A 55,269-nucleotide genomic window follows, 5' to 3' on the forward strand; every position below is an offset into this window, starting at 1 on the left:
CGACGGATACGGCTTGATGATATTGCGCAGGCTCATGCCAGATCCTCCACGGCGCGGACGAACTGGTGACCACGGTCTTCGTAATTCTTGAACATGTCGAAACTGGCGCAGGCCGGCGACAACAGCACCACATCACCCGGCTGGGCGGCGGCGCGGCATTGCGCAACGGCGTCGACCAGCGAGGTCGCACGAATCAATGGCACGGCATCACCGATGGCTTCGCCGATCTTGTCGGAGTCGCGGCCCATCAGGATCACGGCGCGGCAGTTGGCCGCCACCGGAGCACGCAGATCATTGAATTCGGCACCCTTGCCATCGCCGCCGGCGATCAGGATGACCTTGCCGTCGATGTCCGCGCCCAGGCCTTCGATGGCCGCCAGTGCAGCGCCAACGTTGGTGGCTTTGGAATCGTTGTAGTAAGCGACGCCGTCGAGATCACGCACCCACTGGCAGCGATGTTCGAGACCGGCAAAGGTACGCAAGGCCGAGAGCATGGCGTCGAACGGCAGGCCAACCGCATGACCGAGCGCCAGCGCCGCGAGGGCGTTGGACTGGTTATGCGCGCCGCGAATCTTCAGCTCACGCACCGGCATCAGGTTCTGGAATTCGAAGGCCAGATATTTCTCGCCATCTTCTTCGCGGATACCGAATGCCTTGAAATCCGGTTTGGTCAGGCCGAAGGTCCAGCATGGCTGGCCCTCGCCGATCAGCGGACGGGTCAGCGCATCCTGACGGTTGACCACGAACTGCCTGGCGCCACGGAAAATCCGGTGCTTGGCGAGGTGGTAGGCCGGCAGACCGCTGTAGCGATCCATGTGGTCTTCGCTGATGTTCAGCACGGTCGCCACTTCAGCGTTGAGCTGGTCGGTGGTTTCCAGCTGGAAGCTCGACAGCTCCATCACGTACAGCTCGACGTCGTCGCTGAGCAGGTCCAGCGCCGGGGTGCCGAGGTTACCGCCAACAGCGACGCGTTTGCCGGCCGCAGCCGCCATCTCGCCGACCAGGGTGGTGACGGTGCTTTTCGCGTTGGAACCGCTGATGGCCACGATCGGCGCCTGCGCGTTACGCGCGAACAGCTCGATGTCGCCGGACAGTTTCACGCCACGGGCCGCGGCGGCTTGCAGGGCCGGGGTCGCCAGCGCCAGACCGGGGCTCACGTAGAGCTCGTCGGCACGGCACAGGAATTCGACGTCCAGCTCGCCACAACGCACTTCCACGTGCGGATAGTCACGCTTGAGCGTGGCCAGTTCCGGTGGATTTTCCCGCGTGTCGGCCACGGCAAACGACGTGCCCCGGTTCGCCAGGAAGCGAACCAGGGACATGCCGCTCTTGCCGAGGCCGACAACGATGCGGAAGTGGTCAGAAGCGATCAGAGACACTCGTTCTACCTCAGCTTCAGGGTGGCAAGGCCGATCAGCACGAGAATCACGGTGATGATCCAGAAACGGACGATCACGCGCGGCTCGGGCCAGCCCTTGAGTTCAAAGTGGTGGTGTATCGGAGCCATGCGGAACACACGGCGACCGGTCAGCTTGAAGGACGCAACCTGAATGACGACTGACAGGGTTTCCATCACGAACACGCCGCCCATGATGAACAGGACGATTTCCTGACGGACGATCACCGCGATGGTGCCCAACGCTGCGCCGAGTGCCAGTGCACCGACGTCGCCCATGAACACTTGTGCCGGGTAGGTGTTGAACCACAGGAAGCCCAGACCGGCACCGATCAGCGCACCGCAGAACACGATCAGCTCACCCGCACCCGGCACATAAGGGATCAGCAGGTATTCAGCGAATTTCACGTTACCCGACAGGTAGCAGAAGATGCCCAGACCACCGCCGACCATCACGGTTGGCATGATTGCCAGACCGTCGAGGCCGTCGGTGAGGTTGACCGCGTTGCTCGAACCGACGATCACAAAGTAGGTCAGCACGATGAAGCCGGCGCCCAGCGGAATGCTGTAGTCCTTGAGCATCGGCAGGATCAGTGTGGTTTCCACCGGGGTGGAAGCGGTCATATAAAGGAAGATCGCCGCGCCGAGGCCGAACACCGATTGCCAGAAATACTTCCAGCGGCTCGGCAGGCCACGCGAATTCTTCTCGATGACTTTGCGGTAATCGTCGACCCAGCCGATGGCACCGAACAGCAGGGTCACCAGCAAAACAGTCCAGACGTAACGGTTGCTCAGGTCAGCCCAGAGCAGAGTGCTGACGCCGATCGAAGAGAGAATCAGCGCGCCACCCATGGTCGGCGTACCGGATTTCGACAAGTGCGATTGCGGACCATCGTTACGAACGGATTGACCGATCTGACGGTTCTGCAAAGTGCGGATCATCCACGGGCCATAGCACAGCGACAAAACCAGCGCGGTCAGCACACCGAGGATCCCGCGCAGGGTCAGGTACTGGAAGACCGCGAAGCCTTTGTAGAACTGTTGCAGATACTCCGCTAGCAGCAGCAGCATTAATGTTTCTCCAGACTGGACCCGCACAGAGCCGCAACGATGTTTTCCATCGCTGCACTGCGCGAACCCTTGATCAAAATAGTGGTGTTTGTGTCCTGCTCGGCGTCGAGGGCCTGGATCAGTTCGGCTTGCGTGCCGAAGTGATGCGCCTGCTCACCGAAAGCGTTTACGGCGTGAACCATGTTTGGCCCGACTGCATAAAGCGCGGAAACCTTGCCACGGGCGTATTCGCCCACGTCGCGGTGCCCCTGCTCCGCCCAATCGCCCAACTCGCCGATATCTCCGAGCACCAGGACGGTGCGGCCGGAAAAGCCGGCGAGTATATCAACGGCCGCGCACATCGAGGTGGGGTTTGCGTTGTAAGTGTCATCGATCACGCGCATGCCGTTTTTCGCCAGTTGCGCAACGGTACGACCCTTGACCGGTTGCACGGCGCCCAGCCCGGTGGCGATGCCGAACAGCGACACGCCCAGGGCGTGCGCAGCGGCGGCGGCAGCCATGGCATTGGCAACGTTGTGGGTGCCGAGCAGGTTCAGTTGAACGCGCTCGACACCTTCAGGTGTGTGCAGATTGAAGGCCGGGCAACCACGGGCATCGGTGCTCAAGTCGCTGGCGTAGAAGTCAGCTTGCGAATTGCTCAAAGCGAAGGTCAGCACTTTGCGAGCGCCCGCACGGATCTTCCAGATACCGAAGGCCTTGTCATCGAGGTTAAGCACGGCGACGCCATCGGCCGCCAGCCCGTCGATGATTTCGCCCTTGGCTTCGACGATTTTTTCCGGGCCGCCGAACTCACCGACGTGCGCGGTGCCGGCATTGTTCAGGATCGCCACATGCGGCTTGGTCAGGCCAACGGTGTAGGCGATTTCGCCCAGACGCGAGGCGCCCAGTTCGATCACTGCCGCCGTGTGTTCCGGAGCCAGTTCGAGCAGGGTCAGCGGCGCGCCGAGGTCGTTGTTCAGATTGCCACGGGTCGCCAGTACCGGACCGCGCGTGCGCAGGATGCTCGCGAGCATTTCCTTGACCGTGGTCTTGCCGCTGGAGCCGGTGATGGCCGCGACTGGCTGAGTGAATGCGGCACGGTTCAAGGCGCCCAATTGGCCGAGGGCCTGACGGGTGTCCTTGACCAGCAACTGCGGCAACGTGCTGTCGGCGACTTCACGCTCGACTAGCGCAGCCACCGCGCCTTTGGCGGCGACGTCGTTCAAATAGTCATGACCGTCAAAACGCGGGCCGGTCAGGGCAATAAACAGTTGGCCGGATTTGATCGCACGGCTGTCAATGCTGACGCCGTCGAAACTGGCATCGGCGCTGATCAGGCGTGCGTCGAGCGCGTTGGTCAACGCGCTGAGTTTCAGGGCCTTAAGCATGGGCCACCTCCCAAGCGGTCAGGGCGTGATCGGCCTCGACCAGATCAGAGAAGGCATGGCGCTCGCCGTTGATTTCCTGATAGTCCTCGTGACCTTTACCGGCCAGGACAATCACGTCATCCGCCGAAGCGCCGGCAATCAGTTGCGCAATCGCCTGGCCACGGCCGGCGACGAAGGTGACTTTATCCACAGCCGTGAAACCGGCGCGGATGTCATCGAAAATTACTGCCGGGTCTTCAGTGCGCGGGTTGTCGTCGGTGACCAGCACTTGATCGGCCAGACGCTCGACCACTTCGGCCATCAACGGACGCTTGCCGCGATCGCGATCACCGCCACAGCCGAACAGGCACAGCAGTTGACCTTTGACGTGCGGGCGCAAAGCGGTCAGAACTTTTTCCAATGCATCCGGAGTGTGGGCGTAATCGACCACCACCAACGGCTGAGTGCCGCCGCCAAGACGCTGCATGCGTCCGGCCGGGCCTTCGAGTTTCGGCAGGACCTTGAGAATTTCGTCGAGCGCGTAGTCCAGACCGAGCAACGCGCCGACCGCAGCCAGTACGTTGCTCAGGTTGAAACGACCGAGCAGGGTGCTGCGCAGATGATGTTCGCCCTGCGGCGTCACCAGCGTGGCGCGCACGCCGTGATCGTCGAACTGCGCCTCGCGGCAGAACAGGTAAGCACTGCTGTCGAGCAGGCTGTAGGTGATCAAGCGCGATTCACGCTTTTCAGCGGCCAGTTGCCGGCCGAAATCGTCGTCGAGGTTGACCACGCGGCACTTCAGATCATTCCAGGCGAACAGCTTGGCCTTGGCCTCGGCGTACGCCTCCATGGTGCCGTGATAATCCAGATGATCGCGGGACAGGTTGGTCATCACCGCCACGTCGAACGCCAGCGCAGTGACCCGGCCCTGATCCAGACCGTGGGACGAGACCTCCATGGCCACGGCTTTGGCGCCGGCCTTTTTCAGGTCGCCCAGGGTCGCTTGTACGGCGATCGGATTCGGCGTGGTGTGCAGACCGCTTTCCAGTGCGCCATAGAAGCCGGAACCGAGGGTTCCGACGATGCCGCAATGCTGGCCAAGCAGATCCAGTGCCTGCGCGACCAATTGGGTCACGCTGGTCTTGCCGTTGGTGCCGGTCACGCCGATCAGGTTCAGGTGATGGCTTGGCTCGCCGTAAAAACGCCCGGCGATATCCGACAGCTGCGCCGCCAGACCTTTGACCGGAATCAGCGGCACATCGGTGATCGGCAGCACAGTGGCGCCTTCCACTTCATAGGCCACGGCCGCCGCGCCGCGCGCCAGAGCATCGGCAATGTGCGCACGGCCATCGAATTTGCCGCCAGGCACCGCGAGGAACAGGTCGCCCGCGCGTACGTTGCGACTGTCCAGCGCCAATTCACGGATCAACAGATCGTGGCCGGCGTGGGGGAATATCTTGTTCAGACTTAATGACATCAGCCGCGCCCTCCATTGGCTTTCAGCGGAACGACCGGGGTGGCGTTGGCCTGTTGTGTGGTCGGCAGGTTGTCCGGGGTCACGTTCATCAGGCGCAGGGTGCCGGACATCACACGGCTGAACACCGGTGCGGAAACCAGACCACCGAAGTAACCGGCCTTGGACGGTTCATCGATCACCACAACGATGGCGTAACGCGGATCGCTCATCGGCCCGAAACCGGCGAACAGCGAACGGTAAGAGTTTTCGGCGTAGCCCTTGGTACCCACCGAAGTCTTGCGCGCAGTACCCGATTTGCCGGCCACGTGGTACGCCGGCACCTGTGCACGAAACACGCCGCGCGGGGCTTCGATCACTTGCGTCAGCATGCCTTGCATGGTTTTCGCGACCGCCTCCGGCAGCACTTGCGTGGTTTGCGGCGGCTTGTCGGTTTTGATCAGAGTCAATGGCGCCAGACGACCATTGTTGGCCAGCGCCGAGAACGCGTGAACGAGCTGAATCGCGGTCACGGAAATACCGTAGCCGTAAGACAGCGTGGCAGTTTCAGCCTTGCGCCATTCGCGGTAGTTCGGCAGGTTGCCGACACGTTCGCCCGGGAAGCCGAGGCCGGTGTCCTGGCCAAGGCCGACTTTCTGCGCGAGACGGAAAATGGTTTCGCCGCCGATATCGAAGGCAACCTTACTCATGCCGACGTTACTGGAATTGATCAGGATGCCGGTCAGGTCGAGTACCGGACCTTCGGTCTTGGAAACGTCCTTGATCGTGTACTTGCCGATCTGCAGGGAGCCCGGGTACACCTCGACGGTGTCGCTCGGTTTCCAGCGGCCGGTTTCGATCGCGGCGCTCATGGAGATGGCTTTCATGGTCGAACCCGGTTCAAACACGTCGATCATTGCGCGGTTACGCATCATCGCCGGTTGCAGGTTGCGACGGTTGTTCGGGTTGTAGGTCGGCTGGTTGACCATGGCGAGAATTTCGCCGGTCTTCACGTCCATGATCACCAGACTGCCGGCCTTGGCGCCGTTCTCGATGATCGCGTTACGCAGCTCGCGGTTGGCCAGATATTGCAGACGCAGGTCAATGGACAACGCCAAGGGCTTGCCGGCCTTGGCGTTTTTGGTGACCTGGACATCCTTGATCAGCCGACCGCGCCGATCCTTGATGACCTGTCGTTTGCCCGGCACTCCGGCGAGCCATTCGTCATAAGCGAGTTCGACACCTTCGCGACCGTGGTCATCGATGTCGGTAAAACCGACCATGTGCGCGGTGACTTCACCGGCCGGGTAGAACCGGCGGAATTCTTCGATGCCGTAGACGCCCGGCACTTTCAGATCGAGCACAGCCTGGCCCTGCTCGGGGGTCAGCCCGCGCACCAGATAAATGAATTCTTTGTTGGCTTGCGCTTCGAGGCGTTCGGTCAGGGCTTTCGGGTCCTGACCCAGGGCGGCGGCGAGTGCCGGCCACTTCTCTTTGGCGGTCTGCATTTCCTTGGCGTTGGCCCACAGCGTGGTCACCGGGGTACTCACGGCCAAAGGCTCGCCGTTACGGTCGGTGATCAGACCACGGTGAGCCGGAATTGGAATGTGACGCAGGCTGCGCGCGTCGCCCTGACCTTTGAGGAAGTCACGGTCAACCACCTGCAGGTCGATGATGCGCCAGCAGATCGCCGCAACCATCACGCCGAGCAGCGCCACCATCAGGCGGAAGCGCCATGGGAACAGTGCGCCTTCGAGTTTCATCATGGCGCCACCATCTTCACGTCAGCCGCGCCGGGAATGTGCATCTTCAGTTGTTCGGTGGCCAGCACTTCGATCCGGCTGTGCGCGGTCCAGGTGCTTTGTTCGAGAATCAAACGGCCCCACTCGGCCTGCGCCTTGTCGCGCACGCTGAGTTCGTTGTACAGGGTGTTGAGCAACTGCCGGTTCCAGTGCGCGCTGTAGGACACGGCGATGGCCGACACGAGCACGCCGATGAACAGCAGCAGCATCAGAAAGCTGCCGCCGGGCAGTGGCTTGGCGAAAAGCTTGCTCACCGCAGCTTCTCCGCGACGCGCATGACGGCGCTACGGGAACGTGGGTTGGCTTTGAGTTCGGCGTCGGAGGCCGTCTGCGCTTTGCCATGGACTTTGATTTTCGGTTCGAACGCTACGTGACGAACCGGCAGGTTGCGCGGCAGGTTGTCGGCTTCGCCTTTCACCAGCTTGCGCATGAACAGTTTGACGATGCGGTCTTCCAGCGAGTGAAAGCTGATGACGACCAGACGGCCGCCAACTTCCAGAGCTTCGAGTGCGGCTTCGAGGCCGGCTTCCAGATCGCCCAGTTCGTTGTTGACGTGAATGCGCAAACCCTGGAATGCACGGGTGGCCGGATTCTTGCCCTTTTCCCACGCCGGGTTGGCGACTTTCAGCACTTCAGCCAGATCGGCGGTGCGCTCGAACGGTTTGATATCGCGACGCTCGACGACGGCGCGAGCCATACGACCAGAGAAACGTTCTTCGCCGTATTCCTTGAACACCCGGGCGATTTCCTCAGCCGGCGCGGTGTTGACGAATTCGGCAGCACTGATGCCACGGGACGGATCCATGCGCATGTCCAGCGGGCCATCGTTGAGGAAACTGAAGCCACGCTCAGCGTCGTCGAGCTGCGGTGAAGACACGCCGAGGTCGAGCAGAATGCCGCTGACCTTGCCACTCAGCCCCTGCTCGGCAACTACCGAACCCAGCTCGGCAAAGCTGCGCTGCACAACGACAAAGCGGCCGTCTTCGGCCGCTAGCGTTTGCCCGGTGGCAATCGCTTGTGGATCTTTGTCGAACCCGATGAGCCGACCGTCCGTGCCGAGCTGGCTGAGGATCAGCCGGCTGTGTCCGCCGCGCCCGAACGTTCCGTCCAGATAGCAGCCATCAGGACGTACGGCGAGAGCCTCGACGGCTTCGTCAAGCAGTACGGTGATGTGGTTAAAGCCGCTATCAATAGTCACAGGATCAAATCACGCAGTTCATCAGGCATCGCGCCCGGTTGTTGAATAGCAGCCAGGTCAGCGGCAGAAACCGCATTCCAGGCATCCTCGTCCCACAATTGGAACTTGTTCAGTTGGCCCACCAGCATCGCTTTCTTATCAAGCCTGGCGTACTCGCGCAGACGCGGTGGAACCAGGAAACGACCACTGCCATCGAGTTCGAGGTCGACGGCATTACCAATCAGCAAACGTTGCAGGCGACGGCTCTCTTCGCGAAGCGAAGGAAGCGCGCGCAACTTGGTTTCAATAATTTCCCACTCGTCGAGCGGATAGACACACAGACACGGATCAACGGCATCAATGGTCACGATCAACTGGCCGGAACTGCGCGAATCGAGCTCGTCACGGTACCGGCTCGGCATGGCGAGACGGCCCTTTGCATCGAGACTGATAGCGTTAGCTCCGCGAAACACGTCTGCGTTTCTCCAATTTTTATCGTTTTGAGCTCAAAAAACCCACTTCATGCCACTTTCCGCCACTTGCGCACACTATAGGAATGCGCCCACCACACCGTCAAGGCGCGGATTAAAGGAAAACCCTTACAGAACGGAGATTTAGGAGCATAAAAGGAGGAGCAACGAGAATCTGGCGGATACTTTTGACCTATAACTTGATGCAGCACTGAAAGCTGCGCTCGAAAGTTAAAGTAATTTGTTAAGAGTAAGATTTTTTCGGTATTACAAAAGCGCTTCTGCTGTTGATTGAAGCAAGGTGGGAAATGGCTATTACTGCATTTGCCGCTGCCGAACTTTCAGCGCAGGCCTGCTGATAATACACAGCCCTGATGCCATTGATTCAAGCAGGGAAAGAAAAAGGTGGAGAGTCGATCTGTAAGCCGGGTTCTGTCTTGAACAGTCATTCGTCTACGATGGCCATCACTGGACATCTTTAGCAACCTACCCGGTCCCAGCGCGGGCCACGCCTTGGGACCCTATTTGGTCTTGCTCCAAGTGGGGTTTACCTAGCCACGAACTGTTGCCAGACGTGCGGTGCGCTCTTACCGCACCTTTTCACCCTTACCGGCGCTTGCGCGCTTAGGCGGTTATTTTCTGTGGCACTTTCCGTAGGCTCACGCCTCCCAGGCATTACCTGGCACTTCGCCCTATGGAGCCCGGACTTTCCTCCCCCCCCTAATTTTCATAGAGGGCAGCGACTGTCCGATCGACTCTCCGCCGCGAAGGTTAACGGCAGAGCGGCCGAAGAACAAGCGCTAAAAGCCCCAAGAGCGTTATGGGCGACGGCTTACACGTCTTTTTGTTTGTCGAGCGCGACCTGATACAGCACGTTTTTACGCTCGCCGGTAATCTGCGCTGCCAGCGCGGCGGCACGCTTGAGCGGCATCTCCTCAAGCAACAGATTGAGGATGCGCATCGCCTCGCTGCTGACGGCATCTTCGGACTCTGGCGCGCTCCAGCCGGCCACCAGCACGACGCATTCGCCGCGCTGCTGATTGCTGTCGGATTCAACGAACGCGCGCAGCTCAGCCAGCGGCAAACCTTTAAGCGTTTCGAAGGTTTTGGTTATTTCACGGGCGAGCAAGGCCTGACGCTCACCACCGAACACCGCCTCCATATCCTGCAGACATTCAAGAATACGGTGCGGAGCTTCGTAGAAGATCAACGTGCGCGGTTCTTCCTTGACAGCTTCCAGGCGCGCCTTGCGGCCGACCGACTTGGCTGGGAGAAAACCTTCGAAGATGAAACGGTCGGATGGCAGACCTGCGGCCGACAGCGCGGCGATCAACGCACACGCGCCAGGAACCGGCACTACATTGATCCCGGCAGCACGGGCCTGACGCACCAGGTGGTAACCCGGATCAGAAATCAGCGGCGTACCGGCATCCGAAATCAGCGCGACGTTGTCACCTGCCAGCAAGCGGGTAATAAAGCGACTACCTTCATCTCGTTCGTTATGTTCGTGACAGGCAGCCAACGGCGTGGAAATCCCGAAGTGCTGCATCAGTCGCTGCGAATGACGCGTGTCTTCGGCAGCGATCAACGACACTTCGCGGAGAATTTTCAGGGCCCGGGCGCTGATGTCGTCCAGGTTGCCGATGGGCGTCGCCACCACATAAAGCGAGCCAGCAGCGGAATTCAAAGGACCTGGAGCAGTCAAAGCGCACACCTCGTGATCGATAAAAGGCGGCATTGTAACGCGTCACGAGGCTTGCGACGTGCACCGCCCATGCTCGGTTTTGCGTGTCGTTGTGCACTGACGCAACATTTACTCCAGCTAAATTGCCTGATTCACACCAGTAACATCGCGCCCCGGCCAGTGCTTGGGTACAATTCGACGCTAATTTGATCGAGTATCAGGAACACTTACATGATCGCTTGCCTGCGGCTGTTCACTGCCCTCTGCCTCGCTGCCTTGTTGGCGGCTTGCGCCAGCTCCCCTTCCTCCAGCCTTGGCGAACTTCCACGGACCCCGGATGCCAGCATCGAGCAACTGCTCGAACAGGCTAGTCAGGCGAAAACCCCGGAAAAAGCCGCCCTGTTGCGCCTGAGCGCTGCGGACCTGGCTTATCGCCAGGGCAATGCCGGACAGTCCGCGCAAATCCTGCAACAAGTGCCGATGGAGCAACTGAAGCCAGGCCAGCAGATTTTCGCCAGCACCTTGAATGCTGAGCTGGCCATGACCCGCAATCAGCCGAAAGCCGCGCTGACTGCACTGAGCCATCCAAGCCTGCAACACCTGGGCGAGATGCCAGAAGAGCAACAAGTACGCACCGGCACCGTACATGCCCGCGCCCTTGAAGCCGATGGCCAGACACTGGCTGCCGCTCGTGAACGTGTGTTCATCGCACCGATGCTGCAAGGCGAAGCCGCCAGCAAAAACCACGAAGCGATCTGGACCCTGATTGGCTCGCTGCCAACCGACCAACTGCAACCGAACACCACCGACGATCTCGGCGGCTGGATGGGCCTGGCCATGGCAGTGAAATCCGCCGGCACCCTGGAACAGCAGCAAGCAGCGATCGACGCCTGGCGTGCGCAGAATCCAAAGCACCCGGCCGCCATCAACCTGCCGCTGCCATTGACCAAGCTCAAGGAACTGGCCAGCCAGCCACTGAGCAAGATCGCCCTGCTGTTGCCGCAGGACGGCCAACTGGCCGCAGTCGGCAAGGCTCTGCGTGAAGGCTTCATGGCTGCGCACTACCAGGCTCAACAGGCCGGGCAAAAGCCGCCAGCGATTGAGTTCTACGACAGCTCCAAGCTGACTTCGATGGACGAGTTCTACCGCAAGGCTCAGGCTGACGGCGTGCAACTGGTCGTCGGCCCGCTGGAAAAACCACTGGTCAAACAACTGAGCACCCGTCCGCAACTGCCGATCACCACCCTCGCGCTGAACTACAGCGAAGGCGATCAAGGTCCGGCGCAGCTGTTCCAGTTTGGTCTGGCGGCTGAAGACGAAGCCCGTGAAGTGTCCCGTCGCGCTCGCGCCGATGGCCTGCACCGCGCCGCAATCATGGTGCCGAAAGGCGAATGGGGCGACCGCGTATTGCGTGCGTTCAGCCAGGACTGGCAGGCGAATGGTGGCAGCATCGTTGCCACCGAACGTGTTGATCAGCCAGTGCAACTGGCCCAGCAGATCGCCGACATGTTCCAGCTGCGCCAGAGTGAAGCCCGCGCCAAGAGCCTGCAAAATGCTGCCGGCACCAACGTCGCCGCACAGCCTTCGCGCCGTCAGGACATCGAATTCATCTTCCTCGCTGCAACCCCGCAGCAAGCGCAGCAGATCAAGCCGACCCTGAACTTCCAGTACGCCGGTGACGTTCCTGTGTATGCAACCTCGCACGTGTACAGCGCCAGCGGTGACGTCAACCAATACAACGACATGAACGGCATTCGCTTCTGCGAAACCCCATGGCTGTTGGAAACCAGCGATCCACTGCGCCAGCAAGTGGTTGCACAGTGGCCGCAAGCGGCAGGCAGCCTCGGTCGTCTGTACGCGATGGGCGTGGACGCCTACCGCCTGGCGCCACGCCTGGGCCAACTCAAAGCCTTGCCGGACAGCCGCATCGATGGTGAGTCGGGCAGCCTCGGCATGACCCAGACCCAGCGCGTTGTGCGTCAGTTGCCTTGGGCGCAGTTCGTCAGCGGTCAGGTACAACGCCTGCCGGATACGCCACGCTGATGCCTGACAGGTCACGCTCGCAAAGCGGTAAAGATGCCGAGCGCCAGGCGCTCGAGCATCTGCAGGATCAAGGTCTGCGCCTATTGGCGCAGAACTGGTTATGCAAACGCGGCGAGCTTGATCTGGTCATGCTTGATGGCGATACAGTAGTATTCGTTGAAGTTCGCTACAGAAAAAACACTCAATGGGGTGGCGCGCTCGCTAGCATCGATGCGCGCAAGCAGCAGAAACTGATTTTCGCTGCGCAATATTTTCTTCAGCGCGAGTCGCGCTGGGCCAATTCCCCCTGCCGCTTCGACGTGGTGGCCATCGACAGCCATCCGAGTCAGCTGAACTGGTTGCAGAATGCTTTCGACAGTTGACCTGCAGCCAACCCGGACTTTTTCATCCGACAAATTTTGCTCTTTGCTTTGCGGGCTGCACATTCATGTGCCGGACAGCCGCGCTACTTAAGGTCACACAGATGGACATGCAATCCCGAATTCGCCAGCTTTTCCAGGCCAGTATCGACACCAAGCAACAGGCGATGGACGTACTTGCACCGCACATCGAGCAAGCCAGCCAGATCATGGTCAACGCCCTGCTCAACGAAGGCAAAATGCTCTCCTGCGGCAACGGCGGCTCTGCCGGCGACGCCCAGCATTTCTCTTCGGAGCTGCTCAACCGCTTCGAGCGTGAGCGTCCAAGCCTGCCGGCCATCGCCCTGACCACCGATACCTCGACGATTACCTCGATCGCCAACGACTACAGCTACAACGAAGTGTTCTCCAAGCAGATCCGCGCACTCGGTCAACCAGGCGACGTATTACTGGCGATTTCGACCAGCGGTAACTCGGCGAACATTATTCAAGCGATCCAGGCCGCACATGATCGCGAAATGATTGTCGTAGCTTTGACCGGACGCGATGGCGGCGGCATGGCGTCGCTGCTGTTGCCCGAGGACGTCGAGATTCGCGTACCGGCCAACGTCACTGCACGTATTCAAGAAGTCCACTTGCTGGCGATCCATTGCCTCTGCGATCTGATCGACAGCCAACTGTTCGGGAGTGAAGAATGACCCCTAATCGCCTTGGCCTTCTGGCCTTGACCCTGTGCCTCGGCATCAGTGGCTGCACCTCGGTGGTGAATGCCAGCCGCGAAGCGCCGATTGAAGACGACCGTGGCACCCGCACCTTCGGCAGCAAGATCGACGATTCGCTGATCGAAACCAAAGTGGGCGTGAACGTGGCCAAGGCCGACCCGGCCCTGGACAACGACTCACACATCGTCGTCACCAGCTTCAACGGCGTCGTGCTGCTGGCCGGTCAGACGCCCCGCGAAGACCTCAAAGCCAAGGCTGAACAGGCTGCCGCCAACGTACAGCGCGTGAAAAAGGTCCACAACGAACTGCAAGTACTGCAGCCCTCCTCCCTGTTGGCTCGTCAGAACGACGCGTGGCTGACCACCAAGATCAAGACCCAGATGCTCACCGACGCCAGCATTCCCGGCTCGCGCATCAAGGTCGTGACCGAGAACGGTATCGTTTATCTGCTGGGCCTGCTGACCAAACAGGAAGCGGCGCAGGCGACCAACCTGGTACAGGGTGTTTCCGGCGTACAGAAGATTGTAAAACTGTTTGAGTACATCGACTGATACGCACTCTGCAGATCATAAAAAAGGCGATCCATCCGGATCGCCTTTTTTTATTTCACCACTTTCAAACTTGGCCGACCGCTTGGGCGCGGCGGTTCGCTGTCCGGTGGCGGCAGGTCATCGTCCTGCTCGATATCATCTTCGTCATCCATCGGCGACTCGATATCGAACACCATGCCCTGACCGTTTTCCCGGGCATAGATACCCAGGATGGCGCTGATCGGCACGTACAGACTGTGCGGGACGCCGCCGAAGCGACCTTCGAAGGTCACCACGTCGTTGTCCATGTGCAGATGACGCACGGCACTGGGTGAGATGTTCAGGACAATCTGCCCGTCACTGGCGAAACCCTGCGGCACCTGCACGGCCGGGTACTCGGAATTGACCAGCATGTGCGGGGTGCAATCGTTATCCACAATCCACTCGTAGAGCGCGCGGACCAGATAAGGTCGACTGGAGTTCATAGCGGCTCCTTAAGCCTTAGCGCATATCGCGTTCGACACCAGACAGACTCGCCTGGAAAGCCTCACGCGCAAACGAGCGCTCCATATAATCAAGCAACGGCTTGGCTGGCCGCGGCAGTTCAATACCCAGAATCGGCAAACGCCAGAGTATTGGCAATAGGCAGCAATCCACCAGACTTTGTTCCTCACTGAGGAAAAACGGCTTGTCGGCAAACAGCGGCGACACGCCCGTCAGGCTTTCACGCAACTCCTTGCGCGCCACGACACGCGCGGCCTCCTTGGACTTGGGATCCAGAATCAGATCCACCAGACCACACCAGTCACGCTGAATGCGGTGAATCAGCAGACGACTGTTGGCACGCGCCACCGGATAAACCGGCATCAACGGCGGGTGCGGGTAACGCTCATCCAGATATTCCATCACCACGGTCGACTCCCACAACGCCAAGTCACGATCGACCAGCGTAGGGAGACTGCCGTAAGGGTTCACCTCAATCAGTTTAGGCGGCTGACGACCAGCTTCCACATAAATGATCTCGGCGCTGACACCCTTCTCTGCGAGCACAATGCGCACTCGGTGGGAATAGTGGTCGGCGGGGTCGGAGTAACAGGCCAACCGATTGGTCACGCCCATGGCGATCCTCCTCGCTTGTTGAAATTATCGGAACCGGAAAAACGCGCGCGCCCAGAGGGCGCCTCCCGCAACACCTGGCTGGCCAGACGTTGCGCTATCGGAGACGCCCTTGGGCGCGCGCGATTAACAGCAATGCTTTTGAAGCGTATCAGTGCACGTCTTTCCAGTATTCACGCTTGAGCAGATAGGCGAACACAAAGAAGAACGCCAGGTACAGCAAGACGTAAGTACCGATGCGCTGATGTTGCAGCTTAACCGGGTTAGCCGAGTAAGCCAGGAAGGTTACCAGATTCTTGACCTTCTCATCGAACTGCTCTTCGTTCAGAGCACCGGACTTCGGCACGATGGTCAACTGATCGCACGCCTCATGAGTCAGCGGCGTACCGGTCAGCGGATCATATTGCTTCTTGCCGTCTTCGACGATCTGCACCTGTTTGCAGCCCACAACCTGACGACCTTGCAGGCCGACCAGTACGTTGGGCATGCCGACGTTCGGGAAAACCTTGTTGTTCACGCCCCATGGACGTGCCGGATCTTCGTAGAACGACTTCAGGTAACCGTAGAGCCAGTCAGTGCCACGCACACGAGCGACCAGCGTCAGATCCGGTGGCGCAGCGCCGAACCAGGTCTTGGCGTCGGCCGGCTGCATGCCGATGCTCATGTGATCACCGATCTTGGCACCGGTGAACACCAGCTTCTCCAGCATCAGCTCATGAGGTACGCCGAGATCATCGGCAACTCGCTCGTAACGCTGGAACTTGGCACTGTGGCAACCCATGCAATAGTTGGCAAAGGTACGCGCGCCATCCTGCAACGCAGCCTTGTCGGAAACGTCGATGTCGACTTTTTCCAGCTCCGGACCACCATGTTCAGCGGCGAAGGACAGCACTGGCAGAGCAGCAAAAATCAGAGCAAAAAATAACTTTTTCATCAGCCAGTCACCCTTTCCGGAACCTTTTTGGTCTTCTCGAGCCTGGTGTAGAACGGCATCAGAATGAAGTAGGCGAAGTACAGGAACGTGCAGATCTGCGATACCAGCGTGCGCTCAGGTGTCGGAGCGAGAACGCCCAGAATGCCGAGAATCACGAACGAAATGCAGAACACTACCAGCCAGATTTTGCTCATCCAGCCTTTGTAGCGCATCGACTTGACCGGACTGCGGTCGAGCCAAGGCAAGACAAATAGCACTGCGATTGCCGCACCCATGGCGATAACACCCATGAGCTTGTCCGGGATTGCCCGCAGGATCGCGTAGAACGGCGTGAAGTACCAAACCGGCGCAATGTGCTCTGGCGTCTTGAATGGGTTAGCCTGCTCGAAGTTTGGTTTTTCGAGGAAGTAGCCGCCCATTTCCGGGAAGAAGAACACGATAAAGCAGAAGATGAACAGGAACACTACGACACCGACAATGTCTTTCACGGTGTAGTACGGGTGGAACGCAATGCCGTCCAGCGGGATGCCGTTTTCGTCTTTGTGTTTCTTGATATCGACGCCATCCGGGTTGTTCGAGCCGACTTCGTGCAGCGCCAGGATGTGCAGCACCACCAGACCGAGAATCACGATCGGCAGAGCGACAACGTGCAAGGCGAAGAAGCGGTTCAGGGTGATCCCGGAGATCAGGTAGTCACCGCGAATCCACTGAGTCAGGTCGTTACCGATGACCGGAATCGCACCGAACAGCGAGATGATCACCTGGGCACCCCAGTAGGACATCTGCCCCCAAGGCAACAGATAACCCATGAAGGCTTCAGCCATCAGCGCCAGGTAGATCAGCATGCCGAACACCCAGACCAGTTCACGCGGCTTCTGGTACGAACCGTAGAGCAAGCCACGGAACATGTGCAGATAGACCACGATGAAGAACGCCGAGGCGCCGGTCGAGTGCAATAGACGCAGGATCGAGCCGTACTCGACATCGCGCATGATGTATTCGACGGAAGCGAACGCTTCTTCTGCCGATGGCGTGTAGCTCATCGTCAGCCAGACACCGGTGACAATCTGGTTGACCAGCACCAGCAGCGCCAGCGAGCCGAAGAAATAGAAGAAGTTGAAGTTTTTTGGAGCGTAATACTTGCTGAGATGGTCTTCCCACATCTTGGTCGCAGGGAAGCGCGCATCAACCCAATCCATGAACTTGCTCATCACGCTTTCTCCGTATCGACGCCAATGACAATCAGGTCATCGGTCTCATAGGAATGCGGGGGAACTGGCAGGTTCAAAGGCGCAGGTTGCGACTTGTAGACGCGGCCAGCCAGATCGTAGTGGGAACCGTGGCACGGGCAGAAATAACCGCCCACCCAGTCTTTACCCAGATCCGCAGGTGCCACTTCGGGACGGAAGGTCGGTGAGCAACCCAGGTGCGTGCAGATCCCGATCAGCAGGAGAATTTCCGGCTTGATCGATCGCACTTCAGGGTCGACATAGGTAGGTTGCGTGGAGTTTTTGGAGGTTGGATCGGAGAGCTGGCCCTCGATCTTCTTGAGATTCCCCAGGATTTCCGCAGTACGACGAACAATGAACACCGGCTGGCCGCGCCACTCAGCAATCATCTGCTGCCCTGGCTCGATTTTGCTGACATTCACTTTCACCGGTGCACCGGCGGCTTTCGCCTTGGCACTGGGAAACCATGACCCCACGAACGGGACCGCAGCCCCCACCGCTCCTGCAGCACCCACCACGGATGTGGCTGCTACCAAGAAGCGACGCCGGCCTGCATTCACGCCGTCATTGCTCATTCAGTCCTCTCCCATCAGCTTTGTGGCCTGTTAAATCAGGCATCTACTAAATAAATCAATGTTACTTATAAAAATTTTGCCGAGATGGTAATGAAAAGCCCCAATTCTGACAAGGGAATTACCCGGAGCTCTTACCCTCAAGCCTTGCAGTATAGGGGGTCTACGAATGTGGCAAGTTGTCACAGCGCAATTCTTTTGATAAATCGCAGGCATAAAAAAACGCCCGGTTCCGTGAGGAATCGGGCGTTCTTTTTGAACGTGGAAGCGAAATTAACGCTTCGAGTACTGCGGACGCTTACGCGCTTTACGCAGACCAACTTTCTTACGTTCAACTTCACGGGCGTCGCGAGTAACGAAGCCAGCTTTGCGCAGAGCGCCACGCAGGGTTTCGTCGTAGTCCATCAGAGCGCGAGTGATGCCGTGGCGGATTGCGCCAGCTTGACCACTTACACCACCGCCGATCACGGTGACGTAGATGTCGAACTTCTCGACAGTCTCGGTCAGCTCCAGCGGCTGACGAACTACCATGCGGGCAGTTTCGCGGCCGAAGAAGTTATCCAGCGAACGGTTGTTGATGGAGATGTTACCAGTACCCGGACGCAGGAAAACGCGTGCGGTTGCGGTCTTGCGACGGCCAGTGCCGTAATTTTGAGTCGCCGACATAATGTACTATTCCGTTAAAACTTCAGTTCTTGGGGCTGCTGAGCAGTATGTGGGTGTGCAGCGCCCGCATAGACTTTCAGCTTACGGTACATGTCGCGACCCAGTGGGTTTTTAGGCAGCATGCCTTTAACCGCGGTCTCGATCACGCGCTCAGGGGCTTTGGCGATCAGCTTTTCAAAGTTGATCGACTTGATGCCGCCCGGGAAACCGGAGTGGGAGTAGTACATTTTGTCAGTGGTTTTAGCACCGGTAACACGGATCTGCTCAGCGTTGATTACGACGATGTAGTCGCCGGTGTCAACGTGAGGAGTGTACTCAGGCTTGTGCTTGCCACGCAGACGGCTCGCGATTTCGGTGGCCAGACGACCCAGGGTCTGACCAGCAGCGTCGACGACAAACCAGTCGCGCTTTACTGTTTCCGGTTTAGCAGTAAAAGTTTTCATTCTTTATAGCCTCAGGGGCCGCCCTGTAAATTAGACGGCGGATCTTACTGAATAGTGCGTACTTTGACAAGTCAAAGGCAGCCGGATACAGACGCTTTCGGGGGCTCGGGTCGGCGCGTCCGTTCAACGGCAAGATTCTTCGGCGGCGGCGCATCACTTCCACTGCAGAAAGAGGTCGGCAATTATGCAGATTGCGAAAAATATTTCAACCTGCTTTTATGATTGTTTTGCCCAAGGAGCACCCGATGGACTATCGCCAGCTAGGCCGTACCGACCTGAACGTGAGTGCAATCTGCCTCGGCACCATGACCTGGGGCGAGCAAAACACTGAAGCTGAAGCCTTCGCGCAGATCGAACGGGCCAAAGAGGCCGGGATCAATTTCATCGACACCGCCGAAATGTATCCGGTGCCGCCAAAAGCCGAAACCTACGCCACGACCGAGCGCTACATCGGCAATTACTTCAAAAGTCGTGGCGACCGCGCCGACTGGATCCTCGCCAGCAAGATCGCCGGTCCCGGCAACACCATCGACTACATCCGCGACAAAAACCTGCGCCACAACCGCCAGCACATCACCGCAGCGGTGGATGCCAGCCTCAAGCGTTTGCAGACCGATTACATCGATCTTTATCAATTGCACTGGCCTGAGCGCAGCACCAACTTTTTCGGGCAGTTGGGCTACAAACACAAGATCGAAGCCAACCTCACCCCGCTCGAAGACACCCTCGAAGCACTCGACGAGCAGGTTAAGGCCGGCAAGATCCGCCACATCGGCCTGTCCAACGAAACACCATGGGGCACCATGCGTTTTCTCGCCTTGGCCGAAGCTCGTGGCTGGCCGCGTGCGGTGTCGATCCAGAACCCGTACAACCTGCTAAACCGCAGCTTTGAAGTCGGCCTGGCGGAAGTCGCCATTCGCGAACAGTGCGGGTTGCTCGCCTATTCGCCGCTGGCGTTCGGCTTCCTGTCGGGCAAATACGAAGGTGGCGCGCGTCCACCAAAAGGCCGCCTGAGCCTCTACAGCCGCTTCAGCCGCTATTTCAATGCGCAATCGGAAGCAGCGTGCAGCCGTTACGTGGCACTGGCCCGAGAGCACGGCCTGGATCCAGCGCAAATGGCGTTGGCGTTCGTCACTCAGCAACCGTTCGTCACCAGCAACATCATTGGCGCGACGACGCTTGAGCAACTGGACAGCAACATTGCCAGCTTCGATCTGAAGCTTTCCGATGAAGTGCTGGCGGGGATCGAGGCGATTCACAAGGATCATCCGAATCCTGCACCGTAATCCAGGAAGATGATCGTTCCCACGCTCTGCGTGGGAACGCATACCATGACGCTCCGCGTCACTCCCAAAGCGGACGCAGAGCGTCCATGGCGGCATTCCCACGCAGAGCGTGGGAACGATCACGCTGCATTACAGCGACCGCGCAATGATCTCCTTCATGATTTCATTGGTGCCGGCATAAATCCGCTGCACCCGCGCATCCGCCCACGCCCGGGCTACCGGGTATTCCCACATGAAGCCGTAACCGCCGTGCAACTGCACGCACTCGTCGAGCACCTTGCATTGCAGGTCAGTACCCCAGTATTTCGCCATCGCTGCTGTCGGCACATCCAGCTTGCCTTGCAGGTGCAGTTCCAGACATTTATCGACGAACACTCGACCGATCTGGATTTCAGTTGCCATCTCCGCCAGCTTGAAGCGCGTGTTCTGGAAATCGGCAATGGCCTTGCCGAACGCCTTGCGATCACGGGTGTAATCCAGCGTCCACTGCAACGCCGCTTCCGCCGAAGCCAGACCACCAATCGCCACGGTCAGACGCTCCTGCGGCAGCTCCTGCATCAAATAGGCAAACCCGGCCCCGGCCTGCCCCAACAGGTTTTCCTTCGGCACACGCACGTCCTGGAAGAACAATTCCGACGTGTCTTGAGCCTTCATACCGACCTTCTCCAAGCGCTTGCCCTTCTCGAAGCCCGGCGTATTCGCCTCGACCAGAAACAGACTGGTGCCCTTGGCGCCGGCCTTCGGATCGGTCTTCGCAACGACGATCACCAGATCGGCGAGAAAGCCGTTGGTGATGAAGGTTTTCGAACCGTTGATCACATATTCATCGCCGTCCAGCACGGCGGTGGTCTTCACGCCCTGCAGGTCGGAGCCGGCACCCGGCTCGGTCATGGCAATGGCGGTGACCATTTCGCCCGAGACCAGTTTCGGCAGGTATTTGTGCTTCAGCGTTTCACTGCCGTAATGCAGGATGTACGGTGCAACGATGTCCGAATGAAGCGAGAAACCGATCCCGGTCAGGCCCAATCGACCGACTTCTTCGATCACCACCGCGCTGTAGAGAAAATCCGCCCCCAGCCCACCGTATTCTTCCGGCAGATGCGAGCAGAGCATCCCCGCCTCCCCGGCCTTGTTCCACAGCTTGCGGTCGATATGGCCTTGTTTTTCCCACTGAGCATGGAACGGCACGGCCTCTTTTTCGAGGAAGGTTCGTACGCTGTCGCGGAACAATTCGTGCTCGGAGCTGAACAAGGTTCTGGGGATCATGCGGCACCTTTCTTTCTTGTTGGAGGGTTATGACCTTCAGAGACTAAGCCTCGCCTCCGATACAGGACACTGGACACATCCGACAAAAAATAAGACGATCCAGCCGTCTGGTGACCACTTTCCCTTATAAAAACAAAACAAAAGTTGAATTATGTCTAAGCAAGTCTCCACGCCCTTGCGGCGCGTCAGCATCCTGGCTATCGACCGGGTTTTCGCCTCCACTCTCATGCAAGCCAAGGATTTCTTCCATCTGGCCAGCCTGCGTTACGGCAAACAACTGGGCCACGGCCTGACACCGGCGTTCGAAACCCGCCTCGTCAGCCCTGACGGCAAACCGGTGAACAGTTTCAGTGACGTCGTGATGCCGGTGGACGGCGGCCTGGAAAACGCCGACGTGATTATCCTTCCAGCGTTCTGGGACGATTTCGATACGCTTTGCAGCCGTTATCCACAAGTCCTGCCATGGTTGCGCGAGCAGCATGCGCGCGGCGCGGTGCTGTGCGGCGAAGCCACCGGGGTGTTCTGGCTGGCCGAGGCCGGGCTGCTCAACGGCAAGGAAGCGACCACCTACTGGCGCTTCTTCAATGCCTTCGCCGAGCGCTTCCCGAAGGTTTACCTCAATCAGGACAAACACCTGACGGACGCCGACAACCTGTATTGCGCCGGCGGCACTACTTCGGCGTGTGACCTCTACATCTACCTGATCGAACGTTTCTGCGGGGCCAACGTGGCGCAGGCCGTGGCCCGCGACATCCTCTATGAAGTGCAGCGCAGCTATTCGCCGGGACGTATCGGTTTCGGCGGCCAGAAGCTGCACCAGGATGTGATCATCCTGCAGATCCAGCACTGGCTCGAAGAGCACTTCGCTGACAAGTTCCGCTTCGAAGACGTGGCCCGCGAGCACGGCATGAGCATCCGCAACTTCATGCGCCGCTTCCAGACCGCGACGGGCGACAAGCCGCTGCACTACCTGCAACGTCTGCGCATCGAGACGGCCAAAGGCTTGCTGTCCGGCAGTCGCAAGAGCATCAAGACCATCAGCTATGAAGTCGGTTACGACGATGCGAGCTTCTTTGCGCGGTTGTTCCGCCAGCACACCGAACTGTCGCCGAACCAGTATCGGCAGCAGTTTCAGCAGGCTGCTTAACCCCCCCGAAGCAAATACAAAACCTGTGGGAGCTGGCTTGCCAGCGATAGCGGTTTGTCAGAGACATAAATATCACCTGACACGACGCCATCGCTGGCAAGCCAGCTCCCACAGGGATCGCGGTGCATTCGAGCTGTTCTTCAGCGCATAAAAAAGGCCTGCAATTGCAGGCCTTTTTTATTTGTCGAATCCGCTTAAGGCTTGTGCGCCCGCGACAGGAATTCGTGCGATTGCATCTCCAGCAGACGGCTCAGCGTGCGCTGGAACTCGAAGTTCAAACGTCCGCCGGTGTACAGATCCTTCAGCTCGACTTCAGCAGAAATGATCAGCTTGACGTTACGGTCGTAGAACTCGTCGACCATGTTGATGAAGCGTCGGGCGATGTCGTCGGTGGTGACGCTCATCTGCTCGACACCGCTGAGCAGCACGGCGTGGAAGATTTTTCCCAGTTCGATGTAATCGTTCTGGCTGCGCGGGCCGTCGCACAGTTCGCGGAAGTCGAACCAGGCCACGTCATCGCAGGTACGCAGGGCACGGATTTCGCGGTTTTCGATGATCAACACATCGTTTTCCACGGCCGCAGTGCATTCCGGTGTCAGCGCCTTGAAGCTCTTGCGCAGACTTTCGTGCGCGGCTTCGTCGAGCGGATAGTGGAACAGTTCCGCTTGTTCGAGGTGACGCAGACGGTAGTCGACGCCGCTGTCGACGTTGACGATATCGGTGTTCTGCTTGATCAGCGCGATGGCTGGCAGGAAGCGCGCACGCTGCAGGCCATCCTTGTACAGACCATCCGGAACGATGTTCGAGGTCGCGACCAGGGTCACGCCGTTTTTGAACAGCTCTTCCATCAGCGTGCCGAGGATCATCGCGTCGGTGATGTCGGAAACGAAGAACTCATCGAAGCAGATGACCCGCGACTCAGTCGCAAAACGCTTGGCGATGATGGTCAGCGGGTTTTTCTCGCCGCCGAGGGTTTTCATCTCTTCGTGCACACGCTTCATGAAGCGGTGGAAGTGGGTGCGGGTCTTTTCCTTGAACGGCAGCGCTTCGAAGAAGGTGTCGACCAGGTAAGTTTTGCCGCGACCCACGCCGCCCCAGAAATACAGGCCCTTGACCGGGGTCTGATCCTTTTTGCCAAACAGTTTGCTCAGCAGGCCCGGCTTGTTCTGATCGGCGGCGATCAGATCCTCGTACAGGCGCTGCAAATGACGCACAGCAGTTTCCTGCGCGGCATCATGGAAGAAGTCCGGGCGTTTCAGATCAGCTTGGTATCGTTCTAGGGGCGTCATAATTCGTTAGCAAGGCAACAAAAACGGGCCGTCACTGTAGCGACGGCCCGTGGGAATGGCAATCAGCCCTTGGTCGGGCCGGCCCGTTGATTATTCCTGAACCGGTGTCAGAGCGATCCGCAAGGCCTCGACGGCCGCATCCCGCGCAGCAACATCGGCGAACGCCGGGCTGTCGCCGACGCACTCGCCTTCCAGCCACACGCTGAAGCTCAGGTCTTCGCTGCGCACGTCCAAAGGCTGGCCGGATTGCAGTTGCTTGGTCACCTGACCGGCGGTTTTGCCGTCGGCGAAGTTGCGCGACAGCAGCAGTTGTTCGCCATCGGCCGCCAGCAGACGGAAACGGAAGCTGCCGTCGTCTTCACGGAAGCTGACGAAGCGTGCGGCTTTCGCGGCTTTCTTCTTGGTGGTCGCGGCGACCTGCACCTGATTGACGAAGGAGCGCAGGCCAACGGCTTCGCGCAGTTCGTTGAGGAACGGCGTCGCCACGGCACGGGCCTTTTTCGCGCCAATCTGCAGGATGTCTTCCAGATCAGCCGGACGCTCGATCAACTGGTGATACTTGTCGCGAGCCTCGCCGAGTTGGTTGTCGAGCAACTGGAACAGACGGTTCTTCGCCTCGCCCCAACCCAGACCGCCCAACAGTTCGCTGCGGAATTCGTCGGATTGCGCCGGCGTGGCGAAGGCCTGGAACAGAGTGAACAGGTGCGAGTTGTCCGGATCCTTGGCTTCGCCTGGAGCTTTGGAGTCGGTGACTATCCGCGAAATCGCGTCCTTCATTTCTTTGGCGCTGGAGAACAACGGGATGGTGTTGTCGTAGCTCTTCGACATCTTGCGACCGTCGAGGCCCGGCAATGTCGCCACGCTTTCTTCGATCAGCGCTTCGGGCATGGTGAAGAATTCTTTGCCCTGACCAAACAAGTGGTTGAAGCGCTGGCCGATATCACGGGCCATTTCCACGTGCTGGATCTGGTCGCGACCGACCGGCACCTTGTGCGCGTTGAACATCAGAATGTCCGCCGCCATCAGCACCGGATAGCTGTAGAGGCCCATGGTGATGCCGGCATCCGGGTCTTCGCCGGTCTCGACATTCTTGTCCACCGAAGCCTTGTAGGCATGGGCGCGGTTGAGCAGGCCCTTGGCGGCGACGCAGGTCAGCAGCCAGGTCAGTTCAGGGATTTCCGGAATGTCGGACTGACGGTAGAAGGTCACGCGATCGACGTCGAGGCCACCGGCCAGCCAGGTCGCGGCGATTTCCAGACGCGAGCGCTGAATGCGCAGCGGGTCATCGCATTTGATCAGGGCGTGGTAGTCGGCCAGGAAGTAGAACGAATCGGCATTGCTGTCGCGGCTGGCGAGAATCGCCGGGCGGATGGCGCCGGCGTAGTTGCCCAGGTGCGGCGTGCCGGTGGTGGTGATGCCGGTGAGGATGCGGGTACGGTTCGTCATGGGTAATCGCTTGTCAGACTGCAATCAATTCGAAAGACGCGGCAGGATCAGATCCTTGAGATCGGTCAGCTTGCCATGAAAAAAGTGTCCGCATTCTGCCACTTTCAGCAGCTCATGGGGGCGCAGGAGTTGTTCCGACCAGTCGTAAACCAGTTGCGGATCGATGACTTCGTCGGTTTCTGGCTGGATCACGGTGAGTTCGCCGTGTTGTGGCAGTGGATCCTGTTCGCCAAGACGCATCACCGCCGGGGCAACCATGAACAGGTGCTTGAGCGGCACGCCTTGCGCTTCGAGGCGCCCGCCGAGACTTGCTGCAACAAATCCGCCGAAGGAAAAACCGAACAGGGTCAGCGGCAGATCCGGGTGTTTTTCCCGCAGCCATGCGGCGGCAGCCTGGGCGTCATCGATTTCGCCGGTGCCCATGTCGTGCGTCCCTTCGCTGGCGCCGACGCCGCGATAGTTGAAGCGCAAGGTGATCAGACCCGCGTCGCGCGCGGTGCGCTGCAGGGTCGAGACGACCTTGTTGAGCATGGTGCCGCCCTGCACCGGGTTCGGATGGCAGATCAGCGCAATGCCTCGCGGCTGCTCGTTATCCAGGTACAGGGACTCAAGTTGACCCACCGGGCCGTCAATCACTACAGGGGTTTCACGCATCAGCAAGGAAGGAACTCCGTGACCTCGAATCGGGTCGACTCGTCTAGCAAATTGTCTGTGCCAATCTATTGCGAGTGAATCGCGGTATACAGCGCAGGTTCGAGCCGTTAACGTAAAGCAAAGCCGTTTATAGAGGAAGGACTCGTGGAACACTCGCTCTTAGTTTGGTTGTTACCGACTCTTGCCCTGGTTGTGGGTGTCGCCATTGGATTCCTGATCGCGCGCGTTGCACCAAACGCCGCGCCGAGCCGTACGCAGCGTCAACTGGATGATATCCAGGAGCGTTTCGACAGTTATCAAAACGAGGTGGTCACCCACTTCAACAGCACCGCGATGCTGGTCAAGAAACTGACCCAGAGCTATCAGGAAGTGCAGGATCACCTCGCCGAGGGCGCCAATCGTCTGGCCCTGGACGAGCAAACCCGCCAACGCCTGATCGCTGCCTTGCACGCCGACGCGGCGCAGGCACCACGCGAACGCCTGACGCCACCGCGCGATCAGGAACCACCGCGTGATTACGCACCGAAAGCCCCGAACTCGCCAGGCATGCTCGATGAGCATTATGGTTTGAAGAAGTAATCAGTCTTCGCACCAAAGAAAAAGCCCCCGGACAATGTTGTTGTCCGGGGGCTTTTTTGTATCCGCCGATTTGTATCGCCAGTGATGGCCTCATCGCGGGCAAGCCCGCTCCCACAGGGTGATGTGTGGAACACAGGTTTTGTGTACACCACCAATACCTGTGGGAGCGGGCTTGCCCGCGATGAGGCCATAACAGGCCAGACAAAAAAAATGCCCGATCACAGGACCGGGCATTTCTTCATTCAGGCAATCGCTTACGGATACTGCTGAACGGTGCCCGGCTGTTGCTGCTGGCCACCATACTGCTGGCCAGGAATCGCTTTCAGGTTGACTTCAACCCGACGGTTCTGCGCACGGCCATTGACGTCGCCGTTGCTGGCAATCGGATTATCCGGACCGGCACCACGGGCCGACAGATTGGCACCGCTGACGCCTTGCGAGGTCAGGTAGGTTGCCACGCTCTGCGCACGACGCTGGGACAAATCCATGTTGTGCTGGCGGCTGCCGGTGCTGTCGGTGTAGCCGACGATTTCGATCTGGTTCTGGTTGAACTCTTTCAGCGAGTTGGCCAGATTGTTCAGCGGCTGATAGAAGCTCGACGCGATGTTCGCCGAATCGGTAGCGAACGTGATGTTGCCCGGCATGATCAGCTTGATCTGATCGCCCTGACGCTGCACTTCAACTCCGGTGTTGGCCATGCTCGCACGCAGCTTGGCTTCCTGCTTGTCAGCGTAGTAACCGTAACCGGCTGCCGAAGCACCCACCACGGCCGCACCGATCAAGGCGCCCTTGCCACGGTTGTTATGGTCGATGGCAGCACCCGCCAGGGCACCAGCCAGCGCACCCAGGCCACCGTACTTGGCGGTTTTGCTCATGCCTTGGGAGCCACCGTCGGCCTGGCCCTGATTGTCATACGGGTTGGGCGAGGCGCAGCCGGACAGCAAGGCCACGGCAGTAGCGACAATAATCAAACGACGCTTGGTGAACATTGAGAGCTCCTACTTTTGCATTCTGTGGTGCAGCGGCCGTTTGGCAATGGACCTCTGCGGGCGTTTGATCATGACAATGCACAAAAATTCCGCCGCACACTCGTGACAAAATATTTAGGCCCGCACAAACGGGTTTTCGCGCATCTCATCGCCCAGACGCGTGTCCGGACCATGCCCGGCAACGACGATTGCGTCTTCGTCCAGGGTGTACAGCCGCTGCTTGATCGAACGCACGATGGTCGCCTGATCGCCGCCCCACAAATCCGTGCGCCCTACGCCGCGACGAAACAGCGTGTCGCCGGCAATCAACAGCTTAGCCTCGGAAAACCAAAAGCTCATGGAACCTGGCGTATGACCCGGCGTATGCAGCGCCACGCCGCAGCCACAGGCCAGTTCTTCGTCATCGCTGAGCCAGCGATCCGGCGACGGCACCGGGGTATAGGGCACACCGAACATCTGGCACTGCATCTCAAGGTTGTCCCACAAAAACTGGTCATCCTTGTGCAAATGCAGGGTCGCGCCGGTTTTCTCTTTCATCTGGCCAGAGGCGAGAAAATGATCGAGATGCGCGTGGGTGTGGATGATGCTGACCACTTTCAGACCCAGCGCGTCGAGGCGCGCCATAATCAGGTCCGGATTGCCGCCCGGGTCAACGACGATGGCCTTTTTGGTGATCGGGTCACCGATGATGGTGCAGTTGCACTGTAGCGGGCCGACGGGGAAGGTTTCGCGGATAAGTGCTGGGCCTGGAACGGTCATGGGGAATCCTGAGCATTGTTCAACAACGTCGAAAACGGAAGATTCCGGATTTTACCGCCGCTAGACCATTAACCCCAATTCTTTGGCCCGCGCCACTGCTTGCGTCCGCCGCTCAACCCCCAATTTACTGTTGATATGGCTAGCGTGGGTTTTCACGGTATGCAGCGAAATGAACAACTGCTCGCTGATTTCCTGATTCGAACAACCCTGCGCGATCAGACGTAACACTGCCAGCTCCCGACTGCTGAGTTGTTCGGTGGTCGCTGACTCGGCGGCTGGACGGGGTGTGGCAGGTGGAAAGTGTTCGAGCAACTGCTGCACCGCCAGCGCTGGTGAAGCCTGTAAATGTCCGCGTAACCAGTCGGCATGTCTTTTCACCAAAGCATCGAACGGTTGCAGCACACCCCCAGCCGCGGCTTCCAGCGCCTGGCCCAACGCCTTGCGCGCTTCCGGCTCGCGCCCACCTGCCAGCAGCAACGCAACCTTTTGGGTCAACGCCATCACACTGAGCAACTGTCGCCCGGTTTGCTGACCGTTCTCATGCAACACGTTCAGCCGCCCTTCGGCGAGCATCGGTTGCCCCTGGATCATATCGAGCAATGCCTGTTGCAACTCAACGTGCAATGGCAGCTGTGGATGAAATTCCGGTGGTGCGGCGGCGCGTTCGCCGGTGTACGTCTGGCCCAGCCGCGCCAGCCAGGCTTCGGCCAGATCGGTGCGCCCCTGCGCCAGCCACAGCTCGCATTTGACCAGCGTGATCATCGCCAGATAGTAGATCGGCGGCACGTCCCAGATGTGCATCAGCCGTTCGGCTTCGGCGAGTTCGGCGAAGGCTTTGGCGAATTCGCCGGTGGCGCCGTCCAGGCGGGCGATCACGCAGTGACCGATCAACACGCTGATATCGCGGCAGGCCCGCGCTTCGCCTATCCCGGCCAGCAGACGCACGCGGGCGGCTTGCGGCTGCAAGCGCATCGCCAGCAGAAAACCTTCATACAACGTCAGCCGTGCGCGCACCGCGTATAACCGTTGTGGGGACAATCCGCGCAGGCGTTCCAGTCCTTGATGGACTTCATCCAGCGCGCGGAGGATTTCGCCGCGTGCCTGCAAGACGCGGGCACGGTCGTAATGCGCCAACGCCTCGAACAACGGGTTACCAACGCGTTGCGCCAGCTCAAGGGATTCGCGGTTCAGACCACGAGCGCGCCACAGATCACCGTCGGCAATCGCCAGATTGGACAGCGTCGACAAACACATCAGCCGTTGACCGTAGCGTTTGGCCGGAAGGCTCTCCAGGGCTTCGCTGCAATACCTGAGGGTCAATTCACGATGGCCGCGACCACGAGCGATGATCCCGCTCAGCGCCAGCCATTGCGCCAGCATCGACCTTTGTGCCGTGGCGGACGGCGCCGGAAGGAAACGGCTCAAGTGGCTGGAGAGTTCTTCGGCCGCATCGAGCTGGCAGGCCAGCCCCAGTGCCCAGCTGTAGAGGACGATCAGCCGCGGCGTGCTGATCAGCAGGCTGTCGGGCAAGTCCATTTTCCAGCGCAGCAGCATGCCGACGTTCTGCTCGGCGAGCAGTTGCTCCTCGGAGAGGTTCTGTACCAGATTCGCTGCCACGTCGAGGTGGCCGGCACGCAAGGCCTGCTCCACCGCTTCGTCGAGCAAACCTTGAGCGTTGAACCAGCGACAGGCGCGCAAATGCAGGGTCGCGGTGGGCACCATCGCTTGAGCAATCGGCCGACTGCGCAACAAATCAGAAAACAGATGGTGATAACGATACCAGTGCCCATGTTCATCCAGCGGCACCAGAAAGACCTGATGCGCAAGCAGGAAACGCAGGATCTCGGCGCTGTCGTGGGCCTCGCGAACGGCGTCGCACAACTCGCTGCAAAAGCGCTCCTGCGGGGCAGTGTCGTAGAGAAACGCCTGGACTTCGGCGGGCAGGCAATCGATGACTTCTTCCAGGAGATAGTCGCGGATCAACCCTTCCCCGCCGTTCAGCGCTTGCGGTAACGCAGCATCGCTGCCGGCCTCGGACACCGCAAGCAGCCAGAAACGCAAACCGGCGACCCAGCCTTCGCTGCGCTGGATAAGGTTTTCCAGGGCCTCGCCGCGCAGTGATGTGCTGTGGCGATCGAGCAGGGTCAAGGCTTCGTCATGGGTCAGGCGCAGATCCGCCTCGTGCAACTCCAGCAACTGCCGCGACAGCCGCAGGCGCGCCAGATGCCAGTCCGGACGCTGCCGACTGGTGACCATGACCAGCAAGCCATCGGGCAAATGATTGAGGAAAAATTGCAGGCAACGGTCGAGCACAGGCCCTTGGGCGAGATGGTAATCGTCGAGAACCAGCAACAGCGGCGTGGCCGGATCGAGGTGCAGCGTCAGCTCATCGAGCAAACCGTCGAGCCATTCTTCGAAGGCAAACGGCTGGTGGCGCTGCCGCATTTTCAGCAGGCCCAGTGCGCGGCTGCCCAGTTGCGGAAAGTAGTCTTGCAAGCCTTCGAGCAGGCGTTCGAGAAACCGCCCGGGGTCGCTGTCGCGCGGGCTCAGCCCCAGCCAGAGGCTCTGCCAGTGCGCCGGCAGACCTTGGCAGAACTCCACCGCCAGCGAGCTCTTGCCAAACCCGGCGGGGGCGCTGACCAGCAACAGGCGCCCACCGAGCCCGGCCTGCAGGCGCTCGCAAAGGCGTGGTCGCAAGACGTAGCCGTCGGGCAGCGGCGGGCGAAAAAAACGCCCGTCCAATGCCGCGACGGCAACGCTTGCGGGACCCGGAAGTGGGGACAGATCAGTCATGGCCGGCTCTTGTTCGAATTGCTGTTGGCGGCGTTGCAGATGTCCGCAGACTAGCCTTAAACGAACCGGTTATGAAGGTTGCTGCTACAAATGGCTACAAAAAGACTACAGGCAAAAAAACGCCCCGAACCAGTCGGGGCGTTTTCACGAGGATGCGGCCTCGCGTTTACAGCGGTTTAGCGAACACCATCCTGACGCAGTGCAGCCGGGGTGAAGTCGCTGGTGGTGGCGGTGAAGCCGAAGTCATACGCCTGCTTCTCTTCGTTCTTCATGCCCAGTGCCAGGTAGCGGCCGGACTGCAGGTCGTAGAGGGTTTCCAGGGCATACCACGGCACTTGCTTGTCGTAGTAGTTCTCGGCATGCGCCTCGGCCACACGCCACAGTTGACCACGACCGTCGTAGTGGTCGATCACCGCAGCTTGCCAGGTGTCTTCGTCGATGTAGAAGTCACGTTTGGCGTAGATGTGGCGCTGACCTTCTTTCAGGGTTGCAACCACGTGCCAGACGCGGCGCAGCTCGTAACGCGCCAGATCCTGATTGATGTGGCCGGCCTTGATGATGTCGGTGTACTTGAGCTTCGGATCGTCGAGCTTGTAGCTGTCGGAGGCGATGTACATCTCTTTCTTGCCTTCGAGCTTCCAGTCGTAGCGATCCGGCGCACCGTTGTACATATCGAGGTTGTCGGAGGTACGCAGACCGTCCGCCGCAGTACCCGGACCGTCATAGGACACTTGTGGCGCCCGGCGCACACGACGCTGACCGGCGTTGTAGACCCACGCCGAACGTGGCTCCTTCACTTGGTCGAGGGTTTCGTGCACCAGCAACACACCACCGGCCAGACGTGCCGGCGCCGTCACTTTCTGCTTGAAGTAGAACAGGATGTTGCCCGGGTTTTTCGGGTCGTAGTCCTTCATCTTGTCGCGGAACACGAACTGGTCCTGGAAGTACACCAGACTGAACGAGCCGTTCGGCTGCGGCGTCGCCTGGGTCACCAGACGGGTCACGCTGCCGCCGCGATAGCGGGTGATGTGGTTCCAGATGACTTCCACACCGCTTTTCGGAATCGGGAACGGTACAGCGGTTTCAAAGTTTTCCAGACCGTTGCCACCGGACACCAGATTGGTGGTGGTGGCGTTTTTCTTGATCGAGGCGAACACTTCATCCGGCACGGTGGCGCCGCGATGCGACGGATACACTGGCATCTTGAAGGTGTCCGGGTAACGCTTGAACATCGCGTACTGGCCCGGCGCAAGCTTGTCCTTATATTTGTCGGCGTCCTTCGCAGTGATGGTGAACAGCGGTTGCTCACTGGCGTACGGGTTGGACAGGAAACCTTTGCTGTCGACGCTGCCCGCATTCTTCGGCAGCGGCTTCCAGGCCGGGATCGAACCGTCGGCATTGCCGGCCATTTCGGCGCCCATCGGGGTCAGGCTCTTGCCCAGTTTGTCGGCTTCGGCAGCAGGCACTGCGGCCATGACACCGGTCGCCAGCAGCGACAGGCCCAGAACACCGGCGTGGAACAGACTCTTTGTTATTTTCATAAATTCGTTCGTCCTGAAATGCAGTGCTTAGAAGTTCACGCCGAAGCTGAGCGCAACGAAGTCGCGATCATCCACGGTGGTGTACTTGCCGTCGAAGAAGTTGGTGTAAGCCAGGCTCGCGGTATAGGTGTTCTGGTACTCGGCATCAACGCCGAGGCTGACAGCCTTGCGCCCTTCCTCGAAGTTGCCGCCAGGGCCTGGCGAGTAACCGCTGACGTCGTGGGACCAGGCCACGTTCGGCTTGAGGTTCACACCCGCAAACACGTCGTTGTATTCCCAGATCGCCCGACCGCGGTAGCCCCAGGACATCGACGTGGTGAAACCGTCATTGTCGCAATTGCGGCTGCGGTTGTTTTGCGGCGAGCCAGGCCCGGCGCCATTGATGGTGCTGGCGTTGAGAATATTGGCGCAGGTATTGACGCCGCCAGTGGCCGGCAACTCACCCGGGCCATATACCGGATCGCGGCCATAACGTTTGTCGGAACGGCTTTCCAGGCCGCCGACGTAGGTCGCGCCGACTTCACCAACAAGGGTCAGACGGCTGGCGCCCATGACCTGATCGAAGAAATGCGTGAACGTTGTCTGCAGCTGGGTGATTTCCTTGCGCTCGTAACCGTGCAGATCCTGACCCGGCACGCCATTGAGTATCGAAGCGTTGGTCAGTGCGCCGCCGATCGGACGCACACCGGCGAACAGGATATCGGTGGAGTTCAGTTGCACCGGTGCGTTCGGACGGTAGCTGATCTCGCCGCTCCACGCCGTACCGGTAGGCAGGGTAGTGGAGAAGCTCAGGCCGTAGAGACGAATGTCTTCAGGATATTCAATGAAGTAATTCGAGTTGCCCGCGACCAGCAGTGGTGCGAGTGCCGCAAAAGGCCCCGGCAGCGCGCGCGCCGTGTTGTAGACCGATTGTGGCGCACCGGTGGCGCTGAAGATCGGCGCACGGCTGTGGTAGTTCATGAAGTAGGCGCCGAACTCGGTGTCCAGCGGTTCATACATGTACTTGAAGGAGGCGCCCCACTGCCCGCTGTCACGGGCATCGCGATCCGGGCCACGACGTACCAGCACGCCTTCCTCGTTGACGTTGACGCCGTTGGCGCCCAACGGCCCCAAGGCAATGGCCGGGATTTGCGAACGCTTGTTCAGCACGCGCAGGTTGTCGTTGCAACCGTCGGCAACGATGTCCGGCTGCGAGAAGAACGTGCCGCAGTTATCGACAACGGTCTGGTCCCATTCCAGCTGATAGAACGCTTCGGCCGAAAGGTTTTCGGTCAGGCTCTGGGACACGTAGAACATGTTGACCGGAATCAGGCCTTCCTTGATCTCGGCACCTGGACGGCGGAACGCCGACACATCGATCGGGTTGATCGAGTTGATGCCGCCACCGATGAAGGTACTTTCACCCCAGCTCACCACCTGCTTGCCCAGACGCACGGAGCCTGGCTGATCGGCGATCGAGTAGTTGTGGTAGACGAAGGCGTCGAGGATCTGCCCGCCGGACGACTTGGCGCCCTCTTTGCGGCCCGAATCGCTGATGTCCTTGAACTCGCGGCTTTCGTCCTTGAGTTCGAAGTCGTACCAGTATTTGCCACGGACGAACACGCCGGTGTCGCCGTATTTCAATTCAAGGTCATGGATGCCCTTGAAGATCTTCGAAAAGGTTTCGCCGCTCTTGAAGTTGGCGTGGCCGTCGTCGGAAGTCTGCGACAGACCGTGACCACCATTGTTGACGCCGATGAGGTTCTTGTTCGGGCTCTGGGTAGACCAACTGGCGCCGATCGACAGGGATGAATCGAACTGACCTTCGATTTCACCGACGTTGAAACTGACGCCGAATGCGGGCCCGGCGAGCGAAGAAGCAAGACTGACCGCCAGAGGCAGTTTCGCCCGGCGCCAGAACTGGTTTACTGAGGTCATCGACGCTACTCCATGTGCATTATTTTTATGGCAGTGAGTACTTTTAAAAACGTTGTGGGTGACCGGGTGCCAGCGGCGACCCGAAATCACTCCAAAGATGCATCGCCCCGATGTGTGCGTGTGCCCCGTTCTTAAAAATCCTTGAGCGGACTATAGCCAGCAGGTGGTACTGCTTGATCCCTCTAAAGTGTGATTTGCAGCTGCCAGCCACTCTGGAACAGTCCTTTCGCCAGTCCGACAGATGTCGGCACGGCAAGGATGGCTGAATTTTTCGATTTCACAAGCCAAGCGCTTGCTTGGTGGGTCTGGCGCGCCGTTTTCGGCGCCCCAGCAGACACTCAAAGTGTCGAAAGGAAGGTGCTGTTGTTGGTCTGCCATTCCGTGATGTCGAGGCGGATGCGCTTCTTGTCGAGCTTGCCGACGCTGGTCTTGGGAATTTCGGTAACAAGGGCGATCTGACTTGGAATCGCCCACTTGCTCAAGTGCCCTAACTCCACGAACGGCTTGAGGTGTTCCTTGAGCTCGCGCGCCCCGATTTCATGACCTTCACGAATCACCAGCAGGGCAAACGGACGCTCGCCCCACTGTGGATCGGCGATGCCCACCACTGCTACTTCGCGTACCGCGACATGACGACTGATCAGGTCTTCGAGGTCCAGCGAAGAGATCCACTCGCCGCCGGTCTTGATCACGTCCTTGATGCGGTCGCGGATGTCGATCACGCCCATGCTGTCGAGCGTCGCCACATCACCGGTATGCAGCCAGCCACCGGCCCAGAGTTCGGCGCCCTTCTGCGGTTCGTTGAAATAGCCTTCGGTCAGCCATGGTGCGCGCAGCACCAGTTCGCCCTGGGTTTCGCCATCGGCCGGGAGGAAGTTGCCCTCGGCGTCGACGATTGCTGCCTCAACCAACGGCCCCGGCACACCGGCCTTGATCCGGTAGGTGGTGCGCTCGTCTTCAGTGCCGGCCATCAGCTCATCATTGAGATGCGCACAGGAAACCAGCGGACCGGTCTCGGACATGCCGTACGCAGCGGTGAGCTGAATACCGCGCGCCTTGGCGGTTTCATACAAGGTGCGATTGAGCGCACTGCCGCCAATGACGATTTTCCAGCCACCAAAATCGGTGCCCTGCGCGCCTTTGGCATTCAGCAACATTTGCAGGATGGTCGGCACGCAGTGGGAGAACGTGACCTTCTCCTTGCGCCACAGCTCGACCAGAAACTCCGGATCGTAACGCCCCGGATAAACCTGTTTGAGTCCAAGCATGGTCGCCACGTAAGGCAGGCCCCAGGCGTGAACGTGGAACATCGGGGTGATCGGCATGTACACGTCGTTGGTGCCGAGCAGACGCACGCTGTCGATCGAGCCCATGATGGTCGACACGCCCATGGTGTGCAGCACCAGTTGTCGATGGGTGAAATACACGCCTTTCGGGTTGCCGGTGGTGCCTGTGGTGTAGAACGTGGTGGCGACCGAATTTTCGTCGAAATCCTGGAAGTCGTATTGCGGGCTGGCGGCTGCCAACAGTTGCTCATACTCGCCAACCAGGTTCGGCAGCTCGGCGGTTTTTTCCGGCAGATCGGTCAGCAGCAGGGTTTTCTTCACTGTGGTCAGGTGCGGCGCGATCGCTTGATACAGGCCGACGAACTCGCTGTTGACCAGCACAAAGCGGTCCTCGGCGTGGTTCATGGTGTAGAGGATCTGCTCCGGCGACAGGCGCACGTTGATGGTGTGGATCACCGCGCCGATCATCGGAATGGCAAACATGCATTCCAGGTAACGATGGCTGTCCCAGTCCATCACCGCCACGGTATCACCGGCCTTCACACCAGCCGCCGTCAACACGTTGGCCAGCCTCGCGACACGCTCGATCAGGGTCGGATAGCTGTAGCGCAACTGGTCACGGTAGATGATCTCGCGAGTTTTCTCGTAGCGGGCGCCGGACATCAGCAGCCGTTTAATCAGCAATGGATACTGGTAGGCCCCATCGGCCGGGGGAATGACGCGAGTCTGCAACATAAGAATCCCTTTTCTGACTGCACGGTGTTGGCGTAGAGATTTGTACTCTAGAACCCTTATACGCCAGCCAAATCAGCCGAAGGAATGATTTGCACAGCCGTACAAATGCTAGCTTTGCGCCAGCATTTGCCGGAATTCGCCACCGCTCAGGCGGTTTGTCCTGCCGCCTCTTCGGAAGGTGTGCGTGGGAAAACCACTGCGGCCAGGAAGGTCAAAGCACCGAAACCCGCCAGAATCAGATAAAGCCCCACAAAACCCTGGCGCGGTTCGACAAAGGAAATCAGCGGAATCGCCGTCGCACTGGCACCGAACGATAAACAGTAACGCAGGGCAAAGACCCGGGATTGCCACTGCGGTGCGACGAAGTTGGCGACCATGGCATCGTTCACCGTGACCTGACCGAACACCACAAACATGAACGCTGCACCGAGAGCGATCACCACCCAGCCGTCGGCATAGGCCAGCGCAAACAGCAGCGGTGCCTGGCACATCGTCAACACAATGAACGGCCATTTCAGACTGATCCGGTGCAACACCCGACCAATGCTCAACTGCGCGACCGCACCAAACGCGTAGGCCAGACTGACCACCACGCCAAGGGTTTGCGGCGAGGCGAACAGCTCATGCAAGCGCTCCTGAAATAATTTCGGATAGGTCATGGTGGTGGTGTTGAACACCACGCCACCGGTGGCCGTCGCCAGCGCCAGCACGCCGAACACCATAACCATCGAAATGCGCTGGCCGCCGGCGCCTTTGAGGGCGGTGTGCGGGCGTTGCGGAATCGGCTCCTCACGCACCTGCAAGGCAAAGCCGATACCCAACACAATCGCCACCGCCCCCGGTAACAGAAACGCCGAGCGCCAGCCGAATTGCGCCACCAGCAAACCGGTGATCAGCGCCGAAAACGCCACGCCGAGGTTGCCCCACATACCGTTGATGCCGATTTCCCGGCCTCGGTTCTGCGCGTACGCGACCAACATTGCCGTGCCCACCGGGTGATAGATCGCGGCAAAAATGCCGATCAGGGTCAGGCCGATCACCAGCATGGCCGGGCTGTTACTCAGGCCGGTGAAGATCGCCGAAGCGCCGATGCCGAAGAAAAACACCAGCATCATCTGCCGCCGGCTCCAGTGATCGCCCAGCCAACCGGCGGGTAGCGAACAGGCGCCGAAAGCGATGAAGCCGCCGAGCGACAGGCCGATCAGCGCGGCGTAATCAAGGCCGAAGGCCTGGGTCATGCCGAGCACGGCAGCGGGAAATATCAGCATGAACATGTGATCGATCACATGGGCAGCGTTGATGTAGCGGATGACTTGGCTGGATTGATTCATTGCGGCACGCTTTTCGTTGTTGTGATGCGCCTATGCTAAGTTGGCGAAAAAGCGCATTCCTGCCAAACAAGTCATCAAAACCGCCATGTTGATCAGCCACTTCGAACACGGCCCGGTGAGCGCCTATCCCCGGGATTATCTGGACGGCGCGCACCAGCCGCTGCACCTGCATCGCGAGGCACAGTTGCTGTATGCCGTCTGCGGCGTCATGCGCGTGGTCACGGAATCGGGCGCGTGGGTGATTCCGCCCAGCCGCGCGGTGTGGATTCCGCCGGAAGTGGCGCACGAGATTTTCATGTCCGGCGATGTGCAGATGCGTTCGCTGTTCATTGCCCCTGAGCTGTCGCCGGCCAGCTTGCATCAGTGCTGCGTATTGGCGGTCACGCCGTTGTTGCGCGAGCTGATCCTGCGTGCCGTGCAAGGCCCGCCGCATGCCGACAATCCGCTGATTCAGCAACTGATGCTGGAAGAACTCGCCAGCCTGGAAAACCTGCCGCTGCACATCCCGATGCCCAGCGACCGGCGCCTGCAAAACATTTGTCTGGCGCTGCTGCAAACCCCGGATCATCCCAACACGCTGGAAGACTGGGCGCAGCAGGTCGGCGCCAGTTCGCGCACACTGACGCGGCTGTTTCAGCAACAACTGCAGATGAATTTCAATGCCTGGCGCCAGCAACTGCGCCTGATGGAAGCCCTGCCGCGCCTGCTCGCCGGAGACAGCATACAAAGCGTGGCGCGGGACTCGGGTTACGGCAGCGCGCGGGCGTTCAGCGCGATGTTTCGACGCCTGCTCGGGGAGAATCCCCGCGAGTATCTCAATACCCTCAGCAAGCTCAGCGAACTCCTTTAGGAATCACCCCAATACCTTGTGGGAGCGAGCCGGCTCGCTCCCACAGGTTGTTTGCGGTGTTTTCTCAATGCATTTCGGTAAACGCGATTTTCACGCCGAGCGCGATCAGCACCGCGCCCATAGTGCGATCAAACCAGTGGCCCATGCGGGCAAAACCGGCGCGTACCCGTTGCTGGCTGAACAGCATCGCCACCAGGCAGAACCAGAACGCGGTCGCGACCGCCAGATAAACCCCGTAACCCGCCTGAATCGCCAGCGGCGTGTGCGGGTTGATGACCACGGTGAACAGCGACAGGAAGAACAGCGTAGCTTTCGGGTTTAGACCGTTGGTGACGAAACCCGAGGTGAAAGCGCCACGGGCAGTGCGCACACCCGCTTCCTTGTGCAGGTCATCGGTGACGGTTTTTGCCGGCTGAGCGCGCAAAGCCTTGAAACCGATGTACAGCAGGTAAGCCGCGGCGGCCCATTTCAAGGCGTTGAACAGCACGATCGACTGCGACACGATCAGGCCGATGCCCAGCAGCGAATACCCCACGTGCAGGAAAATCGCCGTGCCGACACCCAGCGCCGTCCAGGTGCCGGCGCGCCGACCGTGGGTCACGCTCTCGCGCACCACCACGGCAAAGTCCGGGCCGGGGCTGGCAACGGCCAGCAGGTGGATCAGTGCAACGGTCAAGAACTCGGTCCAGTACATGGGGGCTCCTCTTTAACAGCTTGGTAAATAAAAATCTGTTGGCAACACAATCACCTGTGGTGAGGGGATTTAGCGAAACGTCGCACCGCCCCGATCGACTGCGCAGCAGTCGCAATACCATTGCCATTGCCTGGTCTGATCCACCCAAACAGCCGTTTTTGGGGCTGCTTCGCAACCCATCGGGGATAAATCCCCTCGCCACAGGGTATTGCGGGCGCTTTGCGTAACGATTTGTTTCATCTGGTAGGCTCGGCAGATTACGCCTTCCGTTCAAAGCACAAAAGGTACAGTTGATGACGAACCCGCGCCGCGCCGTATTCCTCGATCACCCTTCGCTGGACCTGGGCGATCTCGACCTCAGCCCGTTGCGCGCCTGCTTCAGCGACCTGCAACTGTTTGCCCAGACCTTGCCGGAACAAGTCACCGAACGCCTGCAAGGCGCAACAGTAGCGATCTCCAACAAGATCCTGATCGACGCCGCCGCCATGGCCGCCAACCCGGATCTAAAGCTGATCCTGATTACCGCCACCGGCACCAACAACGTCGACCTCGCCGCCGCCCGCGCTCAGGGCATCACCGTGTGCAACTGCCAGGGTTACGGCACGCCATCGGTGGCGCAACACACGATCATGTTGCTGCTCAACCTCGCCACCCGCCTGGCCGATTATCAGAAAGCCGTCGGCGAAGGTCGCTGGCAGCAGGCCAAACAGTTCTGCCTGCTCGACTACCCGATTGTCGAACTAGAAGGCAAAACCCTTGGCCTGCTCGGCCATGGCGAACTCGGCGGCGCTGTCGCACGTCTGGCTGAGGCGTTCGGCATGCGCGTATTGCTTGGGCAGATTCCGGGGCGCCCGGCCCGCCCGGATCGTCTGCCACTGAACGAATTGCTGCCGCAGATCGACGCCCTCACCCTGCACTGCCCGCTCAATGAACACACCCGCCACTTCATCGGCGCCCGCGAGCTGGCTTCGATGAAACCCGGGGCGTTCGTGGTCAACACCGCCCGTGGCGGGCTGATCGATGAACAGGCGCTGGCCGATGCCTTGCGCGCCGGCCATCTCGGCGGCGCCGCCACCGATGTGCTCAGCGTCGAGCCACCCACCCAGGGCAATCCGCTGCTGGCCGCCGACATTCCGCGCCTGATTGTCACCCCGCATAACGCCTGGGGCAGCCGCGAAGCCCGGCAGCGCATCGTCGGTCAATTGACTGAAAACGCAGAGGCGTTCTTCAGCGGTAAGGCGCTGCGGGTCGTCAGTTGATAAACTGCGGCACTTTTTTTTGAGGAGCAGTTATGGATCCGCGCAGTGAAGTACTGCTTCGTCAGGCCGAGTTATTCCAGGGTTCGCTGTTGCTGGCCGGTTTGCCTGCCGACGATTTGCTCGGGCGCCTGCCCAATGCGTTTGGCTGGTGCTGGCATGCCGGCGATCAAGCCGCCCTCGAAGCGCGTTTCGAAGGTCGCAGTCATTTTGGCGTGAACATTCCAGAGCGCGAGTTCGACAGCGCCGTGGTGTTTTTGCCCAAGTCCAAGGACCTGACCGATTACATCCTCAACGCGGTGGCGGCGCGTCTGGCTGGGCGCGAAGTGTTTCTGGTCGGCGAAAAACGCAGCGGTATCGAAGGCGCGTCCAAGCAGCTCAACCCGTTCGGTAAGCCACGCAAGCTCGATAGCGCGCGTCACTGCCAACTGTGGCAAGTCACGGTCGCCAATGCGCCTGAAGCGAAATCGCTGGACAGTCTGGCGCAGACCTATGAGCTGCCATTGGCCGAAGGCCCGCTGAAAGTCATCAGCCTGCCGGGCGTGTTCAGCCATGGCCGACTTGATCGCGGCAGCGCGCTGCTGCTGGAGCATCTGGACAAACTGCCGAGCGGTCATCTGCTCGACTTCGGTTGTGGCGCGGGCGTGTTGGGCGCTGCGGTCAAACGTCGCTACCCGCACAACCAGGTCACGTTGCTCGATGTTGATGCGTTTGCCGCCGCCAGCAGCCGACTGACTCTGGCTGCCAACGGTCTGGAAGCGGACGTGCTGACCGGTGACGGAATCGACGCCGCGCCGATGGGCTTGAGCGCCATTCTGAGCAACCCGCCGTTCCATGTCGGCGTGCATACCGATTATTTCGCCACCGAGAACTTGCTGCGAAAAGCAGCCAAACATCTGAAAAACGGTGGCGAACTACGTCTTGTAGCGAACAGCTTCCTGAAGTATCAACCGTTGATCGAGGAGCATCTTGGGGTCTGTGCAATCAAGGCCGAGGGCAATGGTTTTCGCATCTACCGCGCCAAGCGCGGCTGAAATTTCTTTTCAAAAAGAGGCTTGCTCAATCGGATTTGCCTAGGCAGAATCCGCTCCGTCCTAGGGGAGTAGTCTCCCACGAGCGCCAAGCTCGTCCGGCATACGTCAACATACTTGATCCTCAGATCATGGCGTATGCGACCCAAGCGTCCGCATCAGACGGATCGCAGGGTTTGACAAGACCTATGACACGCACACCTTACCCGGGGCGGGAAGGCTGTACGTGTCATAGCCGTGTCGACCCGCCCCTTAGGAAAATCCTGATGCTGGACTCATTACTCGTTCCCACCGCAATCGTTGCCTTGGCCGAAATCGGCGACAAGACGCAACTGCTCGCGCTGATTCTCGCCGCTCGCTTCCGCAAACCCTGGCCAATCATTGCCGGTATTGTTGCCGCGACCCTGGCTAACCACGCAGCAGCCGGTGCGGTCGGCGCCTGGTTCGGCAGCTTTTTCTCAGACTCTGTTCTGCACTGGATTCTCGCCGCAAGCTTCGCCGCCACTGCGTTGTGGACGCTGGTGCCAGACAAAATGGACGACGATGAAACCAGCACCGCACGCAAGTTCGGGCCTTTCCTGACTACGCTGATTGCGTTCTTCCTGGCCGAAATGGGTGACAAGACACAGGTCGCGACAGTGATGCTCGCCGCGCAATACCCGGAACTCTGGCTGGTGATTATCGGCACCACGGCGGGCATGTTGATTGCTAACGTGCCGGTGGTATTGGCGGGTAATTTTGCGGCGGATAAATTGCCGTTGACCTTGATCCGTCGCCTGGCGGCTTCGGCATTCCTGATTCTGGCGATCGTCGCGGTGTACAAGGCGATGCAGAGCAGTGGCTGGGTTTAACCCTGAGAGAAGGATCGTTCCCACGCTCTGCGTGGGAATGCAGCCGGGGACGCTCTGCATCCCTTTTGGAACGCGGAGCGTCCCTTGAGACATTCCCACGCAGAGCGTGGGAACGATCACCGACTTAGGATTTCGGGGCCTGTTCGTACAGCGGCATAACCTTAGGGATCGCCGCTTGCAACGAGGCAATCCGGCTGGTCGATGCCGGGTGAGTGCTCATGAACTCCGGCGGCGAACCTTCCGACGCCTTGCTCATCTTGTTCCACAGCGTGATCGCCGCGTTCGGGTTGTACCCCGCGCGTGCGGCCAGCTCCAGACCAATCAGGTCGGCTTCGTTTTCGTTGGCACGGCTGTTGGGCAAGGTCATGCCGTAGTTGGCCACGGTGTCGGCCAGCGCCAGACTGTCCTGACCCAGACCGAGCAACGCGCCCGCGCCCTGCTTGGCCATTTCAACGCCATAGGCTTTCGACATCGCTTCACGACCGTGCTCGCGCAAGGCGTGGGCGATTTCATGGCCCATCACCGCAGCGATTTCATCGTCGGTGAGTTTCAGGCTGTCGATCAGCCCGGTATAGAAAATGATCTTGCCGCCAGGACCACAGTTGGCGTTGAGTTCATCGCTCTTGATCAGATTGACTTCCCACTGCCACTGCGCCGCATCCGGACGGAAGTTCGGCGCCTGGGCGATCAAACGGTTGGCAATCGCCTGAACCCGCTTGGCCTCTGGGCTGGTCTTGTCCAGCACGCCTTTGCTCGATGCTTCGCCGACGGTCTTCTGATACGACTGGGCATACATCTGGTCGACCTCTTGCGAGGACAGCATGCTGAACATGTACTGCTTGCGCTCCACACCCACGGCGCCGCCGCTGGTGGTGTTGACCGACTGACAACCGGCCAGCAACAGCGCTGCGCTCAGTGCACTTACAACCAATGTCTTGTTCATTCAAAAGCTCCCTGAAAACCTGCGCGTATCCTAGGCGGGTAATTGTATCGACGCCAGATACAACGGACGTATTGCAGCGACTTTCAGAAATTTCCCGCACCCCTGTCGTAAAAAATTCACAGCGCCCGACAAGCCTCTGCCACGGCGTCGCCCACTGATCCATTTGCGACATCCCTGGGCAAATCCCTTCGCCGCGACTCATGGCGCAATGCCTGCTGCCGATACAACAGCGCAGACGTCCTCTTGCGTGCGGAGCTCCCATGAAGTTCAAGTCGATCCAGCTTTCCGTCGCCGCCCTGGCCGGCGCCATCGTTCTCAGCGTGGTCGCCGCGCTGGTGCTGTATGCGCTGTTTTCCGGCGCCCGCACTCAGGACATGGTGCAACAGCGCACCCAGGCCCAGTTCGAGCAAGTCATCGAACAGCGCCTGACCTCGCTGGCACAAACCCAGGTCAGCCAGATCCAGCGCGAACTCGAAGCGCCGCTGCTGATTGCCGGCGGACTCGTACGGGTCAACGCCCTGCTCGGCACGCCGGGCGCCGATGGCCAGCCGCGCTTGAACGTCAGCCGTGAGCAACTGATCAGCCTGATCAAAGAGAACGTCGAGAAGAACCCTAAGATTCTCGGCACCTACATCGGCTGGGAAAAAAACGCCCTCGATCACAACGACGCGGCCTACATCGGCACCAGTGTGGTGGGTATCGATGCGGCCAACGGGCGCTTCCTGCCGTGGTGGTTCCGTAATGACGACGGCACGCTCGGCCTCGATAAACTGGTGGACGTCGACGATCAGAAAGTCCTCTCCACCGGCGTGCGCGCCAGCGAGTACTACCTGTGCTCGAAAGAGAGCAAGAAATCCTGCGTGATCGATCCGGCGCCGTACAAGGTCGGCGACAAAATCGTCATGCTCGCTTCATTCATTGAGCCGATCATGCTCAATGGCGCGTTCCAAGGCATCGTCGGCGCCGACCTGTCGGTGAACTTCATCCAGGAAATGCTTCTGGGCGCCAACCAGAAACTTTATAGCGGCGCCGGGCAGATGGCGCTGGTCGGCGGCAACGGGCGGATCGTCGCCTACACCAAGGACACGAGCAAATTCGGCGAGAAGGTCAGCGACATTCTCGACGCCGAGCAGATTGCCAACATGGCCAATCTCAAGCGCGGCGAAGTCACTTATTCAGTCAACAAGGACAAGGGCCGCATCGAGTTGTACCTGCCGTTCGGCATCGGCCAGACCGACGCACGCTGGACACTGATGCTGCAATTGCCGTTGAACGCGGTGATGGCTGACTTGCAGAAACTTCAGGCCGACCTCGACGCCCAACGCAAATCCGACACCTTCGGCATGGCCATGGTCGGTCTGATCATCGCCGGCGTCGGCCTGTTGGTGATCTGGCTGGTCGGCCACGGCATCGCCCGACCACTGAAGCAAATGGTCGCCATGCTCGATGACATCGCTCAGGGCGAGGGCGATCTGACCCGGCGCTTGAGCAGTGACCGCAGCGATGAACTGGGCTCGATCGCCAAGGGCTTCAACACTTTCCTGAGCAAGTTGCAGGCGATGATCACCCAAGTGGTGACGTCGGTGCAGAGCGTCAGCGATTCGTCGGAACACACGGCCGACATTGCGATTCGCACCAACATCGGCATCCAGAAACAGATGGCAGAGATTGATCAGGTTGCCACGGCGGTGCAGGAAATGACCGCCACCGCGCAGGACGTGGCGCGCAACGCCACCCAGGCCGCGCAAGCCGCCAGCCACGCCGACCAGGCCGCCGGTCAAGGCATGCAGATTGTTCGCGACACGTCGAACTCGATTGGCGTGCTGGCGGTGGAAATCGGCAAGGCTGTGGAAGTGGTGCAGACACTGGCCAAGGACAGCGAAAACATCAATGCGATTCTGACCGCGATTCGCGGGATCGCCGAGCAGACCAATCTGCTAGCGCTGAACGCGGCGATTGAGGCCGCGCGAGCCGGTGAACAGGGTCGCGGGTTTGCGGTGGTGGCGGATGAAGTACGCAATCTGGCGCAGAAAACCCAGAAAGCCACCGAAGAAATCCAGTCCATGATCCAGCAACTGCAGCAGGGCACGCGCGACGTGGTGCGGGTCATGGAAGACAGCCAGAACCGCACCGACGAAAGCGTGCAGCACGCGGCGAAAGCGGCTGAGGCGCTGGAGACGATTACCCGGGCGGTGTCGGTGATCAACGACATGAACACGCAGATTGCCAGTGCGGCCGAGGAGCAGAGCGCGGTGGCCGATGACATCAATCGCAACGTGATCAATATCGGTCAGGTAGCCAATGAAGTGGCGGGCGGCGCGGATGAGTCGAGTTCGGCGAGTGCTGATTTGACCAAACTGGCGGAGCAGCAGCGGCGGTTGATCAATCAGTTCAAGGTCTGAAAAGCCAAAAGCCCCTCACCCCAGCCCCTCTCCCGAAGGGAGAGGGGGCCGACCGAGGTGTCTACCGTCATACATCGACCTGAAAAATCGTGGTGATTATGGATTCGGTGAAATGCTTTCAAGTCGGCGTATTTCGTCAATATCCCCCAATCAGTCCCCTCTCCCTCCGGGAGAGGGTTAGGGTGAGGGGCTTTTGATCTAAAGTCTTTAACCCGGCGTCAGACACTCCGGCCCGTTGAGCTTCGGATCATTGACCATATTCGCCAACACCCGCTCACGCAGCGCGGCAGGTTCACTGGCGAGCAGACCCTGCAAGACATGCAACGGCGTCTCGGGATCGAGCCACGCCGCCTGCCCGGCCTCATCGAGAATCAACGGCCGGCGCTGACTGGCCGCCGCTTGCGTGATCACCGCCGTGCTCAGCCACACCTGTTCCTGCACCGGATACGCTTCCCAGATCGCCGCAAAAAACAGCGAGGAGCCCTCCCCCGGCGTCAGCCAGTACGGGCGTTTGCGCTGGGTGCCACGCCATTCATAAAAGCCGTTGGCCGGCAGCAGGCAACGACGCAGACGCAAGGCTTCACGAAACATCGGTTGCTCGGCCACGGTTTCCGCCCGGGCATGCGCTGGCGTGCGCGACAGATCGGTCAGCCACGGTGGCGTCAGCCCCCAGCGCGCACGGGCCAATGTGCGCTGGCCGTCTTCAGCGGCACGCAGCATCAACACCGAATCACTAGGGGAAATGTTCCACTGCGCCAGTTGATCGGCAGGAAAACCTGGCAGGGCCGCGAAATCACGGTTCCAGCGAAACAGGGCATAACGTCCACACATGGGGCAACACGACTCAGAAGTAAAACGAACGTCAGCCTAACAGACCAGCGTACCGGGGAAACTCTCCGGTTCATCGCCGGGCAGCGGCAGCGCGGCATTGTACGCGGTGATCAACTCGCGGGCGTACTCGGCCTGATCGTTGTCGACCGACAGTCCCAACAGGCCAAAAATTGGCAGTTCACCCGTACCGCCGAGCAGATCGCGCCCCACCAGGTGCGCCTCGATGCCTTCGCTGGCGAGCATGCCCTTGAGCATTTCGCCTTCCATGAGGTTTTCCGGCTCGTAGATTCGCTGCATGGGCGCCCCTCACTCGTTTTCGCTGAAGACTTCCAGAAACCAATCCTCTTCATGTACCTGCAATACGAACGTGATCGGCCGACAACACACCTGACAGTCCTCGATGTAGGTCTGATCGCCAGCGGACAGGTCCACGGTCGTCTCGACCTCTTCACCACAATACGGACATTCATACAGTGCGGCTTCCAGCATCGCGGTCTCCCAAGTGACTTGTGCGTATAATCGCCGGTCTATTTGCAGGGCTATTTTTGTCTGGCTACTTTTTCAGACCGTGCCCCGTGGTGTTTGATCAACACCTTTACTTACCCTAGCCGTTTCCAACAAGAGAGCATGATGGGCGAATTCGATGCCATCCGACCTTACGACGACAGCGAAGTACCTGTGGTACTGGCAAGGCTGCTCGGCGACAAGGCGTTTCTAGATATCCTCACCCACTTCCGCTTCCCGCGTTTTGCCGGTGCCTTCGGCTGGATGCTCAAACCACTTATAGCCCATCGGCTGCGTCGTGAGTTTGCCGACGTGACCTCGGTGGCGAGTTTGCAGGACAAGGTCGAGTCTTACGTCGACCACACCATCGAGCGCGCCACCGACGGCGTGACCTACACCGGTGTCGAGCAATTCAAGTCCGGCAGCGCTTATCTGTTCATCGCCAACCACCGCGACATCGTGATGGACCCGGCCTTCGTCAACTACGCCGTGTACCACGCCGGCCTGCCGACGCCGCGCATCGCGATTGGCGACAACCTGCTGCAAAAGCCGTTTGTCAGCGACCTGATGCGCTTGAACAAAAGTTTTATCGTGCACCGCTCGATCACCGGGCGCCGCGAGAAAATGGCCGCCTATCAATTGCTCTCGGCGTACATCAACCACTCGATCCGCAACGATTGCGCGTCGATCTGGATTGCTCAGGCTGAAGGCCGGGCGAAGGATGGCGACGACCGTACCGAGTCGGCGATCCTCAAGATGTTCCACATGAGCCGCAAGGACGAGCCGTTCGGCGAAGTGATCCAGTCGCTGAACGTCACCCCGGTGTCGATAAGTTACGAATACGACCCGTGCGACCAGGCCAAGGCCCGCGAGCTGTACATCCGCGCCACCACTGGCACTTACGCGAAGGCACCGGGCGAGGATGACGTGAGCATCGCCAAGGGCATCACCGGCTACAAGGGCCGCGTGCACGTGAACTTCGCGGCGCCGATCAAAGAACTGTTCGAAGACACCAAGCAATTGGCAGTCGAAATGGACAAGCAGATTCTCGGCGGCTATCGCCTGTTCCCGGTGCATTACCTGGCGTATGCGCAGTGGGCGGAAGCTGATCCGGCACTGAATGTGCCAAAGGCTGCCGAGGTGTTCCCGGCGGATGAACTGGCCAAGGCGCAGGAAGAATGGCAGAGCCGACTGGATGCCTGCCCTGAGGAGCATCGACCGTATCTGGTGCTGCAATATGCGACGCCGGTGCGTAATCAATACCGGGTCAAGGCTGGGTTGCCGCTGTAATCAACAGCGCTGCGCACCTGTGGCGAGGGGATTTATCCCCGATGGGGCGCGAAGCGGCCCCAGGTTTCTGCCTGAGAAATCATGGGCCTGCTGCGCAGGCCATCGGGGATAAATCCCCTCACCACAAGGTTTTGCATTCGCTTCAGAAGCGGGTGCTGATCCACGAGATGATCAGGGCCAGGCCGAGGCAGGCAAACCCGAAACGGTAGAAAAACCGGTTCATGCGTAGCGTCGCCCAATCGAGGATCGGCTCGGCGTTCGGTTGCGCCTGACGCTGAGCAGCAATGCTGGCCATCGCACGCTGTTCACGGCGGCGGGTCGCGTGCAGCAGCCAACTGCCCGGGAACGCCAATAACAGCGCGAGCAGGTTGATCAATTTGGCGGGATGGGCGGTAAACAGCGTCATCAAATGCAGCGACATCACAGACCTCAAACGTAATCGGTGTGGCGGACGCCAGACCGACGACCGCGGCGGGATTCTACCGAAACCTGCCCCCGACGCCTGCCCTTTACGACAAATAACCCAACAATCGACCGATGGCTGTCCTGTGTCACGGCTTCGTCATGTAGATGCACCACCATGCGCGCCTCGAAACCGACACGGAACGCGACATGCTTCACGCTGAAAACCAGGATCGCCTGTACCTCATCGCCCCTTACGACGAACAGCAAAGCCTCGTCGGCAGCCTCGCCTTCAATGTTCAGGATCGCCATTGGCTGGTGTATTGCGCGCTGGGCGGGCACCAGCATGCGGATTTGCCCGAGACCGATTTGCTGACGGGTGTCAGCGTGCTCGACTTTTACTCACAGGCCGCCTGACACACCACTGCTTCTGTGAGAGGCGGCTTGGGTCATTCAGGGAAGTCGTGCAGACATGAAAAAGCCCGAAACCATCACTGGCCCCGGGCTTTTTCACATCAGGCGATTGCCTTACTCAGCAAGCACCTGACCCACAGTCGGGTCCTTGAACAGACGCGTCAACGCATCGCTCAATACATCGCTGACCAGTTTGGTGTTGGTTTCCTGGTTCGGTGCCATGCCGAAACGCTGGTCCAGCGAAGCACCGTAACGGCCGCTGTAGCGACGGTTGGCGTTCTGCACGTCGGAGCGGAAGGTCGCGCCGATGGTGGCTTCAGTCACGTACATGCCTTCTTTCGGCGACTGGTATTTCAGCTCGGCCAGGGTCACGGTCAGCTGCGGCGCGTTTGGCGCATTGTTGGTCGGGGTGAAGCCGAGCAGGCGCACGGCGGCTTCAGCCTGAGCCTGCAACTTCGGCAGGATCTGCTCGCGTTGCACGGTGATGGCGCTGGTTTCCGGGTACAGACCGCCACGGGTGCCGAGGGTTGGCGACGGACGACCGTCGACCACACGTACTACCACAGGCTGGCCACGGCCGACCGCAGCCAACTGCGTGGTCAGCTTCGGCTCCGGGCTCAGTTGTTGCGGGCTGTGGGCGCAGCCGGCCAGGGTCAAACCGGCCACAGTGATCAAACCGAACAACAGGCGTTGCAACATGCTCTTCTCTCCAGAATCAGGCACAAACAGGCCGGCAGTATAGCGGTGGGCCACTGCAGCTCACCAGCATCGCGCAGTGAATACTGAAATGTCTGACAAACCCCGTCGAAAGCGGTTCCTGTCACAGATTCTTCACCGCCCATACACCTTGACGTCACGGCCGTTGGGCAACCTTCCAATCAGTCCTCCAACAAGGTACTCGGCCATGCGTTATCTGATCTCGTTGTTCGCTCCACGTCCGCTGCACCGCAGCTTTGCCCTGCTCGACCGCAACGGCCACTGCCAGGCGTTCAAGCAGTGCAGCCTGCAACCGATGGGCGATGGCTGGGTGGAAATCGAAGAAATCCGCCTCACCTGGTTGAACCAGCCGCTGCCGGCCAGCGCACGGGTCGTACCGCGACAAATGCGCGCACGGGCCCAAGTGCAGTTGAGCATCTGACCGGATGCCTAATAAAAGTCATTAAACACGAGCAACTCCGCGCATTTCTTCGATACAATCTCCCCCCGATTATAAGGACGTCTCCTGATCGGGCCCCGCAACAGCGTCAATGCGCTTGCATTGGCATCAAAATCGCCCACAGAGAGCCGCCCACACAGATCGAGTGAAGTTGGCGCGCTTGCCTGTTCTTCCGGCAAAACCCCGCTTTTCGCGAATCTGCAGAGCTGTCATTACGCTCTGCCACCGAGCTGTTTTGCCTTTGCGGGCACGGTGCCAGGCTTCGACAGCCCTTTTTGAGGTTCACGTCTTCAAAAGAGCGTGAAAAAAACGGGTTTTCACAACTTCACAAGAGTGTGGCGAGCAAATGAATAGTTTTGCGTCTGAACATGCACCATTAGCGTCTGAAACAGCCCAACGACACAGGACCGGGTATACCTCGAATATCGGAGCCTGAAGCCTGTCCGCTACGGATTTGGTTGCACAAAAACGGATGTCTCGACCATAAGTCGAATTGCCAGCCACGTGCTGAAATGAGTTCATGGAGCTCTTGAAGCCAGGCCGCACGCATCCGTCGAAGTTGCGAAAAATTGCGAAGATTCGGACATGGCGACCTGACCATGGATAGCTGGGGCACAACAGATCTGTCCCGGAACGCCTGGCAGCCATGCCGACAATTTGGTGCTGCAGATTTTGGAGACGCGTTAAATGGCGCATAACGAAGCAGTCGACGTAGTACTGGTTGGGGCCGGCATCATGAGTGCCACCCTTGCCGTGCTGCTCAAAGAGCTCGACCCCGCGATCAAGCTGGAAGTCGTCGAGCTGATGGATTCCGGTGCTGCGGAGAGTTCCAACCCGTGGAACAACGCCGGTACCGGTCACGCCGGCCTGTGCGAGCTGAACTACACGCCGCAGGCTGCCGACGGCACCGTCGACATCAAGAAAGCCGTGCACATCAACACCCAGTTCGAAGTGTCCAAGCAGTTCTGGTCATACCTGACCAAGAAAGGCACCTTCGGCTCGTGCAAATCCTTCATCAGCCCGGTGCCGCACCTGAGTTTCGTGCAGGGCGACAAAGGCGTGTCGTTCCTCAAGGAACGCTTCAACGTGCTGAGCAAGCACCACGCCTTCTCCGACATGGAATACACCGAAGACAAGGCCAAAATGGCCGAGTGGATGCCGCTGATGATGCCGGGCCGTTCGCCGGACGAAGTCCTCGCTGCCACCCGCGTGATGAACGGCACCGACGTCAATTTCGGCGCCCTGACCAATCAGTTGCTCAAGCACCTGACCAGCGCGCCGGACACTCAAGTCAAATACTGCAAACGCGTGACCGGCCTCAAGCGTAATGGCGCCGGCTGGACCGTCAGCATCAAGGACGTCAACAGCGGCAGCAGCCGTGAAGTCGACGCCAAGTTCGTCTTCCTTGGCGCGGGCGGCGCGGCTCTGCCACTGCTGCAAGCCTCGGGCATCGAAGAAAGCAAAGGCTTCGGCGGCTTCCCGATCAGCGGCCAGTGGCTGCGTTGCGACAACCCGGAAGTGGTCAAGCATCACCAGGCCAAGGTTTACAGCCAGGCTGCCGTCGGCTCTCCGCCGATGTCGGTGCCGCACCTGGACACCCGCGTGGTCGATGGCAAGAAATCCCTGCTGTTCGGGCCATACGCCGGTTTCACCACCAAGTTCCTCAAGCACGGTTCCTTCATGGACCTGCCGCTGTCGGTTCGCGCCGGCAACATCGGCCCAATGCTGGCGGTGGCGAAAAACAACATGGACCTGACCAAATATCTGGTCAGCGAAGTGATGCAGTCGATGGAGCAGCGCCTGGACTCCCTGCGCCGCTTCTACCCTGAGGCGAAAGCCGAAGACTGGCGCCTGGAAGTGGCCGGCCAACGGGTGCAGATCATCAAGAAAGACCCGAAAAAGGGTGGCATCCTGCAGTTCGGTACCGAACTGGTGGCCGCGAAGGACGGCTCCCTCGCCGCCCTGCTCGGCGCTTCGCCAGGCGCTTCGGTGACTGTTTCGATCATGCTGGAACTGATCGAGAAGTGCTTCCCGGCCAAGGCCAAGGGTGAATGGGCTGGCAAACTGGCCGAGATCTTCCCGGCCCGTGAAAAGGTTCTGGAAACCGATGCTGCGCTGTATCGCAAGATCAACACGCAGAACAACATCGCCCTGGAACTGGTTGAAGAAAGCAGCGAGACCCCAAGCTTCGCTTGATCTTGCGGCATGAAAAACGCCCCGTACTCAGTGAGTGCGGGGCGTTTTTTTATGCTGGGGTAAAAACCAACACTGCTGGCTCACCTACTTTTGTGGCGAGGGGATTTAGCGAAACGTCGCACCGCCCCGATCGGCTGCGCAGCAGTCGCAAAACCATTGAATGCGATTTACCTGACACACCTTGTACTCAGCCATTGGGGCCGCTTCGCAGCCCATCGGGGATGAATCCCCTCGCCACAGGTATCGGGTGACCTCAGGTACGGGACTTTTCGATCAGCTCGATGTAGTCCGGGGCGTTGCGTTGATCAGCGATCAGGTCAACGAAGGTCTTGCCCTGCTCGTCCTTGCCATCGACGTCATATCCTGCCTCGACAAAGAAGGTCAGAAAGCGCTCGAAATCATCAATGCGCAGACCACGATAAGCCTTGACCAGTTTGTGCAGCGACGGCGAAGTGGCGTCGACCGGCTCAAAATCGAGGAACAGCTTGATCTGCTCATCGCCGATCTCGTCACCAATCACTTGTTTCTTATCTTTACGCATTGCCGACTCCAGCTCGCAGACATTACACGGGGCGGGCAGTTTACCCCTGCCCTGCCGCCGGGCTCAACGCGTGCGCACGCTGCCGGTGTGCAAATCGGCCCAGATATGACCATTGGCGTAGCTGAGGAACTGCACATAAACGGTATCGTTGCGCAGCAAATCGATGACCACGCGATATTGGGCCAGCGGGTAGAACAACGTCAGGGTTTTGCTCTTGTCGTCATACAGCGGCTTTTTCAGGCTTTTGCTTTCGCCATCGAAATTGACCAGCACCTGAGTGATCGTCGCGCCTTTGTTCAGGGATTTGCCCTTGAGGCGGATCATCAGCGGGGATGTGACCGGGATCGGTTGCTGATTGGATTGGCGTTGCGCACCGACTACCACGGAATAGTCGGTGACCTGCAGCAGTTGTTGCTGTTCAGGTTCGGCATCGCGCAGGGTCAGATCGTCCGGCGGCAGGAATTGGCTGTGCATCGGGGCCGGGGCGGCAGAAATTGGCAGGCTGATGGCCAGCAACAGGGCGGCAAAGCTGCGGATCAAGAGGCGCATGACAGGCTCCGGAGGCGGGGCCGAGCACTCTAGCATGGGTGTACAAAACGGATCAGCACACACAAAACAACTGTGGGAGCGTGGCTTGCCCGCGATAGCGTCGGCACATCCAACATCAATGTGTCGGACAGTCCGCCATCGCGGGCAAGCCCGCTCCCACAGGGATCGGGCTAGCCCGGGATTACATGCCTTTAACGGCAAAGATCCCGTTGGCGTTGCGCCAGTAGCCTTTGTAATCCATGCCGTAACCGAAGATGTAACGGTCAACGCACGGCAGGCCGACGAAATCGGCTTTCAGGTCAGGACGCGCCTTGCGGTCGTGATCCTTGTCGATCAGCACGGCGGTGTGCACTTTGCGCGCGCCGGCGTGTTTGCAGAAGTCGATGATCGCGCCCAGGGTGTGACCTTCGTCGAGGATGTCGTCGATGATCAGCACGTCGCGGTCGATGAACGAAACTTCCGGCTTGGCTTTCCAGAACAGGTCGCCGCCGCTGGTTTCGTTGCGATAGCGGGTAGCGTGCAGGTAGGACGCTTCCAGCGGGAATTGCAGGTGAGTCAGCAGCTTGCCGGAGAAGATCAGGCCGCCGTTCATCACGCAGAACACCACCGGGTTGCTGTCAGCCAGTTGTTCGTTGATTTGTGCACCGACGCGGGCGATGGCAGCCTCGACTTCAGACTCGGTGTACAGGCAGTCAGCCTCTCGCATGATTTGACGGATATGCTCGAGATCAGCGGACATGGCGCTCTCCAGGGGGATGTTTTTCGGAAAAGCGGGCAAAGGTACGCATCCCGCGAGGTCGAATCAAGCCTTAATGGACTAACGTACTCAATGTCCTATAGGACATCACCCTCGGATAGATTAATCTAGGCCGGTTTTTTTGCCCGCCGCCGGAGTTTTTCCATGCCCATCCTCGAGATCCGCCACCCGCTGATCCGCCATAAACTCGGCCTGATGCGCCGCGCTGACATCAGCACCAAGAATTTCCGCGAGCTTGCTCAGGAAGTCGGCGCCCTGTTGACCTATGAAGCTACAAAAGACTTGCCGCTCGAATCCTACGATATCGCAGGTTGGTGCGGCACCGTGTCGGTCGAGAAAATCGCCGGCAAGAAGATCACCGTCGTGCCGATCCTGCGCGCCGGCATCGGCATGCTGGAAGGCGTGCTGAGCTTGATCCCGGGTGCCAAGGTTTCCGCTGTGGGTGTCGCCCGCAACGAAGAAACCCTGCAAGCACACACCTATCTGGAAAAACTGGTTCCGGAAATCGACGAACGGTTGGCGATGATCATCGACCCGATGCTCGCCACCGGCAGCTCGATGGTTGCGACCA

General features: G+C 59.5%; 55 protein-coding genes, 1 other RNA gene, 1 pseudogene and 1 riboswitch (2 of these 58 running past the window's edge). Of the genes and pseudogenes, 18 read left to right on the plus strand and 39 right to left on the minus strand.

All coding sequences use genetic code 11. From position 1 onward, the window contains the following. The 11 genes from ftsW to rsmI all read right to left on the minus strand — a co-directional run. A protein-coding gene (gene ftsW, locus ACVVH8_RS24540; protein ID WP_103306213.1) for a putative lipid II flippase FtsW crosses the window boundary here: on the minus strand, positions 1-36 show its start. Its footprint begins 1,182 nt before the window's first position; 36 of the gene's 1,218 nt are visible here — the first part of the coding sequence; the start codon lies at positions 34-36; its stop codon lies off the left edge, out of view. Next, complete coding sequence (gene murD, locus ACVVH8_RS24545) at positions 33-1,379, minus strand: UDP-N-acetylmuramoyl-L-alanine--D-glutamate ligase (RefSeq protein WP_103306214.1); 1,347 nt, start codon at positions 1,377-1,379, stop codon at positions 33-35. The genes ftsW and murD overlap by 4 nt, the downstream gene beginning before the upstream one ends. Positions 1,380-1,384: 5 nt before the next feature. Further along, complete coding sequence (mraY, locus tag ACVVH8_RS24550) at positions 1,385-2,467, minus strand: phospho-N-acetylmuramoyl-pentapeptide-transferase (protein WP_103306215.1); 1,083 nt, start codon at positions 2,465-2,467, stop codon at positions 1,385-1,387. Further along, entirely contained in the window at positions 2,467-3,834 is a 1,368-nt protein-coding gene (locus ACVVH8_RS24555; protein ID WP_475226825.1) for a UDP-N-acetylmuramoyl-tripeptide--D-alanyl-D-alanine ligase, read from the minus strand. The genes mraY and ACVVH8_RS24555 overlap by 1 nt, the downstream gene beginning before the upstream one ends. Beyond that, positions 3,827-5,290 carry a UDP-N-acetylmuramoyl-L-alanyl-D-glutamate--2,6-diaminopimelate ligase gene (locus ACVVH8_RS24560; RefSeq protein ID WP_103306217.1) on the minus strand — a complete coding sequence of 488 codons (1,464 nt, stop codon included), beginning with the start codon at positions 5,288-5,290 and terminating at the stop codon, positions 3,827-3,829. The genes ACVVH8_RS24555 and ACVVH8_RS24560 overlap by 8 nt, the downstream gene beginning before the upstream one ends. Beyond that, positions 5,290-7,029, minus strand: coding sequence for a peptidoglycan D,D-transpeptidase FtsI family protein (locus ACVVH8_RS24565; RefSeq protein ID WP_177431450.1), 1,740 nt, complete (start codon positions 7,027-7,029; stop codon positions 5,290-5,292). The genes ACVVH8_RS24560 and ACVVH8_RS24565 overlap by 1 nt, the downstream gene beginning before the upstream one ends. Further along, positions 7,029-7,322: a cell division protein FtsL gene (gene ftsL, locus ACVVH8_RS24570; protein ID WP_007917008.1), complete on the minus strand. Its 294-nt coding sequence runs from the start codon at positions 7,320-7,322 to the stop codon at positions 7,029-7,031. Before ftsL ends, ACVVH8_RS24565 begins: the two co-directional genes overlap by 1 nt. Further along, positions 7,319-8,266, minus strand: coding sequence for a 16S rRNA (cytosine(1402)-N(4))-methyltransferase RsmH (gene rsmH, locus ACVVH8_RS24575; RefSeq protein ID WP_371919332.1), 948 nt, complete (start codon positions 8,264-8,266; stop codon positions 7,319-7,321). The genes ftsL and rsmH overlap by 4 nt, the downstream gene beginning before the upstream one ends. Continuing rightward, the gene (mraZ, locus tag ACVVH8_RS24580) at positions 8,263-8,718 is read right to left on the minus strand and encodes a division/cell wall cluster transcriptional repressor MraZ (protein ID WP_475226828.1); all 456 of its coding nucleotides are present in this window, start codon (positions 8,716-8,718) and stop codon (positions 8,263-8,265) included. Before mraZ ends, rsmH begins: the two co-directional genes overlap by 4 nt. 402 nt (positions 8,719-9,120) lie before the next feature. After that, an RNA gene (gene rnpB, locus ACVVH8_RS24585) (RNase P RNA component class A) lies at positions 9,121-9,474 on the minus strand. 73 nt (positions 9,475-9,547) lie between these two features. After that, positions 9,548-10,453 (minus strand): 16S rRNA (cytidine(1402)-2'-O)-methyltransferase, encoded by a 906-nt coding sequence (gene rsmI / locus ACVVH8_RS24590; RefSeq protein WP_475226831.1) that lies wholly within the window; start codon positions 10,451-10,453, stop codon positions 9,548-9,550. A gap of 177 nt (positions 10,454-10,630) precedes the next feature. Here rsmI and ACVVH8_RS24595 point away from each other — a divergent pair, with 177 nt between their 5' ends. From ACVVH8_RS24595 to ACVVH8_RS24610, 4 genes are all read left to right on the plus strand, one after another. After that, positions 10,631-12,442: a penicillin-binding protein activator gene (locus ACVVH8_RS24595; RefSeq protein ID WP_103306221.1), complete on the plus strand. Its 1,812-nt coding sequence runs from the start codon at positions 10,631-10,633 to the stop codon at positions 12,440-12,442. Further along, the gene (locus ACVVH8_RS24600; RefSeq protein WP_103306222.1) at positions 12,442-12,804 is read left to right on the plus strand and encodes a YraN family protein; all 363 of its coding nucleotides are present in this window, start codon (positions 12,442-12,444) and stop codon (positions 12,802-12,804) included. The genes ACVVH8_RS24595 and ACVVH8_RS24600 overlap by 1 nt, the downstream gene beginning before the upstream one ends. Before the next feature lie 101 nt (positions 12,805-12,905). Then, complete coding sequence (locus ACVVH8_RS24605; RefSeq protein WP_008082788.1) at positions 12,906-13,499, plus strand: phosphoheptose isomerase; 594 nt, start codon at positions 12,906-12,908, stop codon at positions 13,497-13,499. Continuing rightward, positions 13,496-14,074 (plus strand): BON domain-containing protein, encoded by a 579-nt coding sequence (locus tag ACVVH8_RS24610; protein ID WP_103306223.1) that lies wholly within the window; start codon positions 13,496-13,498, stop codon positions 14,072-14,074. The genes ACVVH8_RS24605 and ACVVH8_RS24610 overlap by 4 nt, the downstream gene beginning before the upstream one ends. Before the next feature lie 50 nt (positions 14,075-14,124). Here ACVVH8_RS24610 and ACVVH8_RS24615 read toward each other — a convergent pair whose 3' ends face one another. The 7 genes from ACVVH8_RS24615 to rplM all read right to left on the minus strand — a co-directional run bounded on the left by ACVVH8_RS24615 (position 14,125) and on the right by rplM (position 19,013). Continuing rightward, entirely contained in the window at positions 14,125-14,538 is a 414-nt protein-coding gene (locus tag ACVVH8_RS24615) for a ClpXP protease specificity-enhancing factor (protein WP_103306224.1), read from the minus strand. A 16-nt stretch (positions 14,539-14,554) separates the two neighbouring features. Next, positions 14,555-15,172, minus strand: coding sequence for a glutathione S-transferase N-terminal domain-containing protein (locus ACVVH8_RS24620; RefSeq protein WP_007917025.1), 618 nt, complete (start codon positions 15,170-15,172; stop codon positions 14,555-14,557). 148 nt (positions 15,173-15,320) lie between these two features. Continuing rightward, positions 15,321-16,103, minus strand: a complete 783-nt coding sequence (locus tag ACVVH8_RS24625; RefSeq protein ID WP_213026548.1) for a cytochrome c1 — start codon at positions 16,101-16,103, stop codon at positions 15,321-15,323. Next, the gene (locus ACVVH8_RS24630) at positions 16,103-17,314 is read right to left on the minus strand and encodes a cytochrome b (protein ID WP_103306226.1); all 1,212 of its coding nucleotides are present in this window, start codon (positions 17,312-17,314) and stop codon (positions 16,103-16,105) included. Before ACVVH8_RS24630 ends, ACVVH8_RS24625 begins: the two co-directional genes overlap by 1 nt. Further along, a complete protein-coding gene (gene petA, locus ACVVH8_RS24635; protein ID WP_003228055.1) occupies positions 17,314-17,907 on the minus strand; it encodes a ubiquinol-cytochrome c reductase iron-sulfur subunit in 594 nt (197 codons plus the stop codon). Before petA ends, ACVVH8_RS24630 begins: the two co-directional genes overlap by 1 nt. 270 nt (positions 17,908-18,177) lie before the next feature. Next, a complete protein-coding gene (gene rpsI / locus ACVVH8_RS24640; protein WP_003205364.1) occupies positions 18,178-18,570 on the minus strand; it encodes a 30S ribosomal protein S9 in 393 nt (130 codons plus the stop codon). A gap of 14 nt (positions 18,571-18,584) precedes the next feature. Next, a complete protein-coding gene (gene rplM / locus ACVVH8_RS24645) occupies positions 18,585-19,013 on the minus strand; it encodes a 50S ribosomal protein L13 (RefSeq protein ID WP_007917032.1) in 429 nt (142 codons plus the stop codon). A 245-nt stretch (positions 19,014-19,258) separates the two neighbouring features. Between rplM and ACVVH8_RS24650 the strand changes: the two genes are divergently transcribed. Further along, positions 19,259-20,299 (plus strand): NADP(H)-dependent aldo-keto reductase, encoded by a 1,041-nt coding sequence (locus ACVVH8_RS24650; protein ID WP_315446521.1) that lies wholly within the window; start codon positions 19,259-19,261, stop codon positions 20,297-20,299. Positions 20,300-20,428: 129 nt separating this feature from the next. Here ACVVH8_RS24650 and ACVVH8_RS24655 read toward each other — a convergent pair whose 3' ends face one another. Next, entirely contained in the window at positions 20,429-21,565 is a 1,137-nt protein-coding gene (locus ACVVH8_RS24655; protein WP_475226834.1) for an acyl-CoA dehydrogenase family protein, read from the minus strand. 250 nt (positions 21,566-21,815) lie between these two features. Between ACVVH8_RS24655 and ACVVH8_RS24660 the strand changes: the two genes are divergently transcribed. Then, the gene (locus ACVVH8_RS24660) at positions 21,816-22,712 is read left to right on the plus strand and encodes a GlxA family transcriptional regulator (protein WP_169842445.1); all 897 of its coding nucleotides are present in this window, start codon (positions 21,816-21,818) and stop codon (positions 22,710-22,712) included. A gap of 194 nt (positions 22,713-22,906) precedes the next feature. Here ACVVH8_RS24660 and zapE read toward each other — a convergent pair whose 3' ends face one another. From zapE to ACVVH8_RS24675, 3 genes are all read right to left on the minus strand, one after another. Next, positions 22,907-24,001, minus strand: a complete 1,095-nt coding sequence (gene zapE / locus ACVVH8_RS24665) for a cell division protein ZapE (protein ID WP_103306230.1) — start codon at positions 23,999-24,001, stop codon at positions 22,907-22,909. Between the two features lie 90 nt (positions 24,002-24,091). Next, positions 24,092-25,447: a tryptophan--tRNA ligase gene (locus ACVVH8_RS24670; RefSeq protein ID WP_103306231.1), complete on the minus strand. Its 1,356-nt coding sequence runs from the start codon at positions 25,445-25,447 to the stop codon at positions 24,092-24,094. A gap of 24 nt (positions 25,448-25,471) precedes the next feature. Beyond that, on the minus strand, positions 25,472-26,101 hold the full coding sequence (locus ACVVH8_RS24675; RefSeq protein ID WP_475231228.1) for an alpha/beta hydrolase: 630 nt from the start codon (positions 26,099-26,101) through the stop codon (positions 25,472-25,474). Positions 26,102-26,245: 144 nt separating this feature from the next. Between ACVVH8_RS24675 and ACVVH8_RS24680 the strand changes: the two genes are divergently transcribed. Beyond that, positions 26,246-26,680, plus strand: coding sequence for a Z-ring associated ZapG family protein (locus ACVVH8_RS24680; RefSeq protein ID WP_007961596.1), 435 nt, complete (start codon positions 26,246-26,248; stop codon positions 26,678-26,680). Between the two features lie 254 nt (positions 26,681-26,934). Here ACVVH8_RS24680 and ACVVH8_RS24685 read toward each other — a convergent pair whose 3' ends face one another. From ACVVH8_RS24685 to ACVVH8_RS24715, 7 genes are all read right to left on the minus strand, one after another. After that, complete coding sequence (locus tag ACVVH8_RS24685) at positions 26,935-27,669, minus strand: YiaD family glycine zipper/OmpA-like lipoprotein (RefSeq protein WP_103306232.1); 735 nt, start codon at positions 27,667-27,669, stop codon at positions 26,935-26,937. A gap of 114 nt (positions 27,670-27,783) precedes the next feature. Next, positions 27,784-28,428 carry an MBL fold metallo-hydrolase gene (locus ACVVH8_RS24690; protein ID WP_103306233.1) on the minus strand — a complete coding sequence of 215 codons (645 nt, stop codon included), beginning with the start codon at positions 28,426-28,428 and terminating at the stop codon, positions 27,784-27,786. Between the two features lie 60 nt (positions 28,429-28,488). Continuing rightward, positions 28,489-31,221, minus strand: a complete 2,733-nt coding sequence (locus ACVVH8_RS24695) for a winged helix-turn-helix domain-containing protein (protein WP_475226837.1) — start codon at positions 31,219-31,221, stop codon at positions 28,489-28,491. 176 nt (positions 31,222-31,397) lie between these two features. After that, positions 31,398-32,762, minus strand: coding sequence for a DUF1329 domain-containing protein (locus tag ACVVH8_RS24700; RefSeq protein WP_103306235.1), 1,365 nt, complete (start codon positions 32,760-32,762; stop codon positions 31,398-31,400). A 27-nt stretch (positions 32,763-32,789) separates the two neighbouring features. Then, complete coding sequence (locus ACVVH8_RS24705) at positions 32,790-34,679, minus strand: DUF1302 domain-containing protein (RefSeq protein ID WP_103306236.1); 1,890 nt, start codon at positions 34,677-34,679, stop codon at positions 32,790-32,792. A gap of 338 nt (positions 34,680-35,017) precedes the next feature. Further along, a complete protein-coding gene (locus ACVVH8_RS24710; protein WP_213026553.1) occupies positions 35,018-36,700 on the minus strand; it encodes a fatty acid--CoA ligase in 1,683 nt (560 codons plus the stop codon). 146 nt (positions 36,701-36,846) lie between these two features. Continuing rightward, positions 36,847-38,031, minus strand: coding sequence for an MFS transporter (locus tag ACVVH8_RS24715; RefSeq protein ID WP_475226840.1), 1,185 nt, complete (start codon positions 38,029-38,031; stop codon positions 36,847-36,849). Between the two features lie 85 nt (positions 38,032-38,116). Between ACVVH8_RS24715 and ACVVH8_RS24720 the strand changes: the two genes are divergently transcribed. Next, the gene (locus ACVVH8_RS24720) at positions 38,117-38,881 is read left to right on the plus strand and encodes an AraC family transcriptional regulator (RefSeq protein WP_475226843.1); all 765 of its coding nucleotides are present in this window, start codon (positions 38,117-38,119) and stop codon (positions 38,879-38,881) included. Positions 38,882-38,945: 64 nt separating this feature from the next. Here ACVVH8_RS24720 and ACVVH8_RS24725 read toward each other — a convergent pair whose 3' ends face one another. Beyond that, the gene (locus ACVVH8_RS24725; protein WP_103306239.1) at positions 38,946-39,575 is read right to left on the minus strand and encodes a LysE family translocator; all 630 of its coding nucleotides are present in this window, start codon (positions 39,573-39,575) and stop codon (positions 38,946-38,948) included. Positions 39,576-39,868: 293 nt separating this feature from the next. Here ACVVH8_RS24725 and ACVVH8_RS24730 point away from each other — a divergent pair, with 293 nt between their 5' ends. From ACVVH8_RS24730 to ACVVH8_RS24740, 3 genes are all read left to right on the plus strand, one after another. Next, entirely contained in the window at positions 39,869-40,834 is a 966-nt protein-coding gene (locus ACVVH8_RS24730; RefSeq protein WP_475226846.1) for a 2-hydroxyacid dehydrogenase, read from the plus strand. Between the two features lie 32 nt (positions 40,835-40,866). Next, positions 40,867-41,865: a methyltransferase gene (locus ACVVH8_RS24735; protein WP_475226849.1), complete on the plus strand. Its 999-nt coding sequence runs from the start codon at positions 40,867-40,869 to the stop codon at positions 41,863-41,865. A gap of 50 nt (positions 41,866-41,915) precedes the next feature. After that, positions 41,916-42,040: riboswitch (yybP-ykoY riboswitch) on the plus strand. A gap of 88 nt (positions 42,041-42,128) precedes the next feature. Next, the gene (locus ACVVH8_RS24740; protein ID WP_103306242.1) at positions 42,129-42,713 is read left to right on the plus strand and encodes a TMEM165/GDT1 family protein; all 585 of its coding nucleotides are present in this window, start codon (positions 42,129-42,131) and stop codon (positions 42,711-42,713) included. Positions 42,714-42,837: 124 nt separating this feature from the next. Here the strand turns inward: ACVVH8_RS24740 and ACVVH8_RS24745 are convergent, their stop codons facing one another. After that, positions 42,838-43,656: a M48 family metallopeptidase gene (locus ACVVH8_RS24745; RefSeq protein WP_103306243.1), complete on the minus strand. Its 819-nt coding sequence runs from the start codon at positions 43,654-43,656 to the stop codon at positions 42,838-42,840. A gap of 1,349 nt (positions 43,657-45,005) precedes the next feature. On the opposite strand from ACVVH8_RS24745, the pseudogene ACVVH8_RS24750 reads away from it, so the two are divergent. Together ACVVH8_RS24750 and ACVVH8_RS24755 are read left to right on the plus strand one after the other, a co-directional pair. Continuing rightward, positions 45,006-45,203: pseudogene (locus ACVVH8_RS24750) on the plus strand (HAMP domain-containing protein); the annotation flags it as partial. Between the two features lie 111 nt (positions 45,204-45,314). Next, on the plus strand, positions 45,315-46,058 hold the full coding sequence (locus ACVVH8_RS24755) for a methyl-accepting chemotaxis protein (protein ID WP_371919333.1): 744 nt from the start codon (positions 45,315-45,317) through the stop codon (positions 46,056-46,058). A gap of 207 nt (positions 46,059-46,265) precedes the next feature. Here ACVVH8_RS24755 and ACVVH8_RS24760 read toward each other — a convergent pair whose 3' ends face one another. Genes ACVVH8_RS24760 through ACVVH8_RS24770 form a run of 3 tightly spaced genes read right to left on the minus strand, consistent with a single transcriptional unit; the run spans position 46,266 to position 47,378 of the window. Continuing rightward, positions 46,266-46,889, minus strand: coding sequence for an SOS response-associated peptidase (locus tag ACVVH8_RS24760; RefSeq protein ID WP_401301911.1), 624 nt, complete (start codon positions 46,887-46,889; stop codon positions 46,266-46,268). A 36-nt stretch (positions 46,890-46,925) separates the two neighbouring features. Continuing rightward, positions 46,926-47,186 (minus strand): putative signal transducing protein, encoded by a 261-nt coding sequence (locus ACVVH8_RS24765; RefSeq protein WP_025109321.1) that lies wholly within the window; start codon positions 47,184-47,186, stop codon positions 46,926-46,928. 9 nt (positions 47,187-47,195) lie between these two features. Then, positions 47,196-47,378 (minus strand): CPXCG motif-containing cysteine-rich protein, encoded by a 183-nt coding sequence (locus tag ACVVH8_RS24770; RefSeq protein ID WP_475226852.1) that lies wholly within the window; start codon positions 47,376-47,378, stop codon positions 47,196-47,198. A 141-nt stretch (positions 47,379-47,519) separates the two neighbouring features. On the opposite strand from ACVVH8_RS24770, the gene ACVVH8_RS24775 reads away from it, so the two are divergent. After that, on the plus strand, positions 47,520-48,683 hold the full coding sequence (locus ACVVH8_RS24775; protein WP_315446509.1) for a 1-acyl-sn-glycerol-3-phosphate acyltransferase: 1,164 nt from the start codon (positions 47,520-47,522) through the stop codon (positions 48,681-48,683). Positions 48,684-48,825: 142 nt separating this feature from the next. Here ACVVH8_RS24775 and ACVVH8_RS24780 read toward each other — a convergent pair whose 3' ends face one another. Beyond that, complete coding sequence (locus ACVVH8_RS24780; RefSeq protein WP_103306248.1) at positions 48,826-49,104, minus strand: hypothetical protein; 279 nt, start codon at positions 49,102-49,104, stop codon at positions 48,826-48,828. Between the two features lie 191 nt (positions 49,105-49,295). On the opposite strand from ACVVH8_RS24780, the gene ACVVH8_RS24785 reads away from it, so the two are divergent. After that, complete coding sequence (locus ACVVH8_RS24785; protein ID WP_103306252.1) at positions 49,296-49,502, plus strand: hypothetical protein; 207 nt, start codon at positions 49,296-49,298, stop codon at positions 49,500-49,502. 111 nt (positions 49,503-49,613) lie between these two features. On the opposite strand, the gene ACVVH8_RS24790 is transcribed toward ACVVH8_RS24785, so the two are convergent. Further along, entirely contained in the window at positions 49,614-50,198 is a 585-nt protein-coding gene (locus ACVVH8_RS24790; RefSeq protein WP_095190594.1) for a YajG family lipoprotein, read from the minus strand. A 205-nt stretch (positions 50,199-50,403) separates the two neighbouring features. Between ACVVH8_RS24790 and ACVVH8_RS24795 the strand changes: the two genes are divergently transcribed. Together ACVVH8_RS24795 and mqo are read left to right on the plus strand one after the other, a co-directional pair. After that, a complete protein-coding gene (locus ACVVH8_RS24795) occupies positions 50,404-50,637 on the plus strand; it encodes a hypothetical protein (protein ID WP_042561026.1) in 234 nt (77 codons plus the stop codon). A gap of 705 nt (positions 50,638-51,342) precedes the next feature. Beyond that, entirely contained in the window at positions 51,343-52,851 is a 1,509-nt protein-coding gene (gene mqo / locus ACVVH8_RS24800) for a malate dehydrogenase (quinone) (RefSeq protein ID WP_103306097.1), read from the plus strand. A 253-nt stretch (positions 52,852-53,104) separates the two neighbouring features. Here mqo and ACVVH8_RS24805 read toward each other — a convergent pair whose 3' ends face one another. The 3 genes from ACVVH8_RS24805 to ACVVH8_RS24815 all read right to left on the minus strand — a co-directional run bounded on the left by ACVVH8_RS24805 (position 53,105) and on the right by ACVVH8_RS24815 (position 54,680). Next, the gene (locus ACVVH8_RS24805) at positions 53,105-53,392 is read right to left on the minus strand and encodes a PA4642 family protein (RefSeq protein ID WP_315446508.1); all 288 of its coding nucleotides are present in this window, start codon (positions 53,390-53,392) and stop codon (positions 53,105-53,107) included. Positions 53,393-53,455: 63 nt separating this feature from the next. Continuing rightward, positions 53,456-53,941: a hypothetical protein gene (locus ACVVH8_RS24810; protein WP_213026561.1), complete on the minus strand. Its 486-nt coding sequence runs from the start codon at positions 53,939-53,941 to the stop codon at positions 53,456-53,458. A gap of 181 nt (positions 53,942-54,122) precedes the next feature. Then, positions 54,123-54,680: a hypoxanthine-guanine phosphoribosyltransferase gene (locus ACVVH8_RS24815; protein WP_003228116.1), complete on the minus strand. Its 558-nt coding sequence runs from the start codon at positions 54,678-54,680 to the stop codon at positions 54,123-54,125. A gap of 162 nt (positions 54,681-54,842) precedes the next feature. Here ACVVH8_RS24815 and upp point away from each other — a divergent pair, with 162 nt between their 5' ends. Next, positions 54,843-55,269 carry the 5' portion of a uracil phosphoribosyltransferase gene (upp, locus tag ACVVH8_RS24820; protein WP_007912842.1) on the plus strand. 212 nt of this gene lie beyond the right edge of the window, so 427 of the gene's 639 nt are visible here — the first part of the coding sequence; the start codon lies at positions 54,843-54,845; its stop codon lies beyond the right edge, outside the window.

The organism is Pseudomonas trutticola BRTCR10, assembly GCF_056155105.1.

Excerpts from the sequence above, each read along its gene's own strand:
- mraY (WP_103306215.1), bottom strand. The coding sequence starts at position 2,467 with ATGCTGCTGCTGCTAGCGGAGTATCTGCAACAGTTCTACAAAGGCTTC.
- ACVVH8_RS24555 (WP_475226825.1), bottom strand. The coding sequence starts at position 3,834 with ATGCTTAAGGCCCTGAAACTCAGCGCGTTGACCAACGCGCTCGACGCA.
- ACVVH8_RS24560 (WP_103306217.1), bottom strand. The coding sequence starts at position 5,290 with ATGTCATTAAGTCTGAACAAGATATTCCCCCACGCCGGCCACGATCTG.
- ACVVH8_RS24565 (WP_177431450.1), bottom strand. The coding sequence starts at position 7,029 with ATGAAACTCGAAGGCGCACTGTTCCCATGGCGCTTCCGCCTGATGGTG.
- rsmI (WP_475226831.1), bottom strand. The coding sequence starts at position 10,453 with ATGCCGCCTTTTATCGATCACGAGGTGTGCGCTTTGACTGCTCCAGGT.
- ACVVH8_RS24595 (WP_103306221.1), top strand. The coding sequence starts at position 10,631 with ATGATCGCTTGCCTGCGGCTGTTCACTGCCCTCTGCCTCGCTGCCTTG.
- ACVVH8_RS24600 (WP_103306222.1), top strand. The coding sequence starts at position 12,442 with ATGCCTGACAGGTCACGCTCGCAAAGCGGTAAAGATGCCGAGCGCCAG.
- ACVVH8_RS24605 (WP_008082788.1), top strand. The coding sequence starts at position 12,906 with ATGGACATGCAATCCCGAATTCGCCAGCTTTTCCAGGCCAGTATCGAC.
- ACVVH8_RS24610 (WP_103306223.1), top strand. The coding sequence starts at position 13,496 with ATGACCCCTAATCGCCTTGGCCTTCTGGCCTTGACCCTGTGCCTCGGC.
- ACVVH8_RS24615 (WP_103306224.1), bottom strand. The coding sequence starts at position 14,538 with ATGAACTCCAGTCGACCTTATCTGGTCCGCGCGCTCTACGAGTGGATT.
- ACVVH8_RS24620 (WP_007917025.1), bottom strand. The coding sequence starts at position 15,172 with ATGGGCGTGACCAATCGGTTGGCCTGTTACTCCGACCCCGCCGACCAC.
- ACVVH8_RS24625 (WP_213026548.1), bottom strand. The coding sequence starts at position 16,103 with ATGAAAAAGTTATTTTTTGCTCTGATTTTTGCTGCTCTGCCAGTGCTG.
- ACVVH8_RS24630 (WP_103306226.1), bottom strand. The coding sequence starts at position 17,314 with ATGAGCAAGTTCATGGATTGGGTTGATGCGCGCTTCCCTGCGACCAAG.
- petA (WP_003228055.1), bottom strand. The coding sequence starts at position 17,907 with ATGAGCAATGACGGCGTGAATGCAGGCCGGCGTCGCTTCTTGGTAGCA.
- rpsI (WP_003205364.1), bottom strand. The coding sequence starts at position 18,570 with ATGTCGGCGACTCAAAATTACGGCACTGGCCGTCGCAAGACCGCAACC.
- rplM (WP_007917032.1), bottom strand. The coding sequence starts at position 19,013 with ATGAAAACTTTTACTGCTAAACCGGAAACAGTAAAGCGCGACTGGTTT.
- ACVVH8_RS24650 (WP_315446521.1), top strand. The coding sequence starts at position 19,259 with ATGGACTATCGCCAGCTAGGCCGTACCGACCTGAACGTGAGTGCAATC.
- ACVVH8_RS24655 (WP_475226834.1), bottom strand. The coding sequence starts at position 21,565 with ATGATCCCCAGAACCTTGTTCAGCTCCGAGCACGAATTGTTCCGCGAC.
- zapE (WP_103306230.1), bottom strand. The coding sequence starts at position 24,001 with ATGACGCCCCTAGAACGATACCAAGCTGATCTGAAACGCCCGGACTTC.
- ACVVH8_RS24670 (WP_103306231.1), bottom strand. The coding sequence starts at position 25,447 with ATGACGAACCGTACCCGCATCCTCACCGGCATCACCACCACCGGCACG.
- ACVVH8_RS24675 (WP_475231228.1), bottom strand. The coding sequence starts at position 26,101 with ATGCGTGAAACCCCTGTAGTGATTGACGGCCCGGTGGGTCAACTTGAG.
- ACVVH8_RS24685 (WP_103306232.1), bottom strand. The coding sequence starts at position 27,669 with ATGTTCACCAAGCGTCGTTTGATTATTGTCGCTACTGCCGTGGCCTTG.
- ACVVH8_RS24690 (WP_103306233.1), bottom strand. The coding sequence starts at position 28,428 with ATGACCGTTCCAGGCCCAGCACTTATCCGCGAAACCTTCCCCGTCGGC.
- ACVVH8_RS24695 (WP_475226837.1), bottom strand. The coding sequence starts at position 31,221 with ATGACTGATCTGTCCCCACTTCCGGGTCCCGCAAGCGTTGCCGTCGCG.
- ACVVH8_RS24700 (WP_103306235.1), bottom strand. The coding sequence starts at position 32,762 with ATGAAAATAACAAAGAGTCTGTTCCACGCCGGTGTTCTGGGCCTGTCG.
- ACVVH8_RS24705 (WP_103306236.1), bottom strand. The coding sequence starts at position 34,679 with ATGACCTCAGTAAACCAGTTCTGGCGCCGGGCGAAACTGCCTCTGGCG.
- ACVVH8_RS24710 (WP_213026553.1), bottom strand. The coding sequence starts at position 36,700 with ATGTTGCAGACTCGCGTCATTCCCCCGGCCGATGGGGCCTACCAGTAT.
- ACVVH8_RS24715 (WP_475226840.1), bottom strand. The coding sequence starts at position 38,031 with ATGAATCAATCCAGCCAAGTCATCCGCTACATCAACGCTGCCCATGTG.
- ACVVH8_RS24720 (WP_475226843.1), top strand. The coding sequence starts at position 38,117 with ATGTTGATCAGCCACTTCGAACACGGCCCGGTGAGCGCCTATCCCCGG.
- ACVVH8_RS24725 (WP_103306239.1), bottom strand. The coding sequence starts at position 39,575 with ATGTACTGGACCGAGTTCTTGACCGTTGCACTGATCCACCTGCTGGCC.
- ACVVH8_RS24730 (WP_475226846.1), top strand. The coding sequence starts at position 39,869 with ATGACGAACCCGCGCCGCGCCGTATTCCTCGATCACCCTTCGCTGGAC.
- ACVVH8_RS24735 (WP_475226849.1), top strand. The coding sequence starts at position 40,867 with ATGGATCCGCGCAGTGAAGTACTGCTTCGTCAGGCCGAGTTATTCCAG.
- ACVVH8_RS24740 (WP_103306242.1), top strand. The coding sequence starts at position 42,129 with ATGCTGGACTCATTACTCGTTCCCACCGCAATCGTTGCCTTGGCCGAA.
- ACVVH8_RS24745 (WP_103306243.1), bottom strand. The coding sequence starts at position 43,656 with ATGAACAAGACATTGGTTGTAAGTGCACTGAGCGCAGCGCTGTTGCTG.
- ACVVH8_RS24755 (WP_371919333.1), top strand. The coding sequence starts at position 45,315 with ATGGCAGAGATTGATCAGGTTGCCACGGCGGTGCAGGAAATGACCGCC.
- ACVVH8_RS24760 (WP_401301911.1), bottom strand. The coding sequence starts at position 46,889 with ATGTGTGGACGTTATGCCCTGTTTCGCTGGAACCGTGATTTCGCGGCC.
- ACVVH8_RS24765 (WP_025109321.1), bottom strand. The coding sequence starts at position 47,186 with ATGCAGCGAATCTACGAGCCGGAAAACCTCATGGAAGGCGAAATGCTC.
- ACVVH8_RS24770 (WP_475226852.1), bottom strand. The coding sequence starts at position 47,378 with ATGCTGGAAGCCGCACTGTATGAATGTCCGTATTGTGGTGAAGAGGTC.
- ACVVH8_RS24775 (WP_315446509.1), top strand. The coding sequence starts at position 47,520 with ATGGGCGAATTCGATGCCATCCGACCTTACGACGACAGCGAAGTACCT.
- ACVVH8_RS24780 (WP_103306248.1), bottom strand. The coding sequence starts at position 49,104 with ATGTCGCTGCATTTGATGACGCTGTTTACCGCCCATCCCGCCAAATTG.
- ACVVH8_RS24785 (WP_103306252.1), top strand. The coding sequence starts at position 49,296 with ATGCTTCACGCTGAAAACCAGGATCGCCTGTACCTCATCGCCCCTTAC.
- ACVVH8_RS24790 (WP_095190594.1), bottom strand. The coding sequence starts at position 50,198 with ATGTTGCAACGCCTGTTGTTCGGTTTGATCACTGTGGCCGGTTTGACC.
- ACVVH8_RS24795 (WP_042561026.1), top strand. The coding sequence starts at position 50,404 with ATGCGTTATCTGATCTCGTTGTTCGCTCCACGTCCGCTGCACCGCAGC.
- mqo (WP_103306097.1), top strand. The coding sequence starts at position 51,343 with ATGGCGCATAACGAAGCAGTCGACGTAGTACTGGTTGGGGCCGGCATC.
- ACVVH8_RS24805 (WP_315446508.1), bottom strand. The coding sequence starts at position 53,392 with ATGCGTAAAGATAAGAAACAAGTGATTGGTGACGAGATCGGCGATGAG.
- ACVVH8_RS24810 (WP_213026561.1), bottom strand. The coding sequence starts at position 53,941 with ATGCGCCTCTTGATCCGCAGCTTTGCCGCCCTGTTGCTGGCCATCAGC.
- ACVVH8_RS24815 (WP_003228116.1), bottom strand. The coding sequence starts at position 54,680 with ATGTCCGCTGATCTCGAGCATATCCGTCAAATCATGCGAGAGGCTGAC.